Raw genomic sequence first — 56,893 nt, 5'->3', positions numbered from 1 at the left:
GTCGACAAAATCAATCGCCGCGATCTGCGCCGACAGAAGCTGACAACCGTGTTCCGCTATGCCCTTTTGACACTGGTCGGCCTCATCATGCTCTATCCGCTGGTCTGGCTGATCGGCGCTTCGTTCAAGACCAATTCGGAGATTTTCGCCAATCCCGGCTTCTGGCCAGAAAACCCGACGGCGGACGGTTATATCAGGGGCTGGCAGACCTCGACGCCCTACACCTTCGGCACTTTCTTCCTGAACACGCTCTGGATCGTGCTGCCGAAGATCATCGGCACGGCGATCTCCTGCACCGCTGTCGCCTATGGCTTTGCCCGCTTCGATTTTCCGTTCAAGAAGCTGCTTTTCGCAACCCTGATCGCGACGCTGCTCCTGCCGAATGTCGTCACTCGCATTCCGCAATACCTGCTGTTCCGCGATCTCGGCTGGCTCGATACCTATCTGCCGCTCTGGGTCCCCTCGGCCTTTGCCGGCGACGCCTTCTTCGTCTTCATGCTGGTGCAGTTCCTGCGGGCCATTCCGCGTGACATGGAGGAAGCAGCGCGCGTGGATGGTGCTAATACCTGGCAGGTCCTCGTCTTCATCGTCATTCCGCTGCTGATGCCAGCCCTGATTTCGGTCTGCCTCTTCCAGTTCATGTGGACGATGAACGATTTCTTGGGACCGCTGATCTACATTTCATCGGTCGACAAGTTCCCCGTCTCACTGGCGCTGAAGCTCTCGATCGACACGACGGAGGCCTTCGAGTGGAACCGGGTGCTGGCAATGTCGGTGCTGACGCTTCTACCGGCCCTCACCGTCTTCTTCATCGCCCAGAAATACTTCATCGACGGCATCTCTGCCGGCGGCATCAAGGGATAAGCTCATGGCCCGGTTGCAACTGAAAAACCTCGAAAAAGACTATGGCGCCTTCCGTGCCGTGCATGGCATCAACCTCGAAGTCGAAGACGGCGAGTTCATGGTCCTGGTTGGCCCCTCCGGCTGCGCCAAGTCGACGACGCTGCGCATGATCGCCGGCCTCGAGCGGATCACAGGCGGCGAAATCCGCATCGGCGGTGAGCTCGTCAACGACAGAGCCCCCGGCGATCGCGGCATCTCCATGGTCTTCCAGAATTACGCGCTCTATCCGCATATGAAGGTGAAGAAGAACCTCTCCTTCTCCATGCGTCTCAAACGACGCCCGCAGGCAGAAATCGACGAGGCGACGGACAAGGTGGCCGGCACGCTGGAGATCGGCGCACTGCTCGACCGGTTGCCGAAGCAACTTTCAGGCGGCCAGGCCCAGCGCGTCGCCGTTGGCCGCGCCCTCATCAAGAAGCCGCAGGTCTTCCTCTTCGACGAACCACTGTCCAACCTCGACGCCAAGCTGCGCGCCTCCATGCGCGTGCGCATCACCGATCTGCACAAGCAGCTGAAGGCCGACGGCATGGCCGCGACCGTCATTTACGTCACCCACGACCAGACCGAAGCGATGACCATGGGCGACCGGATCTGCGTGATGAAGGACGGGCACATCATGCAGGTGGCCGATCCGGTGACGCTCTATAACCGCCCGGCCAATGCCTTCGTTGCAAGCTTCATCGGTAGTCCTGAGATGAACCTGATTGCGGCAGAACTCGCCGGCAACGGCGAACTGGTGACCGCCGGCCAGACCCTGTCGATCATGGATGGCCTTGCGCAACGGCTGCATCAGGACGCACCGCGCGAGGTCACCATCGGCATGCGCCCGCAGCACTTGAAGATCGCGCCGCCCGAAACGCCGGGCACACTGTCGGGGCGCATCAGCCATGTCGAATTCATGGGCCACGAAGTCTATCTCTACGTGGATATCGGCGGCGAGCGCGTCATCGCCGTCGTGCCGTCCAGCCAGTACGACCGGTCCGCGATCCGCGACAACCGCGTCTGGCTGAGCCCGGACATCCGGTCCACGCACATCTTCAACCGCATGACGGGCGAGAACATCTCGCTCGCCGACTGAAAGCCGTCATCGTTCCAACTTGGGAGGAGCCAGAATGAGAACCTTGATCATGACCGCCGCACTTCTTGCGGCCACCAGCCTAAGCACTGCCTATGCCGCCGATTTGCGCATGTCCTGGTGGGGCAGCGACGACCGCCATATCGCCACGCAGGAAGCCCTGAAGCTCTGCGGCGGCAAGTTCGGCCACACCATTGCGCCGGAATTCACCGGCTGGACCGGCCACCAGGAGAAGATCACCACCCAGCTCGCCGGTCGCACCGAAGCCGACATCATGCAGATCAACTGGCCCTGGCTGCCGATCTTCTCGAAAAGCGGCGACGGCTTCGTCGACCTGAACGAGTTCAAGGACGTCATCGACTTGAGCCAGTGGTCAGAAGCGGACCTGAGGGGCGGCACCGTCGAGGGCAAGCTGAACGGCCTGCCCGTTTCGACCACCGGCCGCGTCTTCATGTTCAACAAGACCACCTATGACAAGGCGGGCCTGGCCATCCCGACCACCTGGGACGAACTGCTTGCCGCAGCGCCGGTCATGAAGGAAAAGCTCGGCAAGGATTATTATCCCTTCGAAGGCACGGCGCTGGACGCCCGCCTCGTCGTAATCCTGCGCACCACGCAAAAGACCGGCAAGGACCTGATTGATCCGGCCACCAACCAGGTTGCCTGGACCGTGGAAGAACTGGCCGAGGGCCTGAACTTCTACCAGACCATGGTCGACCAGGGCGTCATCAAGTCCTGGAAGGACGTGGCCGCCGGCGGCAATGCGCCGCTGCATGAAAACCCGGCCTGGGCCGCCGGCAAGATCGCAGGCACCTACCAGTGGGACAGCACCTACGGCAAGATCTCCGGTCCGATGGCGGAAGGCCAGCAACTCGTGCCCGTCAAGCTGTTGCAGATTGAAGGCGCAACCACCGAAGGCGTCTATCGCAAGCCCTCGATGCTCCTGGCCATCTCGAAGAACAGCAAGGAGCCGAAGGCCGCCGCCGAGATCGTAAACTGCCTGCTGAATGATCCGGAAGCGATCAAGATCCTTGGCGCGACCCGTGGCGTACCCTCCAGCAAGATCGCGCTCGAAGAACTCTCCAAGGCCGGCTCGATCGAGCCGGTGCAGGTTGAGGCCAACAAGATCGTCCTGGAAAGCAACGGCGTCGGAGTCTCGCCGCTCAACGAACATCCGCGCGTGACGGATGTCTTCGACAGCACTTTCGAAGCCTTCGCCTATGGCCAGGCTTCCGCAGAAGACGCTGCCGCCGAGATCATCGACGGCATCAACAGCGCACTCACCGGCATCTGAGGAGGACGATCTTGACCGACGGCCCCATTCAGCTGCTGCACCTGTCATCAAGGACGGCAACACTCACGATCGAGGCGGACGCGCATCTGTTCGCCCTCGACCGGGCGTTGCCCTGGGTGCTGCAGCTGGGAGACGGCACGACGGTTAAGACAGACAGCGCGACCTCGGTCGTGCTGTCCCTCGACGGTCTCGAACCGGAGAGCGAGTACCGCGTCTCGACCGCTATCGGTGGCATCACCTTTCGTACAGCCGACGAGACGGCCCTGGTCGATATCCGCGACCATGGCGCAAGCCCTGACAGCCTCGACAATACCACGGCGATCCAGTCCGCGATCGCTGCGGTGCCGGCGGGTGGAACACTCCGGCTGCCCGCCGGCTCCTGGACTTCAGGCCCGCTTTTCCTGAAGAGTGATATGACGCTGCTAATCGAGCAGGGCGCGGTTCTGCGGGACATCGGCACCCGCGAGGGGCGCGCGATCCTATCCGCCCGGCATCCGGACGGACGCGTGCTCGGCACCTGGGAAGGGGTCGCGGAAGCCTGCTTCGCAAGCCTCCTCAACGCCATCGATTGCGACAACCTGACGATCTGCGGCAAGGGTATCGTTGATGGCGGCGGCGACCGCGGCGACTGGTGGACCTGGCCGAAGGAAACCCGCGACGGAGCCCGGCGCCCGCGCACGATCTTCCTGTCCGGCTGCCGTGATCTGACCATGGCCGGCATCACCGTCCAGAATTCCCCCTCCTGGACCGTGCATCCCGTGCTCTGCGAGGATGTTCTCGCGGCGGGACTGACGATCCGCAACCATCCTGACACCCCCAACACCGACGGCCTGAACCCCGAATCCGGCCAGAACATTCGCCTAATCGGCCTCGACATATCCGTCGGCGACGATTGCGTGGCGATCAAGGCCGGTAAGCGCGATCCGCGCGGCGGCCCGGATCGGCCGACCCACAATGTCGAGATCCGCAACTGTCTGATGCAGCGCGGCCATGGCGCCGTGGTCATGGGCAGCGAGATGAGCCAGGGCATCAGCGACGTCACGATCAGCCGCTGCCATTTCATCGGCACCGATCGGGGCCTGCGCATCAAGACCCGGCGTGGCCGTGGCGGTAGCGTCTCCAACATCCGTGTCCATGACTGCCGCATGCAGGATGTCGCGACCCCGATCGCCGTCAACGCCTTCTACTTCTGCGATGCCGATGGCCGCTCCGACTATGTCCAATCCCGGATCGCCCTGCCCGTCTCCGTGAACACGCCGAAGATCGAAGGGATCGACATCCGCAATCTCGAGGTTTCAGGCGCGGAAACGGCGGCCGCCGTCTTCTACGGGCTGCCGGAATCGACCATCGATGCAGTGTCGATCGACGGTATGCGCATCGCCTATAGCGCCGATGCAAAACCCGCCATGCCGGAGATGGCCTGTCATCTGCCGGAGCTTCGCCATGCCGGCATCATTGCCGAAAACACGAGGTTCAGTCGTCTGACGGGCCTCTCACCCGCTTCCATTCACCCGGACCCATGAAGACCGATGCTGATTTCCTATTTCGACGACTACGCCCGCGATTACGAACCCTACAAGGCAGGTGCCTGGTGTTATGAGGACGGCTGCCTCTATCGTGGCCTCATCACGCTGCATGAGGCGACGGGCGACCGGCGCTGGCTCGACCACCTGACCCGTCTGGTCGACGCCCAGGTGGATGCCGACGGCGGTCTCGCCGACTACAGGATCACCGAATTCAACATCGACAACATTCAACCCGGACATGCACTGCTTTACCTCCACCGGCTGACGGGCCAGGCCCGCTATCTCGATGCAGCACGACAGCTCGGTCGCCAGTTGACCCATCATCCCCGCATCGCAAGCGGCCCCTATTGGCACAAGCTGCGCTATCCGCATCAGGTCTGGCTAGATGGCCTCTATATGGCGCTGCCGTTCAAGGTCGAGCTTGGCCTGGCATTGGGTGATCAGAGCCTCGTGGACGACGCGATCGCCCAGTTCAACACGGCGCTCGACCTGACATTCGACGGAGCCTCCGGCCTCTATCGCCACGGCTACGACGAGTCGCGCCTGCAGGACTGGGCTGATCCCGACACCGGTCTATCGCCAGCCCATTGGGCGCGCTCCATAGGCTGGCTTGCCATGGCCTTTGTCGACGTGATCGAGCATCTGCCGGAAGGCAGCATGCGCCGCGACCTGTCGGCGCGGTTGGCAACGCTTAACGATCGGCTCGCCGTACTGGTGACGAAAGACCATCGCTGGCTGCAGGTGATCGATGCGCCAGATACGAGGGACAACTACCCCGAAAGTTCGGCAACGGCCATGTTCGCTTACGCCCTGCAGAAGTCCGAACGCTTGGGCATCGACCGACATGCGGCGCTCGGGCGGTCAGCGCTTCAGGCTCTTGCAGATCTTGAAGTCAGACCTGTCGAGGGCGGGCGGCGACAATTGCAGAATGTCTGCTGTGTCGCGGGCCTCGGCCCCTTCCACGGTATCTATCGCGATGGCAGCGTTGCCTATTACCTCACCGAAGCCATCCGCCCCGACGACATCAAGGGTGTGGCTCCGCTGATGATGGCGGCGGCCGAACGTCTGCTCGCAGAGGGCCTCGCCCTCACCCAACAAGGCGAGGGACGGCGACCGCCGGCGATGAACGCCGTCTGATGCGGAGCGTATGGACCGCCGGCGGGGGAGCCGACGGTCCTGTCTTGAAACTCAACTCGCAGCCTTCTGCTCGACATCCGATGCCGCACCCGGACGGACATCGGTCCAGCCCAGATTGCCGGCATAACGCCAGGCCATCTGGCCCTGTTCGTCGAGCGTGAAGAGATGCAGCCAGCCATTGTCGAACAGCGCCCGCACCTGGGCATGCCGCTTCAGGATGTCTGATATCGCCTCCTTCGGAGCCTCGACGGCAACTGTCAGGCGCAGCGGCTCGTGGACGAAATTCTCCCCGTCATGCACTGACTGCCAGGGAAGCCCGGCGCGCAGGATTCCGCCATTGCCCTCGACGACACCGATGCCACCGACGACATTGTGCAGGAGCTTGTTGCCGGCACCGAAGAGCGAGGGCGCAACCGACGAGCCGAAGTATTGCAGGCTGATCCAGCTCGCGACGACCACGGGGGCTGTCAGGATCAGTTCGAGGATCTTGAAGCCCTCATCCTTCTTCCAGACATAGTCGTGCAGGAAGGCCTGACCTTCCAGAGACCGGCCCGCAGTCCTAACGCGCGGTGCAGCGATGAAGGCGCGGCAACCGGCAAGCCCAAGCTCTGGCCGCACTTCCGACCAGTCCCGGCTGCGCTCGATGACGCTCTGCGCAGAAGCCCGGGGAAGGCGCCGCGCCCGCTCGGCCCGCGTCAGGCTGCCGGCCTGGGCAAGCCACTGGCGGATGCGAACGATATCCTCCGCTGCGAGGTCGTTCTCCAGGTCGCCTTCGAACAGCGTCACGGCATCCGTCGTCGTATCATGCAGGCCGCCGAGGAAGACGGTATCGGCCGGGATGGTGAACCCGTTCACCGCCAGCTTTTCCCGCACGGCGCGGTCGTTCAGCAGATCAGCCAGCAGCCGCGCATTTACGTCACCCGCATAGCCACCGCAGGCGCCGCAGTGAAGGGCACTGGCATAGGGGTTGTTGACCACATTCGCACCATGGCCGGAGATCAGCACGAAGCGGCCAAAGCCTTCCGTCAGCGACATCGCCTTGAGCACGGTTTCAGCAATCACCGCCCGCGTGTCGAGATCGAGGCTCGGGGCAAAGCGCGGCTTGGCGGCATCCGGCCCCTTGCCCTTGCCGAAGCCCAGACCGTCACGCATCAGCTTGCCGGCATAGACGGGGCCCATCGCCTCGACGAAGGCGAAAGACGAGACGGCGGCGAGCTTGAAGCGACCCCAGGCGCGGGTGGCACGCGCGCTGAACCGCGCCTGCTGATCGGCATCCTCATCGTGATCCACAGCGCTGCAGCTGAAGACGGAGGGCTTCAAAAGCACCGGCAGACGATGTTCGGATACGTCAGAGGCAAAGCCCTTATGGCTTGCACCCAGACCAAAGAAGCCGGCAAAGCCGAGCGTGCGAACAGCCGGATCAACGCTTTCGAGCGCGCGGCGGAAGACTTCCGAGCGCACGTCGATGCAGAAGGCCGCCTGCAGGACTGGCCGCAACTCGGCAACCTTGATCGGCGAGGGCATAGCGAGCGTGGCCGCAAGCTTCCGCTGCGCCGCCCGCTCGGCAGCGACCTGCAGCAAACCGTCGATGACGGTATCGAAATTAGGGCTGACCGGCTCGACATGGGCGCGCCGCACCTGCTGCCACTCGCTCTCAATATCAGTCTTGTGACGCGCATAGAGCGCTTCTTCGAAGACGAGCCGGATCGCCAGCAGTTCAAGCGCCGTGGTATCCGTCCGGCCCTCGACCTCGGCCTTGAACTGGATGTGGCGCGCATACTGCGCCCAGCCGCCGACGGTCAGCAGCAGCTGATGGAAATAGGTGCCGGGTTCAGCGCCAAGGCCGAGCAAAACGGCCGCCCGTTCGATCGCCGCATGCGGCGTCTCCGGCGTTTCGTCGACATGGATGCTGAAGCCCTTCAGCCCCAAGATCTCAGGCGTCAGGTCATGGGTCGCAAAGGCACGCCAGGCGGCGTAGAGCCCGTTCCGCCGGGAAGCGGCCCAGAGCGCCTGGCCCTGATCGAAGAAGCCGGCCGCAAAACTGCCGATCCGCTCGGAGACGAGGCCCGGCCAATCCTTGCCCTTAGCCCGTGCGGCCAGTTCCGCGATCGTCGGGAGTGCGGCAACCGGCTGCGGCTCCTCACCAACGGCAGCCTTGAGCGCCGGCAAGTCGATACGGTTGAAAAGCGCGCTCGACTGAAGCGCAGCGACCAGATCCTCATCGGTGATCTCGCCCTTCGCGATCTGGTCGGCATAGTGCTTTCGCGGCAATGCGAGCCTGACACCGCCAATCCGGGCGAGCCGTGCTGCCGTCTGATCCAGCGTTTCCGTCACCTGTCCAAGGAAGGGATTGACGGCAACGGTCCCCGTCAGCGGCCAGGCCGGCGGGATCGCCCGCACGGCCTGATCAGCCGCGCGCGCGAGTGCTTCACCATGCAGGGTGTCGATCGTGGTCATCTCGGTCATCGGTTCACTCCTTGATGGAAGCAGGCGTTGCGGAGGGGGTGCGCGGAAGCGTCCAGCCACCGAGCAGGCGATCAAAGAGGGCATTGACGTAGAGGCCGTTGGCGAGATGGACGCGTAGGCCCGCCGCCGCCGGATGATAGGCCCAGAGCGGGAAGAGCGACTGGGCAACCGCGACCACGCCGAAGGTGACAACGGCGAGCAGCATCAGCGTCCATTCGAGCGGCCCGGGCTGTGGGGTCGCCGGCAGCGTGCCGAGCATCAGCTTGTCGGAGATGCGCTGCAGGGCGAAGTAGGCCGTGGCCGCCGAGATCGAGTAGAGCGAGGTGCGCCAGGTCAGCGCCCGAGGAGCGGCATCCGCCAACCCTTGAGCGATCAAGTAAGCGACGCCGAAGATCAGAATTGCACCAAGCGCCAAAGCCTGCGGTGGCTTGTCGGCAAAGCCGAAGAGCAGCCCGATGACGGCATAGATGGCAAGCGCCAGCAGGAAGGCGCGCCCGACCGCCTTGGCGTTGGGGATCGCGACCGGACCGGGGCGCCGGATCGAGGCAACCGTCTCGATGGCAGAGCCGGAGGCGAGGAAGGCATGCGCCTTGTAAAGCGAATGGGCGACGATGTGCAGAAGCGCGATCGGGAAGAGCGCCAGACCGCATTGCAGGATCATGAAGCCCATCTGCGCGACTGTGGACCAGGCAAGCGAGGTCTTCACGGCCGACTGGGTGAGCATCACGAGACTGCCGAACAGCGCCGTGAAGCCACCGATCATAACCAGCACCGCAAGCACCACCGGCGCCTGCAGCATGACATCGGCAAAGCGGATCAGCAGGAAGCCGCCGGCATTGACCACACCGGCATGCAGCAGGGCCGAAACGGGGGTCGGCGTTTCCATCACTTCCGTCAGCCAGCCATGGGTCGGGAACTGAGCAGACTTCAGAAGCGCAGCAAGGGCGAACAGGGCGGCGGATGCGATCGTCAGCGGCAACCCCTCGCCCTCGCGGGCCGCGGCGAGAATGGTCGCTATATCACCGGTTCCGAAGGAGATGGCGAGAAGAATGACGGCACCGATCAGGGCGGCATCACCCATGCGCGAGACGATGAACTTCTTACGCGCCGCGCGCTGGGCGACGATCCGCTCAGGATAGAAGAGCAACAGCTGATGAAGCAGCAGGCTGGTGGCGACCCAACCGATGACGAGCTGCAGCAGCGTGCCCGACTGGACGAACAGAAGGACGGCGCCAAGCGTTGCCGTCATCCAGCCGGTGAACGGGCCCTGCCGCTCCTCCCCGTCGAGAAAGGTGCCGGCATAACGCAGCACCACCCAGCCGATGAAGGATACAAGCAGCAGCATCACCAAGCTGACAAGATCAAGCCGCGAGGCAAGTGCGAAGTAGCCGTAGCCAATCGCCGGGCTCGTGCCCGGCCCCTGCAGCACCAGCACGACAGCGGAAAGCACGGCGACGAGGATCGAACCGAGAGCTGCGAGTTCGGCAACGCGGATCGCCTGGCGCGGGCGAAGGCCGGGCGCCTGGAAGGCATAAAGCGAGGCACCGGCAAGCAGCAGCGGTGCGAGAAGCGGCAACATATGGGTCACGGCATGTCTCCGGTCTGGGCCGCTGCTTGGGAGGAGGCAGCGGCGATCTCACGGACCTGTTATCAGCGGCGCGATCACAAGAAAAATTCATTGTTTCTCTAAATTCGTTCTATAAAATAGAACTATGTCCGAGCTGAACTATCATCACCTCCGCTATTTCCGCGCCGTCGCCCATGACGGCAACCTGACCCGCACGGCCGAAAGGCTGAACCTGTCGCAATCGGCGCTCTCGATCCAGATCAAGCAGCTGGAGGAGCGGTTGGGCCACTCTCTATTCGAGCGTCGTGGTCGACAGCTCTATCTCACGGAAGCGGGACGCATCGCGCTCGACCATGCCGACACGATCTTTTCGGCCGGCGAAGAACTGGTCGAAACGCTGAAGGAAACAGGCAGAACCCGCCGCGCAATCCGTATCGGCGCGCTCGCCACGCTGTCGCGCAACTTTCAGATGGAGTTTCTGCGTCCGATCCTCGGGCGCTCCGACGTCGACATGATCCTGCGCTCGGGCAGCACCAGTGAGCTTCTCGGCGCGCTCGAAACGTTGAACCTCGACATCGTCCTGCTCAACCAGGCGCCGATGGCCGATTCCGTAACACCCTTCATCGCCCAGCATGTCTATCAGCAGCGGGTCAGCCTGATCGGCAAACCGTCCTATGGCAAACCGGGCGCGACGCTTGCCGACCTGCTGGCCGAGCACCCCGTCATCCTGCCGACACTCGAAAGCGGCGTGCGCTCGCAATTCGAAGCGCTCGTCGCGCGCCTTGGCATCACGCCGCAGATTGCTGCCGAAGTCGATGACATGGCGATGATGCGTCTGCTAGCCCGAGAAGGAGCGGGCCTTGCCGTTCTCCCGCCGATCGTCGTCAAGGGCGAGCTTGAAGCCGGCACGCTGGTCGAGTTCGACGCCCTGCCCGGCATGATCGAATCCTTCTTTGCCGTCACCGTGAAGCGGCGTTTTCCGAACCCGCTCATCCGGCCGCTGCTAGAAGCGAGCGAGGACGGCAAAACCGCTGGCGCCTGAACAACGTAAAGCTCAAGCGCATCAAGCATTTGAGAAGGGGACCGCGTGAAGACATCCATCGCTATCATCGGAGCCGGCATTGCCGGTATCACGCTCGGCCGCAATCTCTCCGCTCACGCCGACGTCACCGTGTTTGAAAAGAGCCGGGGCCTTGGCGGCCGCATGGCAAACCGCCGCCGCGAGGGGTTTTCCTTCGACCATGGCGCCCAGTATTTTACCGCCCGCTCGCCGGCATTCCGGTCGGTTGCGGAAGATGCCATCAAGGCGGGTCATGCCGGTATCTGGCCAAAGGCAGTTCATACGCTGAAAGCAGACGGCCTTGTGACAGACACCCGCCCTCCCGAGCCGCGCTATATCGGCCTCCCCGCCATGAGCGGTTTCGCCAACGGATTGGCCGTGGAGCTTGAGATCCGCAAAGAAGCGACCGTCGCACGGCTTGCGGCCTCCGGGGATGGCTGGGTCCTGAGCGACAACGAGGACAAAGATCTTGGCCGTTTCGATCTTGTCATCTCTACCGCCCCTGCTCCGCAGACTATCAGGCTGATACCGGAGACCTTTGCTGGCAATGCCGCCCTGAAGACCGTCGAAATGAGCGGCTGCTTCACCCTGATGATTGGCCTCGACGCACCACTGGACCCCGGCTTCGACGCCGCGCGCATCGAAGATCCCGTTCTCAGCTGGATTGCCGTCGAGGCAAGCAAGCCGGGCCGATCCGAGAAGACCGCACTCACCATCCACAGCCGAAACGATTGGGCCGAGGCCAACTTGGAGCGCGACCGCGGCGAGGTACAGGCGGAGATGCTACAGTCTCTCAAGCGACTTCTCGGCAGGGACTTCTCCACGGCCGCCTGGCTCGACCTGCATCGCTGGCGTTATGCGAATGTCGAACAAGCAGTCGGCGAACCCTTCCTCTTCGATGATGACCTCGGCCTCGGCGCCTGCGGCGACTGGTGCCTCGGCAACCGCGTCGAGGCCGCTGTCGAAAGCGCCACGGCCCTGTCGGAACGGCTGATCACACGTCTGCGAGGAGCCTGACAATGTACCGCGACCCCGCGCTTACCAAACTCCTGACCTATGCCGGCGCGCTGCCTTTCTGGGCGCTCGGGCTGGCCCAGATGCTGGGCTTCCAACCGGTCCTCGCCGCTCAGGCCTTTGTCGCCTACGGCACGGGTATCGCCTGCTTTATGGCCGGAACGCTCTGGAGCCAGGCACAGATTAAGGCAGAGAAACCTCAGCTGATGCTCGTTGTCAGCAATGTCGCGGCCCTCGCAGCCATCGGCGCGCTGCTGCTCCACACGTCTCTGCCTACTCTGACGATGGCGCTGCATATGGCGGTGTTTCTCGCCCTCCTCGCCAGCGATCTTTCCATCCAACGCAAAGGCGACCAACCCGATTGGTATCTGGCGCTTCGGCGCAATGTCACGCTCCTGGTCGTCGCCGCCTACGCTGTGGTGATGATCCTGACATGAGATTTTTTTGTTCCTTGCTGTAATATGCCCTGGGGAGCCGCGACAAATGGGGGCGTGCTGTGTGGCACGCTAGATCTTGGCAGGCGCGGGCAATGTCCGGGGGATCATGATGGCGAATGCGGGCGAGCAGGAATTGAACGGCGGAAACGGTGCAGCCGCACCGTTCCTGGCCGATGCTGTTTACATGGCGGAACTGCGCCAGCGCATGCTGAAATTTGCGAGCCTTCAGCTTGCCGATCCCGGCCTTGCCGAAGATGCGGTGCAGGAGGCACTGGCGGGTGCGCTGCGCAACGCCAAGGCGTTTGCCGGACGCTCCGCCTTCCGCACCTGGGTCTTTGCTATTCTGCGCAACAAGATTGCCGACCAGATCCGCTTCAAGCGCCGCCAATCGCAGATGATCGCGATGCCACTTGGTCACTTCCCGGATGAAGATGAGCCTCGCTACTTTGACGCCAAGGGCTCCTGGGCCCCGGAAAACAGGCCGAGCGATTGGGGCAATCCGGAGGTCGAATTGCTGGGCAAGGATTTCTGGCGGGTCTTCGAGGCCTGCCTCGACCATTTGCCGCCCGACCAGGGCCGCGTCTTCATGATGCGCGAATTCGTCGAGATGGAGACACCAGAAATCTGTGCCGAGATCGGCATCACCACCACCAACATGCATGTCCTGATGCATCGCGCCAGGCTGCGTCTGCGCAATTGCCTCGAAGGGCACTGGTTTGCACCGGAGGAGAGCCTGTCATGATGTGCGAGAATGCCACGAAACTCGCCTCGGACAAACTCGACCGACGCCTGTCGGTTGGCGAGACATTTCGTCTGCGGCTGCATCTCTTCGGCTGTGACGCCTGCTCGGGCTTTGTCCGGCAGATCGGGATGATGCGCAAGGCGACCCGCCGCTATGTCGCGACCGACGCCTCTGATCCGGATGAGCGCTGATCAGCGATCGCCAAGGTCCTCGATCGACTGGAGGACATCCGTTGCGAGCCGTGTCGCAGCGCCCGTCGTGATCGCCATCTGCGGCAGGATCATCCATTCGAGCGTCCAGGCAGCACCCGACCGCTCCTGCTCATGCACCATCGCCTGATGCAGTCCGGAGATCTGCACCGCGTTGAACCGGGCGAGCGTGACGAGGACTTCGGCCTTTACGGGATTGCGCTTGTGCGGCATGGCGGATGAGGCACCGCCGCCGCCGATCACCGCTGTTCCATTGTCCGCCATCAGCGCCAGATCCTGGCCGATCTTGCCGAGGCTGCCGCTGATCTGGGAGAACAGACCGCCGATCTCGGCAATGACCGCCCGCTGGCTGTGCCATTGCGGCCGGTCAGAAAGCTTCAGGATTTCTGAAAGTCGGATGCGAACCGGAACTGCCTTGTCACCCAGCTTCTCCAGCGTGCCCGCAGCGCCGCCGAACTGAAGCGGCAAACCAGCTTTCAGCATATCCTGAACAGCAGCCCGATGGGCGACGACTGGACCCTTCCACGTGGCAAGCCGATCGGCAACCGTGATCGGGATCGCCGCCTGCATACGCGTGCGCCCCATCAGGGGCTGGGTGCCGAAGCGCGTCTCCAAACCGTCAAGCGACGAAATAATGGCCGGCAGACGCTGATCGAGGATTGAAAGCACAGCACACAGCCGCAGCATCAGACCGGTATCGATTGCATCCTGGCTGGTTGCGCCGAAATGGAGATGTTTGCCGGCGTCGCCGAGCCCCGCCCGCCACTGCCGCACGAGATCGGGGATGACAACACCGTCACGCCCGATCGCCTGCTTCAGGGCGTCGAGATCGGCAACGAACGCTTCCGGCAGCGCCGCAATCGCTTCCGCGGATTCACCAGAGATCACGCCCTCGGCAGCCTCCGCCTCGGCAAGCGCCACCTCGAAACGCAGCATGGCCGAAAGCTCGGCTGCGGCCGAGAACTGCGCTCCGATCTCGTCATCGCCCAGAAGGCCAGACAGGATCGGATGGTCGAAGACGGATGCGGTCATGCTGATCTCAGGGCCCTTCTCAGATGTCGAAGAAGACCGTCTCCTTCTCACCCTGCAGGTGGATGTCGAAGTGATAGGTCGAACCGTCACGCTGCGCAATCAGCGTCGGCACCCGCACCCGGTGCTCGATGCGTGTCAGGATCGGGTCCTCGGCATTGGCTGCCACTTCGTCGCCGAAATAGAGACGCGTGTTGAGGCCGAGATTGATGCCGCGCGCGACGATCCAAAAGGAGATATGCGGCGCCATGAGGCGTCCATCCCGGAACGGCACGCGACCAGGCTTGATCGTCTCGAAGCGATATTCGCCGGTCGAGAGATCACAGGGGCAGCGCCCCCAGCCGGTGAAGTTCGGATCGGCACTGCCACGCGTTTCCGAAGGGCTGTTGTAAATCCCCTCGGCATCCGCCTGCCAGATTTCGATCAGCGCATCCTTGAGCGGCGTGCCGGAGCCATCAATGACGCGACCGGTGATCGTGATCCGCTCGCCGCGCGTATTGTCGTTGACCATGCTGGTGCCGAGATCGACAGGATAGACGCCCTTGATGTCGGCGAAGTTCGGCGTGAGGCCGATGTGAACGTAAGGGCCCGCCGTCTGCGAAGCGCTTTCCTTGAGGTAGCCGAGATCCTGGACCATCAGTTCCCCTCCATCCGGTTTTCAAACAGGGTCGAACGCCGTCCGCGCAACACCATGTCGAACTTGTAGGCCCGCGCATCCATCGGGATGGTCGCCGACCAGTCGAGGGCCGCGACCAATTGCTCGATCGCCGCACGATCCGGGATCGTCAGCACGATCGGACACTTCCAGATCATCGGATCGCCTTCGAAATACATCTGGGTGATCAGGCGCTGCGAGAAGCCATGGCCGAAGATCGAGAAATGGATGTGTGCGGGCCGCCAGTCGTTGACACCATTCGGCCAGGGATAGGGACCGGGCTTGATGGTGCGGAAAGCATAGTAGCCGTTCTCGTCGGTGATCGTGCGCCCGCAGCCACCGAAATTCGGATCGAGCGCTGCCAGATAGCTTTCCTTCTTGTGCCGATAGCGACCGCCGGCATTGGCCTGCCAGAATTCGAGCAGCGCGCCCGGAACCGGCCGTCCCCGCTCGTCCAGCACGCGGCCATGCACGATGATCCGCTCGCCGATCGCGCTTTCGCCGGGCTTGGCAAAATTGTTGATCAGGTCGTTGTCGAGCTCACCCAGAATGGAATGACCGAAGACCGGACCGGTGATCTCGGACTTTGTGCCGTCGAGCGACAGCAACGCCTTCTGCGGCGAGCGCAGGACAGAGGTTTTGTAGGTCGGGGTGTAGGCCGGCGGATGCAAGTTGCGATCGCGCGCGAAGAAGGCGCCCGTTTCCGGCTTCTTGTTCGAAAGATCAGTCATGGCTCCCTCCCCCGGTCTCGCCGGCATCCAGCTTATCAAACACGTGCTTGGCGATCTTGAAAGCCCTGTTGGCGGCGGGAACGCCTGCATAGACCGCGACATGCATAAGCGCTTCGGTGATATCCTCGCGGCTCGCCCCGGTATTGGCGGTGGCGCGCACATGCATGGCGACTTCCTCGTCGTGGCCGAGGGCTGCGAGCAGGGCGATCGTGATCATAGAGCGTTCGCGCGCGCTGATGCCGGGACGCGACCAGACGGTGCCCCAGGCCCCCTCGGTGATCATTTCCTGAAACGGCTGATCAAACGGCGTGGCCGAGGCCGAGGCGCGATCGACATGGGCATCGCCCAGCACACGGCGGCGGGTCGCCATACCCTGTCGATAGCGATCTGAAGGACTGCGGGCATCAGCCATGGGCTGCCTCTCCTGAAATGACGGGCGCGAGAAAGGCCTCGATAATGTTGGTGAGCATTTCCGGTTGCTCGACACAGGGAATGTGTCCAGCGTCCTTGATGACTTCGTAGCGCGCGCCGGGCACGAGCCTGGCAAGCGACAGCACGAGATGGGGTGGCGTTGCCCCATCCTGATCACCAACGACGCAGAGCGTGGGAACAGCGATCCGACCGGCAGCTGCAGTAAAATCGGCATCGCGGATCGCAGCACATGTGCCGATGTAGCCGTCGACCGGCTGGCGGAGCATCATGTTGCGATAGCCGAGGAAGGCGGGATCGCTGTTGCGGAAGGCCGGTGTGAACCAGCGCTCCATGACGCCATCGACGATGCCAGCAAGACCGACCTCCTCGATGGCTGCAATGCGGGCAGCCCACATCTCCGCCGTTCCGATCTTGTGGGCCGTGTCGCAGAGGAGAAGCGCCTTCACCAGATCAGGCCGACGCGCATAGAGCCCTTGCGCAATGAGACCGCCAACAGAGAGCCCGCAGATCACGGCATTGCTGACCTTGAGATGCTGGAGCAGGCCGATCAGATCGTCGACATGGTCCTCAATCGAATACGGCGCCTGCCCGACATCCGAGAGCCCATGCCCGCGCTTGTCATAGGTCAGCAGCGGATAGCTACCGGCAAGCCGGACAATCACGTCGCGCCAGATGCGGAAATCGGTTCCGAGCGAATTGATGAAGACGATGACCGGCTTGTTGCCCGGCCCACCAATGATCTGGTGATGCAGGCTGACGCCGTTGACCTGAACGAACTGCACGGGTTCCTCCTCCGTTGACACCATATTGCTCACGCGATTTGGTTAGGTAAAATGATGTTTTCCACGAAACACCTAACCATAGGGTTATGTTTTCCCATGATCGATAACCGCATCAAGTTTCGCCATCTTCAGACCTTCGTGGAGGTGTCGCGCCAGAAGAGCGTGATGAAGGCGGCGGAACTCCTGCATGTCAGCCAGCCTGCGGTGACCAAGACCATCCGGGAACTGGAGGAAGTACTGGGCGTCGCGGTGTTTGAAAAGGACGGACGCGGCATCCGCATCACCCGCTATGGCGAAGCCTTCCTCAAGCATGCAGGTGCAGCACTCACCGCGCTCCGCCAGGGTTTCGATTCCGTCTCCCATGCATTGCACGCCGACGCCCCGCCGATCCGGATCGGCGCCCTGCCGACCGTCTCCACCCGCATCATGCCACAGGCCATGACCTTGTTCCTCAAGGAGGACGTGCCAGCCCGCATCAAGATCGTGACCGGCGAAAACGCCGTTCTGCTCGAACAGCTGCGGGTCGGCGATCTCGACCTCGTCGTCGGTCGTCTCGCCGCCCCCGAACAGATGACCGGCTTCTCCTTCGAGCATCTTTACTCAGAGCAGGTCATCTTCTGCGTCCGCGCCGGACATCCGCTCCTCTTGGCCGGCTCCGACCTGTTCGGCGAGCTGGAGCGCTATCCCGTACTGATGCCCACACGGGCCTCGATCATCCGCCCCTTCGTCGAGCGCTTCCTGATCGCGAACGGCATCTCCGGCATACCCACCCAGATCGAAACGGTGTCCGACAGCTTCGGCCGCGCCTTCGTGCGCCAGACGGATGCCGTTTGGATCATCTCCGCTGGCGTCGTGGCAACCGACCTCGCCGACGGCACCCTAGCGGCCCTGCCGATCGACACCAGCGAAACGAAGGGGCCGGTCGGTCTGACGGTTCGGGCAGATGCCGTCCCCTCCATGCCGCTGGCGCTTCTGATGCGCACGATCCGTGAGGCAGCAACAGAAGCGGCAAAAGCCTGACGCTCAGGGCAGCAGCGGTTTGAGCCTTGCCTGCATCTCCAGCATCGCGGGCAGGCAATGGGCCGGCAGATCGACGGCGGGCAGAATTGCAGCCGGCGCGCCGACATTGATGGCGACCACCACACGGCCCCGGTCGTTGCTGATGGGCACAGCGATGGAACAGAGACCGATCTCAAGCTCCTGGTCGATCACGGCATAGCCCTGCTGCCGCACCTTGGCGATTTCCTCTTTCAGCAAACGAGGATCGGTCAGCGTTCGCGGCGTATGCGCTTTCAGCTGCGTCGCTGCCAGAATTTCATCAACCTCGGCATCCGAGAGCGCCGCCAGCAGCACCCGGCCCATCGACGCGCTATAGGCCGGCAGCCGCGACCCCGGCATCAGATTGATCGACATGACCCGCTTTTGCGCAGCGCGGGCGATGTAGACGATCTCGGTATTGTCTAGGATCGAGGCCGAGGCGCTATGTCCGACCCGCTCCGACAACTGGTCGAGATGCGGCTGCAGCAGCACCGGCAGCGGCGTCGCCGAAAGCCAGGCATGACCGACCCGGAGAATCTTCGGCGTCAGCGAGAAGAACTTGCCGTCATAGTCAGCATAACCGAGCTCCGCGAGCGTCAACAGGCAGCGCCGCGCCGTTGCTCTGTCGAGACCGCTGGTTTCGGCCGCCTCGGTGATGCTGAGCCGCTGGCGCTCTGGCCCGAAAGCCTCCAGCACCTTCAAGCCCTTGGCGAAACCACCCATCAGATCGCGCTCACCGATCGCCATAACCCACCATCCACACTCGTGCGATAATCGAACAAATATCAAATATCGCACAAAATGCTTGCTGTCGATGTTTTCAAGGTCATATTTGGCGACAGGAGAAAGCGGTCAGACCGCGCTCGAGGAAACGGGAGTTCCCATGGACAAGACAATTGCAAGCCTGGCGGATGCCGTGGCCGGGATCGGCGATGGCGCAACCGTCATGATCGGAGGCTTCGGCGGTTCCGGCGCACCGATCGAGCTCATTCACGCACTGATCGACAAATTCAGGGAGACGGGGAGCCCGAAGAACCTGACGGTCATCAACAACAATGCCGGCAACGGTCGCATCGGCATTGCCGCAATGATCGATGCCGGCATGGTGAAGAAGATGATCTGCTCCTTCCCGCGCTCCTCCGACCCCCGCGCCTTCACCGACCGCTATCTGGCTGGCGAGATCGAGCTGGAACTCGTGCCGCAGGGCACGTTGGCCGAGCGCATCCGCGCCGGCGGCGCCGGCATCCCGGCTTTCTATACGCCGACAAGCTTCGGCACGGAGCTCGCCAATGGCAAGGTCATCGCCGAGTTCGATGGCCGCAAATATGTCCAGGAGCGCTGGCTGAAGGCCGACTTCGCCATCGTCAAGGCGCATCTCGGCGATACGCATGGCAACCTCACCTACCGGATGGCCGGCCGCAACTTCAATCCGCTAATGTGCATGGCAGCCGCCAAGACCATCGCCCAGGTCTCGAAGATCGTCGCCCCTGGCGAGATCGATCCCGAACAGGTGATCACCCCCGGCATCTTTGTCGATGGCGTCGTTGAAATCGCCAACCCGCAACAGGAAGAAGAGCTCATCCGAGCCGGAGTGGCCTACGCATGACCGACGCACCTGCAATCGACACCCGCGAAGACATCAAGCTCTCCAACGCCCAGATCGCCTGGCGCGCCGCCCAGGACATTGAGGACGGCGCCTATGTGAACCTCGGCATCGGCTTCCCGGAAATGGTGGCCAAGTTCCAGCCCGAGGGACGCGAAGCGATCTTCCATACCGAAAACGGCGTGCTGAACTTCGGTGAAGCGCCTGCCGCCGGCGAGGAAGACTGGGACCTTATCAATGCCGGCAAGAAGGCCGTGACGCTGAAGCCGGGGGCTGCCTTCTTCCATCACGCCGACAGCTTCGCCATGGTCCGTGGCGGCCATCTCGACGTCGCAATTCTCGGGGCCTATCAGGTCGCGGAAAACGGTGACCTCGCCAACTGGCGCGTTGGCTCCAAGGGCGTTCCGGCCGTCGGCGGCGCCATGGATCTGGTGCATGGCGCAAAGCAGGTCGTGGTCATCACCGAACACGTCACCAAGGACGGCAAGCCGAAGCTCGTCGAGCGCTGCAGCTTCCCGCTGACCGGCGTCGGCTGCATCACCCGCGTCTATACGAGCCATGCGGTGATCGACATCGTCGACGGCCGCTTCGTCGTGCGTGAAAAGCTCGCCGCCATGACCATGGACGAGCTGCAGGCCATGACCGGGGCCAAGCTCCACACGGACGGTCAGGTCGCCGACCTCGTCGTCCCGGCCCTGTGAGGACATCAAGATGACCGAAGCCTTTATCTGCGATTACATCCGCACGCCCATCGGCCGTTTCGGCGGTTCGCTCTCCTCCGTCCGCGCCGATGATCTCGGCGCCGTGCCGCTGAAAGCGCTGATGGAGCGCCATGCCGGCATCGACTGGGAAGCCGTCGAGGACGTAATCTTCGGCTGCTCCAACCAGGCCGGCGAAGACAATCGCAATGTCGCCCGCATGTCCGCCCTGCTGGCGGGTCTGCCCGTCTCCGTCACTGGCACCACGATCAACCGCCTCTGCGGCTCTGGCATGGATGCCGTGATCACCGCAGCGCGAGCCATCAAGGCTGGGGAAGCCGAGTTGATGATTGCTGGCGGCGTCGAAAGCATGAGCCGCGCACCCTTTGTCATGCCCAAGGCGGAAACCGCCTTCTCGCGCAATGCCGAGATCTACGACACCACCATCGGCTGGCGCTTCGTCAACCCGCTGATGAAGAAGCAGTACGGCGTCGATTCCATGCCGGAGACCGGCGACAACGTGGCAATCGATTTCAAGGTCTCGCGTGAAGACCAGGACGCCTTTGCCGTGCGCAGCCAGGCCAAGGCGGCGGAAGCGCAAGCCAATGGCCGACTGGCCAAGGAAATCACCCCCGTCAGCGTACCCCAACGCAAGGGCGATCCTGTCATCGTCGACCGCGACGAGCACCCGCGCGCAACCTCTGTCGAGGCGCTCGCAAAGCTGAAGCCGGTCAACAAGATGGAAGGCGCCAGCGTCACCGCCGGCAACGCATCCGGCGTCAATGACGGTGCCGCCGCCCTGATCATCGCCTCGGAAGCCGCCGTGAAGAAATACGGCCTCAACCCCATCGCCCGCATTTTGGGTGGTGCGACGGCAGGCGTTCCGCCGCGCATCATGGGCTTCGGCCCGGCCCCGGCCTCGAAGAAGCTGCTCGCCCGTCTCGGCCTGACGCAGCAGCAGATCGACGTCATCGAACTCAATGAGGCCTTTGCCAGCCAGGGCATCGCCACGCTCCGCGATCTCGGCATCGCCGACGACGACCAGCGCGTCAATCGCAATGGCGGCGCCATCGCGCTTGGCCATCCACTCGGCATGTCGGGCGCACGCATTGCCGGCACCGCCGCGCTGGAGCTGAAAGAAACGGGCGGGCGCTATGCGCTCTCCACCATGTGCATCGGCGTCGGCCAGGGCATCGCAATCGCCCTAGAACGAGCCTGACACAAGATTGAAGGCGCCCCACGAGGGCGCCTTTTCAGTTCAGGGATTGAGGAAAGCCAGGATCAGCTGATGCACAGCACCTCCCGGTGACATCTCGACCTGATCATATTCGCTGTGACGCGCCACATGCGCATCCGATATCGGCTTCAACTGGGCCTGCAACGCCGCCCGCACCTTCTTGCAGCCCGGATCGTTTTCATCACGCAGGCCGATCGACACATCCTGAATATTCTGGGTGAGGTCCTTCATGAACTGCCCATGCAGTTTCTCATGCTCGACGATCCCGTCGTAGAAAGCTTCCCACTTCGCCGCCACCTCTGGTGAAAGCTTCTGAGCGGGCTTCGGCAACGTGTACGTAATGATCAGTCTCGGCTTCGCCGTTGCGAGCACACAAGCCTGCCCCTGCTGCTGATAGTCCCGCTGCCAGGTGAGCTTGAAGGTGGTATGGGCGATCACGCGACCAAGGCTGAGCTTGGGTCCGCGCTCGCCGATCGACTGGTAGAGCGCCATCGGCGATCCACCATTGACCTTATAATGATCGACCTTCTCCGTCGCCTGCCATTCCTGAGCGGCGGCCGGTATCGCTGCACTGATAAGGACGAAAAGGCCGACGAACGCATGAAGTCTTGCTGTCACGGTCAAAAAAGCTCCCTGGATCGGCCATCCTGATATCTGTGGCGCCAAGGAACTGCAACGATCATCTGCCAGAAGCGCGCCGCATCGCCACAAATTGATAGTCTGCAATTTCCGTAATTTTAACGGAATCTCATATAGGTTTTTCAACTTGAGGCGACGAGGAGAAGCTGAAGGCGTGGATAACAAGGGGACGACACAGGGCATCCAGACACGTGCAGGACGCTGGCTCGACCTGCTCAAGGTTCCGAACGGCAATCCTGCGCTGACCGCGGCTCAGTTCGAAGCGTTTTCGAAGCAAGTCCCGCTTCTGTATTTTATTCTCGCGACCAACATGGTCTCGCTGGCCTGGACACACCAGGGTGCGGCGCCCGACTATCTCGTTGTCTACCTGCCTGCCGTCCTCACCACGCTTTTTGCGCTGCGTTCGCTCATATGGCTGCGCGGGCGCAAGCGTGAGCGCACGCCGGAACAGGCCTATCGCCAGCTCAAGGCGACGAACATCCTGTCTTTTCCGATCGCGGTGTTCTGCACTGCCTGGTCGGTCTCGCTTCTGCCCTATGGCGATCCATACCAGAAGGCCCACGTCGCCTTCTTCATGGCGATCACCGTCATTGGCTGCATCTTCTGCCTGATGCATCTGAGGTCGGCAGCCCTGATCGTCACGGTCACGGTCAACCTGCCCTTTTTCGTGGTCATGCTCCTGTCGGGAGAACCGACCTTCATTGCAACCGGCGTGAATGTCATTCTGGTGACGATGGCGATGATCATGATCCTCGTCTCCCACTACCGCGACTTTCGCCAACTGCACGAATCCCGAAACGTCCTGATGCTGCAGCAGCACGCCCTCCAGGAGCAGAACAAGGCGATGCAGGCGCTTTCGGACGAGAACCTGCGCCTCGCCAATCTCGACAGCCTGACCCTGCTCGCCAACCGCCGCAGCTTCTTCCATATGCTCGAAACGGCCTTCAGCCGCGCCAGCAGCAGCAATGGCAGGCTTGCTGTGGGTGTTATCGATCTTGACGGCTTCAAGCCCGTCAACGATCTCTACGGTCACTCGGCCGGTGACAAGGTGCTCATCGAGATCAGCAACCGCCTGTCGACGATCACGGACGAGCGACTATCGGTCTACCGTCTCGGCGGCGACGAATTCGGTCTTCTGCTGCAGGGCGACGTGGCCGAGGGCGACGCCATGGCGCTGGGCGAGAAGGTCTGCGAACTGATCGCCGAACGCATCAACATCGGCAGCGGCATGGTGCAGGTGACCGGCTCGGTCGGTTTCGCCCTCTATCCGGACGTGGGCGAGACGGGCCAGGAGATCTACGAACTCGCCGACTACGCCCTCTACACCGCCAAACGTCGTCATCGGGCCGGCACGGTCATCTTCAACGCGGTCCAGGCGAACGAACTCAACCGGCAGAAGATCGTCGAGGAGGCGCTGGTCGCAGCGGATCTCGACAAGGAATTGTCGCTCGTCTACCAGCCGATCACCTGCGTCGACCGGCGCGTCTGCATCGGTTTCGAAGCCCTCGCCCGCTGGCAAAGCCCGCGCATCGGCCAGGTTTCTCCGGCAGAATTCATACCCGTGGCGGAGCATAACGGGCGCATAACGCTGATGACCCGCATGCTGCTGAAGCGTGCACTGAAAACAGCCGCGCTCTGGCCCGACAATGTCTATCTCTCCTTCAACCTTTCTCCGCACGATCTGACGTCACCTGAGAACACGTTGAAGATCGTCTCGATCGTCCTGAAGAGCAATTTCGACCCACGTCGCATCAACTTCGAGATCACCGAAACCGCCGTCATGCACGACTTCGAGCAGGCGAGCGCCTCGATCCAGATGCTGCGCGAACTCGGCGCCGGCATCTCGCTGGATGACTTCGGCACCGGTTACTCGAGCTTGAACCACGTGCACAAGCTGCCGCTCACCAAGATCAAGATCGACGGGAGCTTCGTGCGCAATATCCATAACCGCAAGACGAGCTTCAACATCGTCAAGTCCGTGCTGGCGCTCTGCGCCGAGATGGAACTGGAGGCGATCGTCGAGGGGGTCGAGACCGAAGAGGAACTGCGCATCCTCGAGAATCTCGGTGTTCGGGCAGTCCAGGGTTTTTACTTCGGGAAACCTATGACAGCGGAAGAGACGTTGAAGCGGCTCGCCCTCCAGGACGCTCAGGCCCTCGCCTCCTGAAGACTAGAGGCCGCCGCGCATCAGCGCCTTCAGGGCACGCACGGTGTCTGCATCCGTCCGCCGCGAGGTTTCCGTGGCAAAGCCAAGTTCGACCAGATGCGCCTCACTGGCGGCCGCCTGACTGCACGAGGCATGCAGCTCCCGAATTCCGGGCACCGCCAACAGACGTGACGCATTTTGCGGCCGGACTCCGCCTCCCGGCATGATGGAGATGCGGCCAGCGCTTCGGCTCGCCAGCCTTGCGAGCGTTTCGATCCCCTCTTCAGCGTGCCGAGCGCCTCCGGATGTCAGGATTCGCGAAAAGCCGAGCGAGATTGCCAGATCAAGCGCCGCGCCCATGTCCGCGACCACATCGATTGCCCGGTGAAGCGTTAAGTCGAGCCCTTCCGCAACTCTTGCAAGCCGTCGTATGACGTCGACATCGAGCGTCGCTTCGGCGGTGGTCGCACCGATCACCACACCGGCGAGCCCCGCTTCGCGCGCGGCGGCTATATCGGACTCCATGACCGAGATTTCGGTCTCGGAATAGGTGAAGTCTCCGGCGCGCGGACGGATCAGCGCATGGACGGGGATCGGTACATTTGCAGCGATGGCCATGAACCCACGAGACGGTGTCAGGCCACCCGAACCGAGAGCCGAGCAAAGCTCGATACGGTCGGCCCCACCGACAATGGCAGCCTCAAGACCTGCAACGTCATCGACGCAGATTTCGAGCAGCGGTCCGGTTTCCTCCCGAGATATCACCATGCTCCTCCCTCAACCTTCCATCTTCACGCGAGGCGTCCTATCGAGCACCCACAAGAGACCGACACCCACGAAGCCCGCAATCGACGCGATGATCGCCGTGCCTGCATAGTCGCTGATGCTCGTGCCAAGGGCAAACATCAGCGAGGCCATGCCACCGCTCAAGAAGATGTTGACCGCAATCAGCGAGCTGCCAAGACCCGCCCGATCGGCGATCAGGTTCTGCAGATAGGTAATCGGGATCGCGATGATGCCTGCCGCTCCAAGGCCTGCAACGACAGTCAGCAGATAGACGTCCATCGGGCGGTCAGCGAGACCGAGGAAGACGAGATAGCTGCAATAGATCAGCGCCGCCGTGACCATCGCGAAGAGGATGGAGGTTCTAGCCTCCACCCATCCCCAGAACAGGATGAAGATGATCTCGAGAAAGGCGACGATACCGACGATCACGCCGACATCCGCCGGTGTGCCGCCGGCCTTGCCGGTGACGATCAAGGGCAGGACTGTGCCATTGGCATGCAGCATGGCAGAGATCAACGAGATCGCCAGCAGTCTTGGCAGGACGCTTGCCGAGCCGATCTGCCGGATGGAGCGGAAGAAGGAATAGTGCTGCCGCTCTCCCTCCTGCACCGGCGGCAGGCGATCGAGCCCGAAGACGAAGAGCAGGAGGCAGACGACACAGGCCAGGCTCGCCAGCAGGAAGGCCGGCAACATGCTCGGCTGTCCGATCAGAAGAGCACCGACGATCCCGGGAACCAGCACCCAGGAGGCCGACAGAATGGCCCGCACGGCAGAATTCACCGCCATTAGCTCGCGAACCGCCATGCCGGAGGAAACCGCCCGGATATTGGCGAAGATCAGCGAATTGATCGTGCCGAACACCGGGATCAGCACCAGCGTCGCGATCGCAAACATGACCGGCGTCGGCACCACATAAACGAGCCCGAAGCCGACGATGCCAAAAATCGCGGCCAGGATCATCGGCGAGCGGAAATGGCCGAGCCGGTCCGCGATGATGCCGGCGGTCACACTGGCGCTGACGTTGACCACCGCCGCCAGGAAGATCAGCACGGAATAGACGGCGTCCGACAGCCCGAGTTCACGGATGCCGATCAGCGACATGTAAGGCGACGTCGCGGCGCCAGAGAAGCCGAAGAAGAAGATCGCGGCCGCACTGACCCGGATCGGCTTGTGGCGGTAGACCACCGAAAAGGAGGACAACATCAAGGGTACAATCGGGTTGGGGATCGTGCCGCCGGAAGGGCGGCACCGACATCATTGTCTCAAGGGAATCGCGTCGAGAAGAACACCTTTGCCGTATATCTGAAATCCTTGACGAAGGGATAGCTGGGCTGGTGGCGGCGGTGGCTGGGCAAGTTTTCGATATCCTGATTGATCACGCCGTCCGTCAGCGCCATCAGGTTGGGATTGGCGATCGGCGTCAGCTCCGGCGACAAATAGCCAGACTTGACGACGAGCAGCCGCACCTTGGTCGGGTCGAGGCCGAGCCGGGTTAAATCCGCGATGTTGTGATAGGGCCGACGCCGCGCCGCGAGCACCAGCGTGATACCACCGATCTTGACCACAGCCTGTTGTTCGGCAGCAGAGCCGGGATCGTCGAGGAAGACGACATCCGCCTCGACCTCGGCGGAAGGGCTTGCCGGATCAAGCGAACCGCCGACCTTCAACGAAACCCTTGCGCCAGCACCCGCTGCAAAACACCGTTCGACGGCGGGTCGGTCGGTAATGCCGGCTATCAAGACATCATCGATCGAGCGCGCCAGAAGCGCCTTCAACACGTCCGCCCGGTCGCCCACGCCACCACCGGTCGGGTTGTCGCCGGAATCAGCGAGAATAATCGGCCGTGTCTCGGTGCGTTCAGCGATATCCAGCATCTCCGAAAGCGGACCCGTGACGGGGCCGAAACGGAAGTCTTCACGCGCATCCCAATAAGACTGCGCAATGGCAGTCGCGACCTTCTCCGCAGCAGCCTTGTCGACGGCCGTGACGACAGCACAGGCCGTACCCCGAGGCTCATCCGCCCACACATAGCCCACCATCAGGTTGGCGTCCCAGATGCCCGGGACCGTGTCGTGCTCCGGCAGCTTCAGATAGAGGCTCTTCGCCGGCTCGTCCTCGGTCGAGGTCCGTTCGCCGGGCAGGAGAACCGGCACCGGCGCCCAGGCAACGCCCGGTTTCTCGCCGGTTTTCAGGGCTCGCACCAGCATTGACCAGGCCCGAACCATGGTCTCGCGCACATCGATATGCGGCGCCGTGCGATAACCGGCGAAGATATTCAGCTGATCGACCATCTTTTGCGTGACATTGCCATGGAGGTCGTAGCTGGCGGCGACAGGCACATCCGATCCGACAACAGCACGGGCTGCCGAAATCCAGTCACCCTCGGCATCGTCCATACCCTCGACATTCATCGCGCCATGCATGGCGAGATAGAGCCCGTCGATGGGCAGTGCAGCCTTCAGCCGCTCGAGGAACTCCGCCTTGAACCCCTCATAGGTAGCGCGCGCCAGGGGCCCACCGGGAACCGCACGCGCATGCAACAACGGAAGATGCTCAACGGCTTCCGCTTCGAGGAAGTCGAAATATTCATGCGCCAGCAGATCCGGCCCACGCAGCACGTGAAAATCTTCGGGCTGCATCAAGACGGGGGACGAGGTCGAGCACTCGGTGTGGATACCGCCAACGGCGATGCGGAAGGTCATAGGGCTCAAATCCTCAGTAGCGGGGGCTCAGACGGACGATGGCGGCAAAGCGCAGCCAGTCCTTGTTGACCTTCGGCGTCCAGGCAGCCTCTGCAATGGCCGGAAGACGCGGGAAGACGAGATGGTTGAAGTAGTCGCGGGTCAGAAAATGTTCGCACCAGATGCAGGCCTGCACGCCGCGCATGCGGGCCGCGAGTTCTGCCGGAAACTCGGCGACCGCCTCATAGGTATAGGTATGGTGCGGCGGCACGGTGCCGGCCCAGCTGGCACCCGGCTCCTGAAAAGCCTCGTCCTGCACCATGTCGAGATAATAGGCCTGGCCCGGCGTCATGACGACGTCATAGCCCTGACGCGCCAGTTCCAGCCCGACCTCCGGCTTCTGCCAGGCCATCAGCAGTGTGCCGTCTGGATCAACGCCGCCGCCATGGCTGACCTCGTCCCAGCCGGCGAGCTTGCGGCCGCGCTCGGCCAGCATCTTCTGGATGCGCTTCATGAAATAGCTCTGCAGCCCGAAGGTGCCGTCGATACCCTCCTGCTCCATCAGCTTTCGCGCGAGCGGCGAAGCCATCCAGGTATTGGCCGCCACTTCGTCGCCGCCGATATGGATCAGCGTCGACGGGAAGAGCTCGACCATTTCATCGAAGACCTTGCCCAGCACCTCGTAGGTATATTCGATCGCTGGGTTCAGCGCGTTATTGGGATAGCCCTGCACCGAGCGATAGCTATCGGGCGCTTCCTGACCGTCGACCAGCTCCGGCAGTGCGACCAGCATGGCAGTGCTATGGCCGGGCACGTCGATCTCCGGCACCACCTCGACCTGAAGAGCGGCCGCATGGGCGACGATATCCCGGACCTCGTCCTGAGCGTAGAAACCACCAACAGGCTCGGCACCATTGCCGAGCTGCGGCAGCAGCGGTTCGTCGGGGCCGCGCAAGACGCCAAGGGTCGTCAATTGCGGGAAGGCCTTGATTTCCAGACGCCAGGCTTCATCATCGGAGAGATGCCAGTGGAAGGTATTCATCCGGAACCAGGCGAGGATGTCGATAAGCCGCTTCACGTCGGCAACGGGGAAGAACTGGCGGGAGACATCGAGATGGCAACCGCGCCAGTCGTAGCGCGGCTTGTCGGCGATGGTGCCTGATGCGGGGAAGCGGAACGTCTCCGGCTGGGTGCGCGCACCGTGCAGCATCTGCGAGAGCAACGTCAGCGCATATTGCAGGCCGGCGACATCGCCATAGGAAAGCGTGATACCATCGGCGGCAAAGTCCAGCCAATAGGCGGAGGCACCGAGCGCCTCGTCTGACTTGAGAGCGATCGCCCGCCCCTGATGCACCGGCGCCAGCGACAGCGGCGCATGGCCGACCGCGAAGAGGCGGCAGAAGAGACGCAGCACGTTTTCGACAGTGCGCAGTTCAACCAGCGAGGCGCCTTCTGCCGGATAAAGCGCGACGGGAAAGCCTTCACCGGCAATCAGGTCGGCCGATGCCGGCCAGGGCAGCATGGCAAAGGGCTGGGACACCTTGCCCTCGGGCAGGAGTGCTGGAGGCGGTGCGCTATGACCACCACCCAGCATCAGATCAGCGACGGCAACGGCCGCATGCTGGCCGGTCGAGAGCGTGATGTAGGCGGACTTCGCCCCATCCGTCCGGTGTTTGGCCGGGCGCCAGAGGCCACCGACCCGGAAGGTCCAGGAAGCACCCGGCTGCAGCTCGAAGCCTGTCGGCGGCGCGAACTGGTGGAAATTGGCGTTGCGCTTCAGAAAGACGGCATTCTCGAGGATCGGCTGTTCCGTGTCTTTGACGCGCGTGAGCGACGTATAGGCAAGCTTGAAATCGGCAAGCGCCACATCGGAGAGATTGACCAGCGTGAAGACGAAGGCGCCACAGGCGTCGCCCTCGACCGGATGCCACGCGTTTTCGAGGCGAAACTGAACGGCTGGTGCCATGGGGGTTCTCCTGGCTTCTTGATGTCAATAATTGTCGGATTGCGAAAAGGTGCGCGCGAGCTCGGCCTGACCGGCCGTCAGCCCGCAGTCGACGGGAAGGCACACACCGGTGATGGCAGCAGCTTGGTCGCTTGCGAGGAAGAAGACGGCATTGGCAATGTCCTCAGCCGTGGCGATCCGCTGCAGGGCGTACCAGCGCTTGGCTTCCTCGAAGACCTGAGGATTGGCGGCAGCACGCGCCTCCCAGGCCTGGGTGCGCACAGTGCCGGGTGCGACCGCATTGGAGCGGATGCCGTATTTCCCGTATTCGACGGCTATCAGCTTGGTCAGATGGATGAGCCCCGCCTTGGCCGCGCTATAGGCCGGGTGCCCGAAGACGGCCATGCCATTGACCGAAGAAATGTTGACGAGAGAACCCTTGGCTTCCTTCAGCGCATTCTCGAAGGCGCGAAAGCAGAGGAAGGGCGCCTCGAGATTAAGCGTATTATCCTTGCGCCAGATCTCGCCATCGGTATCGCCGAGGCTCACGGCCCGCGCCGCACCGGCATTGTTGACCAGCGTATGCACGAGGCCGAACGTGGAAATGCGTGCAACGGTCGCGGCAAGATCCTGCTCGTCCGTGACATCGCAGACCAGCGAGGCGAAGCGGATATCGTCATTGAGCTCGACCATCGCCTGGCCGAGCGCCTGGCAATCCAGATCGAGCAGAACGACGAGGTCATGACTGTCGGAAAGGCGCCTGGCGATCGCCCGACCTATATCCCCGGCAGCACCGGTCACCACGGCAACCTTACGCGTCACGGCAGGTCTCCGATATGGATGCGGGCATGGCTCAGTCTCCGAGAAGTTGCCGATCGTCCCCGCCATCGCGGTGTTCGACCAGCTGTTGCTTGATATGGCGCAGCGTCACTTGCGACTGCTTGCGATTGCGATAGGCAACTAGGCTCGCGATCACGTCGACGACGGCGAGATAGGCAAACCGCGTCGAGGTCGGCCGGAAGATGTTTTCGCCTTCCGGCAGGTCGATGCCGATGACGAGTTCGGATGCCTCGGCCACGAGGCTGTTGCTCTGGGTGAGCGCGATCGTGGTGATGCCGTTCTCGCGGGCGAGCTTGAAGCATTTCACCAGCTCCGCATTGCGACCCGAAAACGACGAGCCGATCAAAACGTCATTGGAGCGAGCAGCGGCCGTCAGCATCAGTTGTATATTGTGATCGGCAGAGGCCGTGACCCGCGAGCCCAGACGAAACAGGCGGTTATGAATCTCGCCAGATATCATCGAGGAATTGCCACCCGAACCAAATGCATAGACCATTTCCGCCCGCGCCAGCCGGTCGGCAACCTTGTCGAGGACGGTGGGATCGAGCGCCCGGTGCACCATGAACATGGCGTTCTGCGCCTTGGTGATGACATCGGTGGCCACATCAGCCGGCTCGGTGCTCTGGGCCTCGGGGTTGAGATAGCGCACCCCGACATAGGCCGTGCGCGCGAGGCTCACCTTGAAATCGGCGAAATTCTGGCAGCCAAGACGACGGCAGAAGCGCGTCACCGTGGGCGGTGATACCTCTGCCTTCTCCGCCAGTTCGATGATCGAGGCATTGACCGCGAAATCGAAGGAGTTGAGCAGGATATCTGCGATGCGTTGCTCGGAGGCCGAAAACTGCCCTGCCTCTTCCTGAATGCGCGCGAAGATATCCAATGCCCTGCCCTCTCTCTTATTTCGAAGGCTTGAAGGCTACGCAGTCGATCTCGACCTTGCAATCAACCATCATCGAGGCCTGGACGCAGGCCCGCGCCGGCGGGTGCTCGCCGAAATACTGCTGGTAGATCTTGTTGAAGGTCCAGAAGTCGCGCGGGTCATCCAGCCACACGCCGCAGCGCACAACATGCTCGAGCCCGTAGCCCGCCTCTTTCAGAATGGCGATGACATTGGCGATCGTCTTGTGGGTCTGCTCGATGATGCCGCCCGGGATGATCTCCCCGTCTTCCATGGCCACCTGGCCGGAGACATAGAGCCAGCCATCGGCCTCGACAGCCCGGGCAAACGGCAGCCGCTGGCTACCGGCACCCGCCTTCTCGGCCCCGTAACGCTTGATCGTCATGGACACCTCTCATGCAAATTATTTTCTTCGATCGTTGACAAGCGACCACAAAAAACGGAATTTGGCCAGACAAAATCGTCATTCATGAAAAGAATTTAAAAACGGGGAATAAATGCGCGACCCATTCCATAATCCGTTTCCGGCAACGGACGAAGCCCGCCATGCGATCTGGGAGATGCTCGTCCCCCGCGACATCGATGCCTTCCTCGCCGCCGACTGGAGCATGGTCGCCCATGACTTCGTCGAAGACGGCTTCATCGGCATCAGCGGCAATCGGGAGGAGGATCCGGACAAGTGGATGCTGGCCTTCCCCAATCTCGCAGCCTATCGCGACGAGTGGCTGAAGCAGGCCAAGGACTTCGCCGCCCAGACCTATGGCGAAGACCCGCGCGCCGCGATCTTTACCACGACGACGCTGGAAGAGATCGAGTTTTCAGGCGAGACGGCGCTCGTGCGCAAGAAGTTCGACGGCGGCATCAAGAAGGCCGACGGCACACTCGACGTCATGCGCTGGCAGACGCTCTATTATTGCCGCCTGCATGAAGGCCGCTGGAAAATCTCCGGCTTTACCGGTTATCTGCCCAATCCGATGGGCAAGCGCTGAACCGCTCTCAAACCCTTGAAACCCGGAGGTCAGCCTTTGCGCATCTTCACCGCCGCGCTTGCAACGGAAACGAACACCTTCTCCCCGATCTGCATCGACCGGCGCGCCTTCGAGGATTCGCTCTATGCACCTCCGGGACAACACCCCGCGACCCCCACGCTCTGCACCGCGCCGATCACGGTCGGCCGCAAGGTCTGCACGGACAAGGGCTGGACGCTGATCGAGGGCACCGCGACCTGGGCGGATCCGGCGGGTCTCGTCAACCGGCAGACCTATGAGAGCCTGCGCGACGAGATCCTCGATCAGTTGCGCGCAGCCATGCCCGTCGATGCCGTGGTGCTCGGCCTGCATGGCGCGATGGTGGCCGACGGTTATCTCGACCCGGAAGGCGATCTCTTGACCCGCATCCGTGAGATCATCGGCCCCGACATTCTTCTCTGCGCCGAGCTCGATCCGCATAGCCACCTGACGGCCAAGCGCGTCGCAGCCGCCGATTTCTTCGTCGTCTTCAAGGAATTCCCGCATACGGATTTCGTCGACCGCGCCGAAGATCTCTGGCGGATCGCTGTCGACACGCTGGAAGGTAGGGTAAAGCCGGTCATGTCGGTCTTCGACTGCCGGATGATCGATATCTTTCCGACCTCGCGCGAGCCGATGCGCAGCTTTGTTGACAGACTTATGGCCATCGAACAGGTCGATCCGGAAGTTCTTTCGCTCTCTGTCATTCATGGCTTTATGGCAGGCGACGTGCCCGAAATGGGCACCAAGACGATCGCGGTGACCAACGGCAATGCCGACAAAGGCACGATGCTCGCCCGCGACCTCGGCCTTGAGCTTTTCGCCAAACGCGGCACCTTCATGATGCCGCAGATCGACGAAAAGACCGCTCTCGACCAGGCGCTCGCCTACCCGCAAGGCCCAGTGGTCATCGCTGACATGTGGGACAATCCGGGCGGGGGAACGGCGGGCGACGCGACCGTGATCCTGGAGGAAATGCTGGCGCGTGGCGTGACCAATGCCGCAGTCGGCATGATCTGGGATCCGATCGCCGTACAGATCTGCATGGCTGCCGGCGAAGGTGCGGAGATCCCGCTGCGTTTCGGCGCCAAGTCGGCACCCGGCACCGGCCATCCGGTCGATGGTCTGGTCGAGGTGGTCAAGGTCGTGCCGAATGCCGAAATGCGCTTTGGCGACAGCATCGCCCCCTTCGGCGATGCTGCCCATATCCGGCTTGAGGGTATCGACATCATCCTGAGCTCGGTCCGCGTCCAAAGCTACGATCCGTCGCTCTTCACAGCACTCGGCATCGACCCGACGACGAAGCATCTCCTCGTCATCAAGTCGACCAACCACTTCTATGCGGCCTTCTCGCAGATCGCCTCGGAAATCCTCTACTGCGCCGCCGGCACCCCCTATCCGAACAATCCGGCCAAGACCGCCTATCGCCATGTGCGCAGCGATATCTGGCCGATTATGGCCAATCCGCACGAGACCCCCGAAGGCAGCGAGGCCGCATGATGGAACTCCTGCGCCCAAACCCCGGCCAGCCGATTGCCGAACTCTCCACGCCGCTACCGCTGATCGACGAGCATAAGCTCGCCGCCAACATCGCCCGCGTCCAGACCTACATGGACGGGCATGGCCTTGCCTTCCGCCCACATATCAAGACCCACAAGATCCCTGCGATCGCTGCCGAACAGGTGAAGGCGGGCGCGCGCGGCATCAATTGCCAGAAGATCACCGAGGCCGAGGTCTTCGCTGATGCCGGCTTTGAGGATCTGCTGATCACCTTCAATATTCTGGGCTCGGAAAAGCACAAGCGTCTCGTCGCCCTGAATGCCCGCATTTCGGGCCTGAAGGTCGTCGCCGACAGCGAAACCACCGTGCGCGGTCTCTCCTGCGCTTTCTCCCAGACCCGCCCGCTCACCGTCCTCGTTGAATGCGACACGGGCGGCGGACGCTGCGGCGTTCAGAGCCCGGAGGCGGCGATTGCGCTTGCCGAGACGATTGCCGCAGCCCCCGGCCTCACCTTCGGCGGCATCCTGACCTACCCCAAGGCCGATACCGAAGACGCCGTGGAAGCCTTCTTCGCCGCGACACTCGCCGGCCTCGCGGCCCGAGGCATCCCTTGCCCGATAGTGTCGAATGGCGGCACGCCCAGCCTCTTTTCCGCGCACAAGGTGACCTCGGCGACCGAGCACCGCGCCGGCACCTATGTCTACAACGACCGCGCCATGGCCCGCTCGGGCCACTGCAGCCTACACGACTGCGCCATGCACATCCTGGCAACCGTTGTCTCACGCCCGACCAGGGATCGCGCCATTCTAGACGCCGGCTCCAAGGCGCTGACCTCGGACCTCCTTGGCTTCTCCGACTACGGCGTGATCGTCGAGTACCCGGACGCGGTCATCACCGGCCTCTCAGAAGAGCATGGCACGGTGGATCTATCGAAGGTAAAGGGACGGCGCCCAGAGATCGGCGAAAAGGTCAGGATAATCCCGAACCACACATGTGTCGTCTCCAACCTCTTCGACGTCATGACCTTCCACCGCGATGGCATCGTCACCCGCGTGGAAGAGGTCGCTGCGCGTGGGCTCGTCTGGTAGAGACTTGCAGATCGTCGTCTCGCGCGCCTAGGTTGGTGGGGGAGGACGATTATGAGCGAGAAGACCGAGATCTCTGGCGCGCGGAAGCTGCGTGGCGGCGGCGTGAGCTACGAGGTCGCGGATCGATTCCTCTACGCGATCAACTGTCACCGCTCGAAGTGCCGTCGCACCACGGGATCGGCCTTTAAGCCCATTGCCGGCATCGCAACTGACGATTTCACGGTCACCCCAGGCGCAGACAACCTGTTCCGCCATGGCGACCCGGAAGGGATCCATGACATTCGCTGCCGCAGCTGCGGTTCCCTGATCTATTCCTAGATTGCGCAAAACAACACTGTGAAGGTTCATATCCCCATGGGCACGCTAATCGACCCGCCTTCGACGGAACCCTCCATGCACATCTTCGTAGGCTCCAAGGCGCCCTGGGACGAGATCCTCGACGACCTCCCGCAATTCGACGGCTTTCCGGACTGACAGCGGCAGCGAGCCCTCAAACGAAAAAAGGTCCGCCCGAAGGCGGACCAGGGGATTGGCCTTTGGCATGGCCGGGAGGAACTTTATTCTGCAGCCGTCACGGAGGCGGGCAAGTCGAGGGTGCGCCAGTCGATGCGGCGTTCGAGCGCCTCCCCATTGGCATCGAAAAGGTGGCAATCCGCCGCCATGATGCCTGTCACCATCGGCTGCTCAACGCGGATCGGAGCCGAGCCAGGCAACAGCGCGCAATAGGCTTCGCCATTCGGCAGTGCGGCATAGGCGATCGTATTGATGCCGAGCCGTTCGATGACGGAAGGCGTCACCATGATGTTGATATCGCCTGCGCCGAGACGTGTGTGTTCGGGGCGGATGCCGAGCGTCAGCGTCTGGCCGACGAGATCGGACCGCCCATCGACCGGGATCATTGCCGTCTGGCCTTCGTAGGAAATCGTGACACCGATGGCATCGACGCCGACGCAAGTGACAGGCACGAAGTTCATCTTGGGATTGCCGATGAAGCCGGCGACGAAAGTGTTTTCAGGCTTGTGATAGAGCTCGAGCGGCGCACCCACCTGGGCGATATGGCCGGCATTCAGCACCACGATGCGGTCGGCCATGGTCATGGCCTCGATCTGGTCGTGGGTGACGTAGATCATGGTCGCTTCGAGGTCACGATGCAGCTTGGTGAGCTCGATGCGCATGTCGGCGCGAAGGGCCGCATCAAGGTTCGACAGCGGCTCGTCGAACAGGAAGATCTTAGGTTCGCGCACGATGGCGCGGCCGATGGCAACACGCTGGCGCTGGCCGCCGGATAGCTGGCCCGGACGCTGCTGCAGGCGTTGATCGAGCTGCAGGATCTTGGCAACGGCGCCCACCTTCTCGCGGATCTGCTCCTCGGGGAGCTTCTCGACGCGCAACGGAAAGGCGATGTTCTCGAAGACCGACATATGCGGGTAAAGTGCGTAGGACTGGAAGACCATGGCGATGCCACGTTCGACAGGCGGGCGGTCGTTGACGCGCTCGCCGTCGATCACAATGTCTCCATCGGTCGTATCGTCGAGACCCGCGATCATGCGGAGCAGCGTGGACTTGCCGCAGCCCGACGGCCCGACGAAAACGACGAACTCGCCGTCCTTCACCTCAAGATCGACACCCTTGATGACCTCGAAATGCCCGTACGACTTGCGCACCTTTTTCAGAAATAGCTGACCCACGACCCTCAGTCTCCATTGCCGTTCCTCAAAGGACCGGCCACATCCGCTTGATGAAATCCGCGGGCCGATCCCGGCCCGCGGAGCCTCGGTTGCCCGAGATTACTTGTATTGCTCGAGATCGGCGGCAGCCTTCTTCAGCGCATCGGCCGGCTCCGCCTTGCCGGTGACAACAGACTGGACGAGTTCGATCATGACGTTCTGGAAGCCCTTGTAGTCGGTGAAGAGGGGCTCCGGACCGCCATAGGCGATACCGTCGATAAACGGCTTCCAGAAGGGCTCGTTGGCAACGAACTGATCGACAACGGCACCCGGACGCAGCGGGGTGAGGCCTGCGCCTCCCTGCAGCTCGTATTCGTGCTGAATGTCGGTCGAGGTGATGTACTTGGCGAATTCGGTCGCCTTTTCCTCGACGCCCGAACCGGAGAAGATCGCGAGGCTGTCCGTGATCAACAGTGTACCTTCACCCTGCGCCGACGGACCGCGCGGCAGCGGCGCGACACCCCAGTTGATCTGTGTATCCTTCAAACGATAGGCAGCGCCCGAACCGGCCTGGATCATGCCGACCTTGCCGTCGAGGAAGATCGCGCGGATTTCGTTCTGCTCGTAGGCAGTTGCACCTTCGACGGAGTAAGGCGTGATGTCCTTGTAGGCCTGCAGGGCGGCCAGCACTTCCGGGCTGTCGATGACGATCTTGTCGCCGTCGATGACCTTGCCGTTGTTGGTGTAAACCCAGTGCATGAACTGGTGCATGGTGTTGTCGAAGGTCTTGGCTGGCAGGCCGTAACCGGCAGTACCGGTCTTTTCCTTGATCTGCTTGGCGAAGGCAATTTCTTCAGCCCAGGTCTTCGGCGGGGTTTCCGGGTCGAGACCGGCAGCCTTGAACAGGTCCTTGTTCCAGTAGAGAGCCTTGGTCGAGAAAGCGACCGGAACGCCCCACTGCGTGTCATCGAAGGTCACAGTGTCGACGATGTTCGGATAGTAGGAAGCCTTTTCCTCGTCCGTCATCGGAACCGGAACGATCAGCTCGTTCTGGGCGAATTCCTTCAGCGTGCGCGAGCCGACATAGGCCATGGCAACGGGCGTGCCTGCGACGGCGAGTGTGGTGGCCTTGTCCTGGCACTGCTCCCAACCGACGACTTCTGGCTTCACCTTCCAGCCGGCATTCTTGCCTTCCCATTCGGCGATGTACTTCTCGTGGATCGGGTCGATCTTGTCGCCGCAATAGATCCAGCTGATCTCCTGGTCGGCCGCCAGCGTGGTGAGCGCCGAGCTTGCGAGCAGGGCGAACGAGCCTGCAAGCATGGTCAATTTTCTTGTCATCGATAGTTCCCCTTTGTTGACAGGTTGAAAGCGTCCGGTTGGCCCGAATTTTTGTTTGGCAGCTCTTATTTAATCGCCCCGGCGGTCAGTCCGCTGACGAGGTATCGCTGCAGGAAGAAGATCACGATCATGGCGGGTGCAATCCCGACGAAGCTTGCCGCCATCAGCTCGTTCCAGATGACCTCCTGACGGCCAAAATAGGCAAACAGCCCGATTGGCAGCGGCATGTATTCGGTCTTGGAGTTGAAGGTCAGCGCGAAGATGAATTGCTGGGCATAGGCGCCGATGAAGGTGGTGATGGCGACGACCGCGATGCCAGGCGTGGCCAGCGGCAGGATGACCCGGCGGAAGGTGTAGAAATAGCCTGCACCATCGACATACGCCGCCTCTTCCAGCTCCCGCGGAATACGCATCATATAGGTGCGCAAGAGCCAGATGGCGGACGGAATGAGGAAGGCGACACCAGGCACGATCATCGCAAAGTAGGTGTTGAGCACGCCCATCGACCGCATCAGCCGGAAGAGCGGGATCAGCAGCACCGCGCCCGAGAACATGTTGACCGCGAGGAAAGCGGCGAGCAACTGACCGCGACCGCGGAACTCGAAGCGGGCGAAGGCATAGGATGCCGGCACCACCAGGATGAGCACGACGACAGTCGCGATCGTCGAGATGAAGAAGGAATTGAAGATGTAGCGAGCAAAGCCCGGCACGCTGTCCCACATGGTGATGTAGGCGTCGAAAGACCCGTTCTCCGGGAAGAAGCGATAGGGCGAGGAGAAGAGCTGGCTAAGCGGTTTCAGCGACACCAGAAACCCCTCGACAAAGGGCGCCAGAACGAAGGTCAGGAACACCGCGATCCCGGCATAGATGCCAACCAACTCGTACCAGCGATAACGGTTGATCAGGGCTGTCTTGTCGTAGCTCATCGGGCATGCTCCTGCGAGAGACGGCTGGTCACGCGGAAATAGGCGACGCAGAAGATCGAGAGGAAGATGCAGATCAGGACCGCACGGGCGGCACCCTCCCCGTATTTCTTCGAGCCGATCGCGGTGTGATAGGTGTCGATGATCATCGTGGTGGTCTCGCCGCTCGGACCACCGCGCGTCAGGATCCAGATGATGTCGAAGGAGTTGAAGGTCGCGATCAGTGACAGCATCGACATGGTGATCATGGCGGGCAGGATCAGCGGCAGGGTAATCCGGCGGAAGCGGTAGAAGCGACCGGCGCCATCCGTCCAGGCAGCCTCGTAGAGATCCTGCGGGATCGCCTGCATCGCCGCCAGCATGTAGAGCGTCACCATCGGCACGCCGATCCACACATCCGTGAAGATCGTCGCCCAGAAGGCAGTCGAGCCATAGGCGAGGAAAGCAACGGGACCGTCGACCACACCCATGCGCTGCAGCACGCCGGAGATCATGCCGAACTGGCCGTTATACATCCAGCCCCACATGAAGATGCCGATCGCCATGGGCACGATCCACGGCGGCATGGTGAGCACACGAAACAGCGTCCGACCAGGCACGGCTGCATTCAGCATCGCCGCACCGAAGGTGCCGATGATCATCTTGATCGACACCGAGAAGAAGGTCCAGATGAAGGTCCTGACGATGACGGTCGCGAAGGTATCGTTGAAGATCTTCTCGTAGTTCACCCAGCCCACCCAGTTCGTCGTCTTCTTGAGCGACGCGTCGGTGAACGAGAGGATGAAGGTCTGTACCAGCGGATAGGCGACGATGACGGCGATATAGAGAAGGGCCGGCGCAATCAGCAGCCAGGCAAAGATGATAGCGCTTCGGCGAGCTTGCATCCGACCGCTCCTTTACGCCGACCGAACACGGGCGGCAGCGTCCGACGTGCCGTGCAGGCAGGCATCGAACTTCTCCCAGACCGGCTTCAGATCGACGACCTTGCGGGCGAGCCGCGCCTCATCCATGGCAAGCGCCAGAATGCCGGCTTCCAGCGCATCGATGGCGGACACGGGCTGCTTGGCACCCGTCTGCACAAAGGCAATCACGTCTTCGGCCATCTGCTCGTCGGCGCCGTAGTGCTGCGACAGCGAGGACGGCGCCTTGTAGGTGTTGGCGATCACCTTCTCATTGGTGCGGGCGTCATGCACATCCATGAACCCACGCACGAAATCACCTTCCGCCATGCCCTTCGAACCGATCACGCAGAAGCGGCGAAATTCGTCCGGCACATTGAGATTGGTATGGAAGGTCATCGACACGCCGCTCTCGTATTCGACGATCGCGGTCTGGAAATCGATGATGTCGCCGTCGCTGTCGAACACCTTGTCGGAACCCTGCCAGCCGCTGGGCTTCCGGTGATAGACGTTGAGATCGTTGACGCCTTCCGCTTCAGGTGCGTTTTCCGGCACGAAGCTCTTGCGACCGCCGAAGCTCGCGACGAAGCGCGGGCGCGCACCGACGACGCCGTTGTAAAGGTCGAGGTCGTGGCAGCACTTTTCCAGCATGAAGCCGCCAGCATAACGGCCGTAGCGACGCCAGTCGCGCATGAAGAAAGCGCCGTGATAGGGCTGAATGTGCTCGGAGGCCTCGATCGAGACGACATTGCCGAGACGCCCCTCTTCCTGCGCCTTGCGCAGGTCGCGGTAGAGCGGGGAGTAACGCAGCACGAGACCGACCAGCAGGCGGTCGTGACCATATGTGTTGAGCAGAGAGGCAAGCGCGTAGCTCTCCTCGATGCTGGTGACGATCGGCTTTTCGGTGAAAACGGTCAGACCAGCCTCAAGGCCGAGCCGGATATGATCGAGATGCAGGTGGTTGGGCGAACCGATCATCAGGAGATCGAAGGTTTCGCCGGCGATCAGGGCTTCAGGCGTGTCATAGACCTTGCCGGGAGAGATACCATGCTCGTCGAGCGTTGCCATGCCGGCTGGCGCCGGATCGACGTAGCCGACGATCTCGAAGCTCGGATCAATCTCCTTGAACACCCGACCCAGATATCCAAGACGGAATCCGAGTCCGATAATCGCGACCTTCATGATGCATTCCCCTGCTTTCGTAATTATTTTTCGCAGACTGCGTCAATTTTCCAAGATCGTCAACACGGGAAGCGAAAATCCCATCGTTGATGAAAATTGTTTTCATGACTGCCTGCGATATTGGATGAAGAGCAGAAATGCCGGGGCCTGCAATCGCAACTCATCCCATTGCGGAAGAAGGCGCAGAGGCTTTGGATTGGGCTCCTCTCCAATCGTTAATTTAAGATACCAAAACTAGTCCAATCGTAAAGCGGGTTATGTCAAAATCGGCCTCAAAACATCCAAATTGCTGTTTTTCCGGCGAAATTTCTTCATATCAACATTCATGCGCACATCCTTTTCAAAACCATTTGCGAAATAGGTTTCTGGTTGGTATTGTTTTGAGAAAGACCACCGAGGGGATGGAAGCATGCAGACACCGAAGACGGAATGCGCAATTGCCCTCCGCTTGCGGTCCGTCCGCACCTGGGGCAGAGGAACCGCATGAGCACGCCCCTCCCCCTGGAACAACTTCAGTCCGTCCGCGGCGGACCGCTTTATGTGAAGCTGCGCAAGATGATCGAGGACGCCGTCGCCTCGGGTCGCCTGAAGCACGGCGACGCCCTGCCGGCCGAGCGCGACATCGCAGAAGCGGCCGAGATCAGCCGCGTGACGGTGCGCAAGGCGATCGATGAACTGGTGGAAGAAGGCCTGCTCGTCCGTCGTCGTGGGTCCGGCACATTCGTCGTGAAGCCCGTGCCGCGCATGCAGCAACCTCTGAGCCAGCTGACCTCCTTCACCGAGGACATGCGCCGGCGCGGCATGGTCGCAGGCTCCCGCTGGCTGGGTCGCGGCCTGTTTTATCCGACGGCGGAAGAAACCATGATGCTCGGCCTCGTCAGCGGCGCGCGCGTCGCCCGCATCGACCGCCTGCGAACCGCCAATGACATGCCGATCGCGCTGGAACGCACAAGCCTGCCGGACGACCTGCTGCCGGATCCGGATAAAATCGAGGACTCTCTCTACCTATGCCTGCTGGACGCCGGCATCCGCCCCGTTCGTGCCAACCAGCGCATCTCGGCCGTTCTGCTGACAGACGAGGAAACCAAGCTGCTCGGCGTGCCCCCCGGCTCGGCAGCACTCTCGGTACAGCGAATTGCCTATCTCGAAACCGGCCGCGTGATGGAAATGTCGCGCGCGCTCTATCGCAGCGACGCCTATGACCTGGTTGCCGAACTCGGCATCGGCTCGCCCATGAAGCCTCAAGACTGAAAGCGCTTGATATGACCACGAAGATGCGTGAGGAGATCGACGAGATCCCCGCAGCCGCTGCCCGATTGCTGGACAGTTCCAGAACCGTGATATCAGACGCGGCGAACGCGCTGCGCGACAAGGACCCAGGCGTCGTCGTCACGATCGCCCGCGGCTCTTCCGATCATGCGGCCCATTTCCTGAAATATGCGATAGAGCTGCAGATGGGCCTGCCGGTCGCCTCGCTCGGCCCCTCGCTCGCCTCGATCTACGAGACCCCGATGAAGCTCGGCAAGGCCGCCGCCTTTGCGGTGTCACAGTCGGGTGCCAGCCCCGACATCGTTGCCATGGCCCGAGGCGCCCGCGCCGGCGGCGCAACGACCATCAGCCTCGTTAACACACTGCCCTCGCCGCTCGCCGATGCTGCGACCTTCGCCATCGACATCAAGGCGGGTCCCGAAATCGCGGTTGCCGCCACCAAGTCCTTCGTCAATTCGATTGTGGCCGGCCTTGCTATCCTTGCAAGCTGGAGCAGAGACGATGCGTTGACACGCGCCGTGGACACGCTGCCTGAGCACTTCAAAAAGGCGCTCTCTCTAGACTGGAGCGCACTGCTCGAGCCGCTGAAATCGGCAGACTCCCTCTATATGCTCGGTCGCGGCCCAGCACTTGCCATCGCCGCAGAAGCGGCACTCAAGTGCAAGGAGACCTGCGAGCTGCATGCGGAAGCCTATTCCTCCGCAGAAGTCCTGCATGGGCCAGTCTCGATCGTCGGTCGCGACTTCCCCGTCGTCGCCTTTGCGGCGCGCGACAAGGCAGAAGCTTCGATCGCCGGCACTGTCTCGAAGCTCGCGGCCAGCAATGCCACCTGTTTCATCACCTCGGATCAGGCGACCGCCGGCCACAAGCTGCCTTTCATCGCAACAGGACATCCGATCACGGATGCGCTGGCCCTGATCGTTCCTTATTATGGCTTTATCGAATCCCTCTCCCGTGCCCGCGGCTTCAATCCCGACAAGCCGGTCGCACTGAAGAAAGTTACCGAGACCCAATGAGCCAAGCCTTCGCCATCACAGCAAGCCGCATCTTCGATGGGCACACGTTCCACGAAGATGCCGCCCTCCTGGTCGACAACGGCCGGGTGAAGGCTGTTCTCGCCAGAGCCGACTTGCCCGCGGGCATTGCCAGGCAGGATATGGGCGATGCGCTGATTGCCCCCGGCTTCATCGACCTGCAGGTGAATGGCGGCGGCGGCGTGCTGTTCAACAACGATCCGACAGTGACCGGCATCCGCACGATGTGCGAGGCGCATGCGCGTTACGGCACAACGGCTCTGATGGTCACATTGATCACCGATGCGCCAGAACTGAAGAGAGAAGCCATCATCGCCGGCGAGGCCGCAGCCAAGGCAGGCGAGCCGGGCTATCTCGGCCTGCATCTCGAAGGCCCGCATCTCTCGATCGCCCGCAAGGGCACCCATGATCCGGCCCTGATCCGCCCGATGTCGCAAGCCGATCTCGACCATCTCGTCGATCAGGCATCGCGTTTCGGCATCCCGATGATCACGGTTGCCCCGGAAAGTGTCACACCGGACCAGGTCAATCGCCTGGTTCAGGCCGGTTACCGCGTGAGCCTTGGCCACACCGACACGAGCTGCGCCAGCGTCGAGGTCTATGTCGAAGCAGGCGCCACACTCGTCACTCATCTCTTCAACGCTATGAGCCCGCTCGGAAATCGGGAGCCCGGCCTTGTCGGCGCCGCCCTCACCTCGCCGGTCCTCCATTGCGGACTGATCGCCGACGGCTTCCATGTCGATCCGGTCACCATGAAGATCGCGCTCGCCGCCAAAACCGCCCCCGCCCACATCTTCCTCGTGACCGATGCCATGTCGACCATTGGCTCTGATGAGACAAGCTTCGACCTGAACGGCCGGACCGTCTACCGCCGCGACGGGCGCCTGACACTCGCCGATGGAACGCTTGCCGGCGCCGACATCGATATGCTCTCCTGCGTTCGTTACGTGCACGAGAAACTCGGCCAACCGCTGGAAGAGGCGCTGCGCATGGCATCGCTCTATCCCGCTGAGGCCATTGGCGCGCCAAGCAAAGGAAGCCTAGGCGCAGGCCAGGATGCCGACTTCATCGTGCTGAGCCCTGATCTCGACATCGACTCGACCTGGATTGCAGGCGCCTGCGTCCATCGTGCCGACACCGCGCCGAGCAGGGCCTTCGCATGATCGTCTGCTTCGATATCGGCGGTACCGCCATCAAGGGCGCACTGGCAATGAGCCCGGAAGACATCCGCCCTTTCCCGCGCCAACCGACCCCGATCCACGATTTCGACGCCTTCGTCGCCACACTTGCCTCCGTCATCGCGGAAGCCGAAGCCATCGCCGGTGAGCGAGCGGCCTGCATCGCGATCTCGATCGCCGGCGTCATCGATCCCGATACGACGAACGCCGTTGTCGCCAATATCCCTTGCATCCATGGCCGGCCTCTACAGGCCGATCTTGAAGCTGCCCTCGGCCTGCCGGTCATCGTCGCCAATGATGCCGACTGTTTCGTGCTGGCGGAAGCCGGCATCGGCGCGGCACGCGGCCATCGGGTCGTGTTCGGCGTCATCCTCGGCACCGGCGTCGGCGGCGGCCTCGTCATCGACGGCAAGCTGATCAACGAAAGCGGCTTTGCCGGCGAATGGGGCCATGGGCCCATCCAGCCGACGGAAGCCGGCACGCCTCCGATGCATGTGCCGCGCTTCCAGTGCGGCTGCGGCCAGGTCGGCTGCATCGACGCGATCTGCAGCGCGAGAGGCCTCGAAAAGCTGCACAAGCATATTCACGCCGAACAACTGACCAGCGAAGACATCATCGCCGACTGGCATAAGGGCGACGCCAAGGCCGAACGCACCATCGATGTCTATGTCGACATCCTCACCGATGCGCTTTCGGTCGTGGTCAATGTCACCGGCACGACGATATTGCCCGTTGGCGGCGGCCTTTCGAACGTGCCGGCGCTTCTATCTCGGATCGATACGGCTCTGCGCGCCCGCATCCTTCGCAAGTTCAAGAACCCAATCGTTGTTCCGGCCGCCTGCGGCGTAGAACCGGGCCTGATCGGAGCCGCGATCCTTGGTCTCGACTTCGCTAGAGAGCATTAAGGAGGCTGAGATGGCTGCGGACATGTTGGTAAAGCTCTACGATCTGCAGCCAAATCCCGACCTTGATCGGCGCATGCAGGCCGAAGGCGTCACGATCCGGCGCGCGCTTGTGCCAGAATTGCAAGGGGTCTGCGCCTGGATCGAGCCCCGTTTCGGCGCCGGCTGGGCATCAGAAGCGACAGCGGCAATCATGCGCCAGCCGGTGACCTGCTGGATTGCCCATGAAGGCGAAACTCTGCTTGGCTTTGCCTGTCACGAGGCGACCATGAGAGGTTTCTTCGGCCCGACCGGCGTGGATGAGAATGCCCGCGGTCGTGGCATCGGCCATGCACTGTTGATCCGCACGCTCCTTGACATGCGCGACCAGGGCTATGGCTATGCCATTATCGGCGGTGCCGGCCCCATGGGCTTTTATGAGAAAAGCGTCGGTGCCATCGCCATCCCTGGCTCGTCGCCCGGCATTTACAAGGACATGCTGCCGCTGGCAGCACCGTCAGGCATGGCGGACTGAGAAACCTCAGCCGAGTTCGAGCGTAGTGATCGCATAGACGCCTGTCTTCTGTACGGACGGCGGTTCGCCTCGATACATGCGCGACGTCTGGAACCCTCGTTTGAAGCCGAGACGGCCGAGCAGGTAGCGAAAGCCTTCCTGGTATTCCGGCACATCCAGATGCACTTCCTCGCCTTTGAGGTTTGCGAGACAGATCTTCAGCAGATCCTCCGCCGTCCGTCCATCCATGGCAAACAGCGGCCCGATCTTGTAGCCACCAAGGCAGGGTCGCATCACGGCATAGCCGGCCACGACACCCTGCCGACGGCAGAGGAAGGCACGACGCGGCGGCTTCAGCCAGTCGGAGAGGAAGTCTTCTCTTGGCGCGGTGAAGAATGCCCGATCGAGCGCAAGGATCTCGGCGAGATCACCCTCGGTGATCGCCTCACACCGGGTAAAGCTCGCAGGCAGAGCCGGCATGCGATCGATGCTCCAGCGAACAGTGTCATAGGCGGTCGCAAAACCCATGCGGCCATAATTCTCCTGCTGCTCGACAACCCCGTCGAGGCCGATGGCACGATCCCCGAGATGCGCCATTCCGGCCTCCCAGACCCGCCGTCCAAGCCCCCTGCCCCGAAAGTCCGGATGGCAGATGTAAAGCCCAATGAAACCGAAGCCGTCGCCGTAGCGAACGGCTGAAATCCCCGCTGCGAGCCGTCCTTCAACAAAAAAACCGATGAAGCCCTCGGGATCGGCGGAACGGAAGACTGCGGCATCGCCATGCCCAGGGTTCCAGCCTTCGAGCGCCGCCCAGTCGACGAGTTCCTCGACTTCGCCAGTCGTCAGGACCCTGATCTCTAGATCCTCGACCACGCTCACACGCCCATGGCAGCGGGAGAGAAACGGGCGAGGTCACCGTGATAGGTCTTGGAGACGGGTGTCGCATAGGCGCCGCGCTTGGCGGTCGACAAGCCCTGCGCAACAAGGCTTTCCGCCTGTTTCACAGCAGCCGCCACACCGTCCACAACAGGCACCCCGAACTCCTGCCGGAGTGCTGCCGTCAGATCGGCCATGCCGGCGCATCCGAGCACGATCGCCTCGGCCCTGTCGTCCTTCAGCGCTGCCGATATCTCGCTGCGCAACCGATCGCGGGCATTGGAATTGGGATCTTCGAGCGAGAGAACAGGCACATCCGCCGCGCGCACCTTGCAGCGGCCGCCCATGCCGTAGCGATGCACGAGATGTTCAACGGGGAGCCGCGAGCGTTCCATGGTGGTCACAATAGAAAACCGTTGCGCGATAAAGGAGGTCGCCGAAAGCGCCGCCTCACAGATGCCGATGACAGGGATACCGGCCAGCGCCCGGGCTGCATCCAGCCCCGTATCGTCGAAACAGGCAATGACGATCGCATCTGCTCCCTCGCGTTCCGCCTTGGCGATTTCCACCAGCAGGCCAGGCACCGCGAAGACCTCGTCATAATAGCCCTCGATCGAGACCGGGCCCATGGATGAGGTGACGGCCACGATCTCGGTTCCCGCATGGGCAACGCGCCGTGCAGCATCCGCGATGGTAGCCGTCATGCTGGCAGTCGTGTTCGGATTGATCACGGCAATTTTCATGCGATTACGCCCGCCCCCGACTGCGGTTCATGGCCATTATGATGCCCAGCGTTCCTGCAATCACCAGAAAGGAGAAGAGCGTGGTCACCGTGCCGAGCGCATAAAGCACCGGTGTCGTGACATTGGTCGTCATGCCGTAGATCTCCAGTGGCAGCGTGTTGTAGGTTCCCGAGGTCATCAGCGTACGCGCAAACTCGTCATAGGAGAGCGTGAAGCCGAAAAGCCCGACCCCGATCAGCGGCGGTGCGATCATCGGCAGCACCACATGCCGGAAGGTCTGCCAGGAGGTGGCGCCCAGGTCGCGTGCAGCTTCCTCATAAGCGGGCGAGAAGCGGTTGAAGATCGCGAACATGATCAGCACGCCGAAGGGCAGCGTCCAGGTGAGATGTGCCCCAAAGCCGGATGTGTACCAGGCAGGCTGGAAACCAAGCTGGCTGAACAAGACGCCGATGCCGAGCGAAATGATGATCGAGGGCACGACGAGGCTGGCAACCGAGAGATAGAAGAGCGCCGTCGCCCCGGCGAACTTGCGGCGGAAGGCAAGGCCCGCCAGCAGCGAAACGACCACCGTCACCACCATGACCATGAAGCCGAGCGCGAAGGAACGGCGGAACGAACCGCCGAAATCACCGACCGCCTGCTGTTCGAACAGGTTGGCGAACCAGCGCAGCGAGACCCCGTTCAGCGGAAAGGTCAACCCGCCATTCGGCCCCTGGAAGGAGAGGATCACAATGGCCGACAAGGGGCCGTAGAGGAAGAGCACGAAGAGGGTGAAGAAGATGGCGAGCACGTAGAATTCGCGCGACCGTTTCTCGGTGTTCATCTCAAAGCTCCTTCCTGATATCGACGACGCGGAGAATGGCCGCGACCATCAGCAGGACCAGGGCCAGCAGAACCACGGCATTGGCGGCGGCCGCAGGATACTGCAGCAACGACATCTGGTTCTTCATCATAAGCGCGACAGACGCGCTCTGCCCGCCGGACATGACCTGCACGGTGGAGAAATCGGCCATGACGAGGGTCACAACAAAGATCGTGCCGATCGCCATGCCGGGTTTTGACAAGGGGATAATCACATTGGTGAGGATCTGCCAGCCGCTTGCCCCTGCATCGCGCGCCGCTTCCAGCAACGACCGGTCGATGCGCATCATCGTGTTGAAGATCGGGGTGACCATGAACAGCGTGTAGAGATGCACCATGGCGAGCACCACGGCGAAATCCGAATAAAGCAACCACTCGATCGGCTGTGGCACGATGCCGGCATTGACCAGTGCGGTATTGATCAGCCCATTTCGGCCGAGCACCGGGATCCAGGAGATCATGCGGATGATATTGGACGTTAGAAACGGCACGGTGCAGACGAGGAAAAGCACGCTCTGCATCGTTGACGTGCGCACATGGAAGGCCAGGAAATAGGCGACCCAGAAGCCGACGAAGAGCGTGATCGCCCAGACGATGAAGGCGAATTTCAACGTGTTGAAATAGATCTTCCAGGTGACCCAGGACCCGAGCGTCTCGGTGTAGTTGAAGGTGACGAAATCGGGATACATCTGGGCGAAGTCATAGTCCCAGAAGGACACCGTTCCGATCATCAGGATCGGCAGCAGCAGGAAGCAGCCGAGGATGAGCATGAGCGGCGTCGCCTGCAGATAGGAGACCAGCCCAAGCGGCACACGGATGACGCGTTTCGGCTTCGGCTTGCCGACACCCAGAAATCGCACTTCCACCATGATGTTAGGTCTCCTGTCGCTCAATCGGCATTCCACATGTGAAGATGCCCCTCATCCCCCTGCCGGGACCTTCTCCCCGCAAGCGAGGAGAAGGGGTTCTGGGACCACCTCCCCCTTGAGGGGGGAGGTCGCGGCGAAGCCGCAGGTGGGGGTGATCCATTGCAGACGTTCACCCCACCCAGGAGCTTCGCTCCGACCCTCCCCCTCAAGGGGAGGGTAAGACATCAAGCCGCGATGAACTCGTTCCAGCGGCGGACCATGTAGCGGTCTTCGTCCATGACGGAGTTCCAGCAGGCGACCTTGCCCATGCGTTCTTCGAAGGAGCCGCCGTCGCGGACAGCACCAGCCTTTTCCATGACCGCACCTTCCGGAGACATGATGTCGCCGGTCGCGGCCTTGCCTTCGATCCAGTAGCCCCACTCGTCGGCAGACATGAATTCCTTCGCGGTTTCCATGCAGGCAGAGTAGTAGCCCTGACGGTTGAGATAGCCGCCGACCCAACCGGACGTGTACCAGTTGATGTATTCATAGGCCGCATCGAGCTGCGCGCCGGTGAGATGTGCGGCAAGACCCAGACCGCCGCCCCACGAGCGATAGCCTTCCTTGAGCGGCTGGTACTTGCAGGCGATACCCTTCGAGCGCACGGCGGCAACGGCCGGCGACCACATCGATTGGATGACGACTTCGCCTGAGGCCATCAGGTTGACCGACTCGTCGAACGACTTCCAGAAGGCGCGGAATTGGCCGTCCTGCTTTGCCTTGATCAGGAAGTCGATCGTGGTGTCGATCTCGGCCTGGGTCATGTTGCCCTTGTCGGCATATTTGATGATGCCCATGGCTTCGCAGATCATCGCGGCATCCATGATGCCGATCGAGGGAATGTTGAGGATCGAAGTCTTGCCCTTGAAGGCCGGGTCCATGATGTCGGCCCAGGAGGTGATCTCGCGCCCAACCAGATCCGGGCGGATGCCGAGCGTGTCGGCATTGTAGATGGTCGGCATCATCGTGAAGAGCTCGGTCTCGCCGGATGCAAAGGTCTTGGCATCCTTGCTCTCGACATAACCGACGGTGTGCGGTGCAGTCCCTTGCGCGATCACGCTGTCCGGCAGCAGCTTGCCGTTTTTGAACAGCGGCACGACCTTGTCGTAGAACTTGAGCTTAGACGTTTCCATCGGCTGGATGACGCCGGTCGGATAGACCTTCTTCAGGATCCAATATTCGATGTCGGCGATGTCATAGGACATCGGCTGGGTCACGGCGCGCTGGGCTGCGGCGTCCGAATCCGTCGCCGTCATCTCAAGCGTGATGCCGAGGTCTTCCTTGCACTTCTGGGCAATCGCATTGATGTTCGACACGCCCGTGCCGAACTGGCGAAGCGTGATCGGGTTCTGCGCCCAGATCGTCGGGAAGCCGGTGATTGCGCCCGAACCGGCGGCGAGGCCGGCAGCGGCCGATGCGGTCTTCAGGAATGTGCGGCGGGATACGCCCTTCTTTGTCTTGCTGCTGTCTGACATTGCGCTGTTCTCCTGGTTTTATTGGTTTGGCTTCACTTCACGATGCGTCCGAGGACGATCGAATCCGGCTGATCCCATGACAGGGTGACGCCTTCCCCGACGCGAACCGGAGAGGCAAAGAAGGCCGCGTCCGAGAGAACGGCGGTGAATTCATCGGTAAAGGCGGTGGTGACGGTTAGCTTCACCTTGGCGCCGAGATATTCGACGTTCGAGACGATGCCGTCGAAGCCGAGACCATCGGCCGGCATGGCACCGATGCGCACATGGTCCGTGCGGATGGCGATATCGGCCGTTTCATCCTCGACAGGTGCTGCGCCGAGGGCGAAGAACCGCCCGCCACCGATCACCTCGATAAACAAGCCCTCTGCCGTGCGCTCGACGATGCGCCCGGAGAGCACATTGTGGTCGCCCATGAAGCGCGCGACGAAGGCCGTGGCCGGCCGCTCGAAGACGGCACGAGGCGTCGCCGCCTGCTCGATGCGCCCCTCGTTCATCACGACGATCAGATCGGCAAGCGCCATCGCCTCTTCCTGGCTGTGGGTCACATGCACGAAGGTGATGCCGAGCGAGGTCTGCAGTTTCTTCAGTTCGGCACGCATGCGGATCTTGAGGAACGGGTCGAGCGCCGAGAGGGGCTCATCGAGCAGCAAAGCCTCGGGCCTCGTGATCAAGGCACGCGCAAGTGCCACGCGCTGCTGCTGCCCACCGGAAAGCTGGGCGGGACGACGCTCGGCATAGGGCTCGAGCTGCATCAGCTTGAGCATCTCCATCGCTTGCGCGCGGCGCGTCTCCTTGTCGACACCCTTCATCTTCAGGCTGAACGCAACATTGTCGACAAGATCAAGATGCGGGAACAACGCGTAGGACTGGAACATCATCGCCGTGCCACGCTGCGCAGGCGGCAGCGTGGTCACATTGTTATTGCCGAAGACAACATCGCCAGACGACACGCTTTCATGTCCGGCGACCATTCTGAGCGTCGATGTCTTGCCGCAACCGGAAGGTCCGAGCAGGCAGCAGTAAGTGCCAGCCGGGATCTTGAGGCTGATGGCATGAACTGCAGTCGCAGCACCGTAAACCTTGGTCACGGCAGCGAGTTCGATGTCGGCGGCTTTCGTCATGGCGGCTCCTTCGTCTCGCTAAGGACAATGCATAAGCCGTGCCAGTTCGAGGCCACGCGGCTAAGTCCTTGAATCCCATGAGAGCAATTGTTGCAGCGCAAAAGGAATGAGCAACTGACACGACTGCATGCACAGCAATTAATCGATTGCCATCAAATGTAGATCTAAATTGTATGCAATCTTACGGAGACTTGGTGTCGGATAGATCTTTCGCAAGTTCGATCTGCGGGCTACAAGACTATCAGACACCGGATGATCCCATGACCGCCAACAGCTCACTCCGCAGGCAACTCGACCCCAATCTCGAAGACCGCGCCCGGGCGATCCGCGACGCTTTGCGTGACGCGATCGTCGACCGACGCCTTGCTCCGGGAACCAAGCTGTCCGAAGCTGAAGTCGGCACCCTCTTCGATGTCAGCCGCACGGTCGTGCGCGACGCATTGCAGATGCTCGCCTTCGAGGGATTGGTGAAAACGGAACGAAATCGGGGTGCCTTTGTCTCCAATCCGAGCACGGAAGAGGCACGCCAGGTCTTCGCATCGCGCCGCCTGATCGAGGCCGGCATCATTGCGGCAGCAGCCGAGCGGATCGCGCCATCCGACATCGCCGCCCTGCGCGAACACCTGAAGGAAGAAGCTCGCTACCGCACCGAACGCGGCGCGAACGCACGACGCGCAGAGATCAAGGCATCGGGCGATTTCCACCTCATGCTGGCCAAGGTTGCGGGCAATCAGGTGCTGGAAAAGTTCATGGACGAACTCGTCGCCCGTTCCTCCCTCGTCATCGCACTTTATGGCCGCACTGGCATTTCGAGCTGCGGGCATGACGAACACGACGAAATCCTGAACGCGCTAGAAAAGGGCGACGCCAAGAAGGCGACCCATCTGATGCTGCATCACATCGATCACATCGAGGCCGATCTCGATCTTACCATGGCCGAAGCGCGCACACTGAAGGACGCGCTCGCTCTCTAAACTTGTCGATCTCAGCCGACCCTGGAGCGTGTCAGCCGGATCGCTGCGCCACCGTGCGATCGTGCTCGATGGTTTCGAGCATGGCATTTCTGGCTCCGGCTTCGTCGCCATACTCGATCCGGTTGACCAAGAGCCGGTGCTTCTCGAGAACCGCGTCAAGAAGGCAGGGGTCCGGTGCGGCCATCAGCGCCTTGTAGGCCAGCGCATGGGCAAGCTCTATGACGCCGTATAAGGCCCGTACGAAGGGATTATGCGCCGAATCCGCGATGATGCGGTGCAGTTCGAAATCCGCGAGAGCAAAATTCTGCAGAGATCCGAGCGAGGTCTCCATCTGGTGGATCCAGTAGAGCATCAGGCGGATCTGGTCGGCGGTGCGACGCCGCGCAACCTCGGCCGCCGCCTGCGGCTCCAGCGAGCGGCGCACCTCATGCAGTCCGGACAGAAACTCCGCATCAACAGGGGCTTCCAGGTGCCAGGCGAGCACCTGCGGATCGTAAAGGCTCCAGCGGCTTTTCTTGGCGACCTTGGTGCCAACCTTCGGGCGGGCTTCGAGCAGCCCCTTGGCCTCCAAAGTCTTCAAGGCCTCGCGCAACACCGTACGCGAGACCTCGAATTCCTCCATCAATTCGGCATCGTTCGGCAGCGTCGTACCGATCGGGTAACGACCGGAGATAACCCCGGCCCCGATCTCGTTGATCACATGCGAATGGTAGTTACGCGCCGTCGACCGCCCAGACAGGGAGCGAAGAAGGCTCCCCGGCTCACTCATGCAGGGGCCTTCTTCAGGCGTGTACGCCCGGTCTGCGCGGTAAACACCAGCTTCTGAAGCAAGATGAACATGAACAGCAGGAACCCGATGGCGATTTTAGTCCACCAGCTGGAGAGCGTCCCATCGAAGACGATGTAAGTCTGGACAAGGCCCTGCAGCATGACCCCGATCAGGGTTCCGAAGATGAAACCGTAACCGCCCGTCAACAAGGTTCCGCCTATCACCACGGCTGCAATCGAGTCAAGTTCGATGCCGACCGCCGCCAGCGGGTAGCCCGCGGAAGTGTAGAGCGAGTAGACGATCCCGGCGAGCCCACCCAGGAAAGACGACAGGGCATAGATGCCGATGGTCACTTGCCCGGTCGGAACCCCCATCAGCGACGCCGAATTGACGTTGCCACCGATGGCGTAGACATAGGAGCCGAACCGCGTCTTGTGGGCGATGAACCCGAAGACGAGGAAGGTGGCAAGCATCAAGAGACCGATGAAGCTCAGACGTCCGCCACCGGGCAGCCGGTAGTAGAGGCTCGAGATCGTCCGGTAGAATTCGTGGTCGATCGGGATGGAATCCTGGCTAAGCACCGAGGCCAGACCGCGAGCGAGAAACATGCCGGCCAGCGTCACGATAAAGGGTGGCACCTGAAGGAAGTGGATGACCGCGCCCATCGACGCCCCGAAGGCTGCGGCCAGAACCAGCACAATCGCAAAGACCGCCATGGGATGGATGCCGACCCAGGAAATCAGAATGGCCGTGATCACCCCGGTCAGGCCGATCACCGCCCCGACGGAGAGATCGATGCCGCCGGAGATGATGACGAAGGTGGCTCCAACTGCCGCGATGCCGAGAAAGGCATTGTCCGTCAGGAAGTTGCCGAACACCCGCGTCGACCACATCGTCGGAAACTGGAAAATGCAGATGGCGTAGGCGATCACGAAGATGAGTGTGGTCGCGGCGAGAGGGCGATAACGCGGATTCATCGTGCCTGTCCCGAAGTTTGGTCTGCGGTCTTTGTGGGGGTGGTCGGAACCGTCTGGCGAGGGCCGAACTTGCGGCCGAGCACCTGGGCGATGCGGGCCGATTGCAGCACCAGGATGATGATGATCATACCGGCCTTGACGATCAGGTTGAATTCCGGCGGGAAGCCCGAGACGAGCACGCCGGTATTCATCGCCTGGATGATGATCGCGCCCATCACCGACATCGGAATAGAGAAGCGCCCGCCGAGCAGCGACGTACCGCCGATAACGACCGCGAGGATCGCATCGAGCTCGAGCCAGAGACCGGCATTGTTGGCATCCGCCCCGCGAATGTCGGCTGCGGCGATGATGCCGGCCATAGCTGCACAAAATCCACCGAACGCATAGATGCAAAGGATCACGAGTCTGCTGCGGAGCCCCGTATAATTGGCCGCAGAAAGATTGATGCCAATGGCTTCGATGAACAGGCCGATGGCCGTGCGTCGCATGAAGAGATGCGCAACGATCATGAGAACAATTGCGATGACGGCAGGCATCGGCAGACCGAAGAGGTTGCCCGTGCCGACGAAAATGAGCGCGGGATCGGAAAAGGTGACGATCGACCCCTCGGTTATCAGCTGCGCCACCCCTCGCCCCGCCACCATCAGCACCAGTGTGGCGACGAAAGGCTGAATGCCGAGATAGGCGACCAGAATACCGTTCCAGAGACCACAAAGGATACCGACGGCGAGGGCCGCAGCGAGCGTCACGATCAGCGGCTGCCCCGCAACGGCTGAGGTAGCCGCAACGGCGCCGGCGACCGCCATCACCGCGCCGACGGACAGGTCCACGCCCTTGGTGGCAATGATGGCCGTCATGCCGATCGCGAGGATCGCGACGGGCGCACCGCGATTGATCACGTCGATGAGGCTGCCGAACAGGCGCCCATCCTGCCAGGTGATATTGAAGAAGCCCGGAAAGACAAGCCAGTTGAAGAACAGCACGCCGGCAAGCGCGAGCAGCTGCGGGGAAATGATGCGGGACATGGAAAGCCTTTTCATGCCTCGACCTCCGCCGGCTGGGCGGCAATGGTCTGGACGATGACACCGGGAGTGATGTCGGCGCCATGCAGCTCGGCGACCATCTTGCGATCGCGCATGACAACGACACGCGAGGAATAACTGACGATTTCGTCGAGTTCGGACGAGATCACGACGAGGGCCAGTCCGTCTTCACGCAGCCGGCTGATCATGCGCACGATTTCGGCATGGGCACCGACATCGATGCCGCGCGTCGGCTCGTCGAGGATGAGGAAACGCGGATCGGTGGCGAGCCAGCGGGCGAGGATCACCTTCTGCTGGTTGCCGCCGGAGAGCAGCTTGACCGGAAGCTCGGCAGACGCCGTGCGGATGTCAAGCGCCTCGATAAAGTTGCCGGCAATTTCCAGCTGTTCGTCGCGGTTGAGCGCCTTGAACCAGCCGAGCCGCGCCTGCATGGCAATCACGATGTTTTCGCGCACCGAGAGGTCGCCGAAGATGCCGTCGATCTTGCGATCTTCAGGGCAGAAGCCGAAGCCGAGTTCGACCGCTTCGCGCGGATTGCGCACGTGACGCGTCGAGCCGTCGATCTTGATCGAGCCGCTATCGGCCTGATCGATGCCGAACATCAGCCGCGCCATCTCGGTACGACCGGACCCCAGCAGACCGGCGACACCGACAACTTCGCCGCGATGGATCTTGAGATTGAAGGGCTGGACGCTGTTGGTGAGGCCGAAGCCCTCGAATTCCATCAGTGTCTCGCCAACCTCGCCCTCTTCGCCGAGAACATCCGGATGATGAAAAGCCAGGTCCTTGCCGAGCATCATGCGTACCAGGCTGGTGCGATCGAGCGAGGCAATCGCCTGCGTGCCGACGAGACGTCCGTTGCGCAGCACCGTAAGGCGGTCCGACAGCTCGAACACCTGATCGAGGAAATGGGTAATGAAGACAATGGCGAGACCACGGTCGCGCAGCTGCCGGACGATGCCGAAGAGCTTTTCGACCTCCGACCGGTCGAGACTGGCCGTCGGCTCGTCGAGGATCAGCACCTTCCCGGAGAGTTCGACGGCGCGGGCGATCGCAATGATCTGCTGGACGGCGACGGAGAAGGTCGAAAGCT

Annotated in this window: 55 protein-coding genes and 1 pseudogene (1 of these 56 cut by a window edge); 25 read left to right on the top strand and 31 right to left on the bottom strand. The window is 62.0% G+C overall.

Annotated elements, in window-relative coordinates; all coding sequences use genetic code 11:
* Positions 1-87: 87 nt before the first annotated feature.
* Genes BW978_RS07065 through BW978_RS07045 form a run of 5 tightly spaced genes read left to right on the top strand, consistent with a single transcriptional unit; the run spans position 88 to position 5,935 of the window.
* Positions 88-864, top strand: a complete 777-nt coding sequence (locus tag BW978_RS07065) for a carbohydrate ABC transporter permease (RefSeq protein WP_348529161.1) — start codon at positions 88-90, stop codon at positions 862-864.
* A gap of 4 nt (positions 865-868) precedes the next feature.
* Positions 869-1,981 carry an ABC transporter ATP-binding protein gene (locus tag BW978_RS07060; RefSeq protein ID WP_076393609.1) on the top strand — a complete coding sequence of 371 codons (1,113 nt, stop codon included), beginning with the start codon at positions 869-871 and terminating at the stop codon, positions 1,979-1,981.
* A gap of 34 nt (positions 1,982-2,015) precedes the next feature.
* Complete coding sequence (locus BW978_RS07055) at positions 2,016-3,272, top strand: ABC transporter substrate-binding protein (RefSeq protein WP_076393607.1); 1,257 nt, start codon at positions 2,016-2,018, stop codon at positions 3,270-3,272.
* An 11-nt stretch (positions 3,273-3,283) separates the two neighbouring features.
* Positions 3,284-4,795, top strand: coding sequence for a polygalacturonase PglA (locus BW978_RS07050; protein ID WP_076393605.1), 1,512 nt, complete (start codon positions 3,284-3,286; stop codon positions 4,793-4,795).
* 6 nt (positions 4,796-4,801) lie between these two features.
* Entirely contained in the window at positions 4,802-5,935 is a 1,134-nt protein-coding gene (locus tag BW978_RS07045; protein WP_076393603.1) for a glycoside hydrolase family 88/105 protein, read from the top strand.
* A 51-nt stretch (positions 5,936-5,986) separates the two neighbouring features.
* On the opposite strand, the gene BW978_RS07040 is transcribed toward BW978_RS07045, so the two are convergent.
* Together BW978_RS07040 and BW978_RS07035 are read right to left on the bottom strand one after the other, a co-directional pair.
* Positions 5,987-8,401, bottom strand: coding sequence for a YbcC family protein (locus BW978_RS07040; protein WP_139330382.1), 2,415 nt, complete (start codon positions 8,399-8,401; stop codon positions 5,987-5,989).
* Positions 8,402-8,405: 4 nt separating this feature from the next.
* Positions 8,406-9,980 carry a proton-conducting transporter transmembrane domain-containing protein gene (locus tag BW978_RS07035; protein ID WP_076393601.1) on the bottom strand — a complete coding sequence of 525 codons (1,575 nt, stop codon included), beginning with the start codon at positions 9,978-9,980 and terminating at the stop codon, positions 8,406-8,408.
* 133 nt (positions 9,981-10,113) lie between these two features.
* Here BW978_RS07035 and BW978_RS07030 point away from each other — a divergent pair, with 133 nt between their 5' ends.
* The 5 genes from BW978_RS07030 to BW978_RS07010 all read left to right on the top strand — a co-directional run bounded on the left by BW978_RS07030 (position 10,114) and on the right by BW978_RS07010 (position 13,412).
* Positions 10,114-11,010, top strand: coding sequence for a LysR family transcriptional regulator (locus BW978_RS07030; RefSeq protein ID WP_076393599.1), 897 nt, complete (start codon positions 10,114-10,116; stop codon positions 11,008-11,010).
* A gap of 45 nt (positions 11,011-11,055) precedes the next feature.
* On the top strand, positions 11,056-12,045 hold the full coding sequence (locus tag BW978_RS07025; protein ID WP_076393597.1) for an NAD(P)/FAD-dependent oxidoreductase: 990 nt from the start codon (positions 11,056-11,058) through the stop codon (positions 12,043-12,045).
* Between the two features lie 2 nt (positions 12,046-12,047).
* Positions 12,048-12,479 (top strand): DUF3429 domain-containing protein, encoded by a 432-nt coding sequence (locus BW978_RS07020; RefSeq protein WP_076393595.1) that lies wholly within the window; start codon positions 12,048-12,050, stop codon positions 12,477-12,479.
* Between the two features lie 109 nt (positions 12,480-12,588).
* Positions 12,589-13,221 (top strand): sigma-70 family RNA polymerase sigma factor, encoded by a 633-nt coding sequence (locus BW978_RS07015; protein ID WP_076393593.1) that lies wholly within the window; start codon positions 12,589-12,591, stop codon positions 13,219-13,221.
* Positions 13,218-13,412 carry a zf-HC2 domain-containing protein gene (locus tag BW978_RS07010; protein ID WP_076393591.1) on the top strand — a complete coding sequence of 65 codons (195 nt, stop codon included), beginning with the start codon at positions 13,218-13,220 and terminating at the stop codon, positions 13,410-13,412. The genes BW978_RS07015 and BW978_RS07010 overlap by 4 nt, the downstream gene beginning before the upstream one ends.
* On the opposite strand, the gene BW978_RS07005 is transcribed toward BW978_RS07010, so the two are convergent.
* Genes BW978_RS07005 through pcaD form a run of 5 tightly spaced genes read right to left on the bottom strand, consistent with a single transcriptional unit; the run spans position 13,413 to position 17,059 of the window.
* The gene (locus tag BW978_RS07005) at positions 13,413-14,462 is read right to left on the bottom strand and encodes a 3-carboxy-cis,cis-muconate cycloisomerase (RefSeq protein WP_076393589.1); all 1,050 of its coding nucleotides are present in this window, start codon (positions 14,460-14,462) and stop codon (positions 13,413-13,415) included.
* Between the two features lie 19 nt (positions 14,463-14,481).
* The gene (pcaG, locus tag BW978_RS07000) at positions 14,482-15,096 is read right to left on the bottom strand and encodes a protocatechuate 3,4-dioxygenase subunit alpha (protein WP_076393587.1); all 615 of its coding nucleotides are present in this window, start codon (positions 15,094-15,096) and stop codon (positions 14,482-14,484) included.
* The gene (pcaH, locus tag BW978_RS06995; protein ID WP_076393585.1) at positions 15,096-15,845 is read right to left on the bottom strand and encodes a protocatechuate 3,4-dioxygenase subunit beta; all 750 of its coding nucleotides are present in this window, start codon (positions 15,843-15,845) and stop codon (positions 15,096-15,098) included. The genes pcaG and pcaH overlap by 1 nt, the downstream gene beginning before the upstream one ends.
* Positions 15,838-16,257, bottom strand: coding sequence for a 4-carboxymuconolactone decarboxylase (gene pcaC, locus BW978_RS06990; protein WP_076393583.1), 420 nt, complete (start codon positions 16,255-16,257; stop codon positions 15,838-15,840). Before pcaC ends, pcaH begins: the two co-directional genes overlap by 8 nt.
* Positions 16,250-17,059: a 3-oxoadipate enol-lactonase gene (gene pcaD, locus BW978_RS06985; RefSeq protein WP_076393581.1), complete on the bottom strand. Its 810-nt coding sequence runs from the start codon at positions 17,057-17,059 to the stop codon at positions 16,250-16,252. Before pcaD ends, pcaC begins: the two co-directional genes overlap by 8 nt.
* A gap of 96 nt (positions 17,060-17,155) precedes the next feature.
* On the opposite strand from pcaD, the gene pcaQ reads away from it, so the two are divergent.
* Positions 17,156-18,079, top strand: a complete 924-nt coding sequence (gene pcaQ / locus BW978_RS06980) for a pca operon transcription factor PcaQ (protein ID WP_054147872.1) — start codon at positions 17,156-17,158, stop codon at positions 18,077-18,079.
* A 3-nt stretch (positions 18,080-18,082) separates the two neighbouring features.
* On the opposite strand, the gene BW978_RS06975 is transcribed toward pcaQ, so the two are convergent.
* Entirely contained in the window at positions 18,083-18,838 is a 756-nt protein-coding gene (locus BW978_RS06975) for an IclR family transcriptional regulator (RefSeq protein ID WP_076394868.1), read from the bottom strand.
* A gap of 142 nt (positions 18,839-18,980) precedes the next feature.
* Between BW978_RS06975 and BW978_RS06970 the strand changes: the two genes are divergently transcribed.
* From BW978_RS06970 to pcaF, 3 genes are read left to right on the top strand one after another with little or no spacing between them, the layout of a single operon-like run.
* A complete protein-coding gene (locus BW978_RS06970; protein WP_076393579.1) occupies positions 18,981-19,703 on the top strand; it encodes a 3-oxoacid CoA-transferase subunit A in 723 nt (240 codons plus the stop codon).
* Positions 19,700-20,401 carry a 3-oxoacid CoA-transferase subunit B gene (locus BW978_RS06965; protein ID WP_076393577.1) on the top strand — a complete coding sequence of 234 codons (702 nt, stop codon included), beginning with the start codon at positions 19,700-19,702 and terminating at the stop codon, positions 20,399-20,401. Before BW978_RS06970 ends, BW978_RS06965 begins: the two co-directional genes overlap by 4 nt.
* Positions 20,402-20,411: 10 nt before the next feature.
* A complete protein-coding gene (gene pcaF, locus BW978_RS06960; RefSeq protein ID WP_076393575.1) occupies positions 20,412-21,617 on the top strand; it encodes a 3-oxoadipyl-CoA thiolase in 1,206 nt (401 codons plus the stop codon).
* Positions 21,618-21,656: 39 nt separating this feature from the next.
* Here the strand turns inward: pcaF and BW978_RS06955 are convergent, their stop codons facing one another.
* Complete coding sequence (locus BW978_RS06955) at positions 21,657-22,253, bottom strand: DUF922 domain-containing Zn-dependent protease (RefSeq protein ID WP_348529159.1); 597 nt, start codon at positions 22,251-22,253, stop codon at positions 21,657-21,659.
* Between the two features lie 175 nt (positions 22,254-22,428).
* Here BW978_RS06955 and BW978_RS06950 point away from each other — a divergent pair, with 175 nt between their 5' ends.
* Positions 22,429-24,441, top strand: a complete 2,013-nt coding sequence (locus BW978_RS06950) for a putative bifunctional diguanylate cyclase/phosphodiesterase (protein ID WP_139330378.1) — start codon at positions 22,429-22,431, stop codon at positions 24,439-24,441.
* 3 nt (positions 24,442-24,444) lie between these two features.
* Here BW978_RS06950 and BW978_RS06945 read toward each other — a convergent pair whose 3' ends face one another.
* From BW978_RS06945 to BW978_RS06915, 7 genes are read right to left on the bottom strand one after another with little or no spacing between them, the layout of a single operon-like run.
* On the bottom strand, positions 24,445-25,188 hold the full coding sequence (locus BW978_RS06945) for a copper homeostasis protein CutC (RefSeq protein ID WP_076393571.1): 744 nt from the start codon (positions 25,186-25,188) through the stop codon (positions 24,445-24,447).
* Positions 25,189-25,197: 9 nt separating this feature from the next.
* Positions 25,198-26,409: an MFS transporter gene (locus BW978_RS06940; protein WP_076393569.1), complete on the bottom strand. Its 1,212-nt coding sequence runs from the start codon at positions 26,407-26,409 to the stop codon at positions 25,198-25,200.
* 59 nt (positions 26,410-26,468) lie between these two features.
* Complete coding sequence (locus BW978_RS06935; RefSeq protein ID WP_076393567.1) at positions 26,469-27,908, bottom strand: M81 family metallopeptidase; 1,440 nt, start codon at positions 27,906-27,908, stop codon at positions 26,469-26,471.
* A gap of 13 nt (positions 27,909-27,921) precedes the next feature.
* On the bottom strand, positions 27,922-29,853 hold the full coding sequence (locus tag BW978_RS06930; protein ID WP_076393565.1) for a beta-N-acetylhexosaminidase: 1,932 nt from the start codon (positions 29,851-29,853) through the stop codon (positions 27,922-27,924).
* A gap of 24 nt (positions 29,854-29,877) precedes the next feature.
* Entirely contained in the window at positions 29,878-30,654 is a 777-nt protein-coding gene (locus tag BW978_RS06925; protein WP_076393563.1) for an SDR family oxidoreductase, read from the bottom strand.
* A gap of 31 nt (positions 30,655-30,685) precedes the next feature.
* Positions 30,686-31,552: a MurR/RpiR family transcriptional regulator gene (locus tag BW978_RS06920; RefSeq protein ID WP_076393561.1), complete on the bottom strand. Its 867-nt coding sequence runs from the start codon at positions 31,550-31,552 to the stop codon at positions 30,686-30,688.
* 16 nt (positions 31,553-31,568) lie between these two features.
* Positions 31,569-31,955, bottom strand: a complete 387-nt coding sequence (locus BW978_RS06915) for a RidA family protein (RefSeq protein WP_076393559.1) — start codon at positions 31,953-31,955, stop codon at positions 31,569-31,571.
* Positions 31,956-32,067: 112 nt separating this feature from the next.
* Here BW978_RS06915 and BW978_RS06910 point away from each other — a divergent pair, with 112 nt between their 5' ends.
* The 4 genes and pseudogenes from BW978_RS06910 to BW978_RS06895 all read left to right on the top strand — a co-directional run bounded on the left by BW978_RS06910 (position 32,068) and on the right by BW978_RS06895 (position 35,639).
* Positions 32,068-32,559, top strand: coding sequence for a hypothetical protein (locus tag BW978_RS06910; RefSeq protein ID WP_076393557.1), 492 nt, complete (start codon positions 32,068-32,070; stop codon positions 32,557-32,559).
* Positions 32,560-32,595: 36 nt separating this feature from the next.
* Positions 32,596-34,077 carry a M81 family metallopeptidase gene (locus BW978_RS06905; RefSeq protein ID WP_076393555.1) on the top strand — a complete coding sequence of 494 codons (1,482 nt, stop codon included), beginning with the start codon at positions 32,596-32,598 and terminating at the stop codon, positions 34,075-34,077.
* Positions 34,074-35,165 carry a D-TA family PLP-dependent enzyme gene (locus tag BW978_RS06900; RefSeq protein WP_076393553.1) on the top strand — a complete coding sequence of 364 codons (1,092 nt, stop codon included), beginning with the start codon at positions 34,074-34,076 and terminating at the stop codon, positions 35,163-35,165. The genes BW978_RS06905 and BW978_RS06900 overlap by 4 nt, the downstream gene beginning before the upstream one ends.
* Positions 35,166-35,216: 51 nt before the next feature.
* Positions 35,217-35,639: pseudogene (locus tag BW978_RS06895) on the top strand (GFA family protein).
* Between the two features lie 83 nt (positions 35,640-35,722).
* Here BW978_RS06895 and ugpC read toward each other — a convergent pair.
* The 5 genes from ugpC to BW978_RS06870 form a co-directional block, all read right to left on the bottom strand.
* Positions 35,723-36,853 carry an ABC transporter ATP-binding protein gene (ugpC, locus tag BW978_RS06890; protein ID WP_076393551.1) on the bottom strand — a complete coding sequence of 377 codons (1,131 nt, stop codon included), beginning with the start codon at positions 36,851-36,853 and terminating at the stop codon, positions 35,723-35,725.
* 99 nt (positions 36,854-36,952) lie between these two features.
* A complete protein-coding gene (locus tag BW978_RS06885; RefSeq protein ID WP_076393549.1) occupies positions 36,953-38,173 on the bottom strand; it encodes an ABC transporter substrate-binding protein in 1,221 nt (406 codons plus the stop codon).
* A 65-nt stretch (positions 38,174-38,238) separates the two neighbouring features.
* Complete coding sequence (locus BW978_RS06880) at positions 38,239-39,099, bottom strand: carbohydrate ABC transporter permease (RefSeq protein ID WP_076393547.1); 861 nt, start codon at positions 39,097-39,099, stop codon at positions 38,239-38,241.
* A complete protein-coding gene (locus BW978_RS06875; RefSeq protein WP_076393545.1) occupies positions 39,096-39,980 on the bottom strand; it encodes a carbohydrate ABC transporter permease in 885 nt (294 codons plus the stop codon). The genes BW978_RS06880 and BW978_RS06875 overlap by 4 nt, the downstream gene beginning before the upstream one ends.
* 12 nt (positions 39,981-39,992) lie before the next feature.
* Positions 39,993-41,177: a Gfo/Idh/MocA family protein gene (locus BW978_RS06870; RefSeq protein ID WP_076393543.1), complete on the bottom strand. Its 1,185-nt coding sequence runs from the start codon at positions 41,175-41,177 to the stop codon at positions 39,993-39,995.
* A 483-nt stretch (positions 41,178-41,660) separates the two neighbouring features.
* On the opposite strand from BW978_RS06870, the gene BW978_RS06865 reads away from it, so the two are divergent.
* Genes BW978_RS06865 through BW978_RS06845 form a run of 5 tightly spaced genes read left to right on the top strand, consistent with a single transcriptional unit; the run spans position 41,661 to position 46,074 of the window.
* Entirely contained in the window at positions 41,661-42,428 is a 768-nt protein-coding gene (locus BW978_RS06865) for a GntR family transcriptional regulator (RefSeq protein ID WP_076393541.1), read from the top strand.
* Between the two features lie 11 nt (positions 42,429-42,439).
* Entirely contained in the window at positions 42,440-43,462 is a 1,023-nt protein-coding gene (locus tag BW978_RS06860; protein WP_076393539.1) for an SIS domain-containing protein, read from the top strand.
* Entirely contained in the window at positions 43,459-44,643 is a 1,185-nt protein-coding gene (gene nagA, locus BW978_RS06855) for an N-acetylglucosamine-6-phosphate deacetylase (RefSeq protein WP_076393537.1), read from the top strand. The genes BW978_RS06860 and nagA overlap by 4 nt, the downstream gene beginning before the upstream one ends.
* The gene (locus BW978_RS06850; protein WP_076393535.1) at positions 44,640-45,563 is read left to right on the top strand and encodes an ROK family protein; all 924 of its coding nucleotides are present in this window, start codon (positions 44,640-44,642) and stop codon (positions 45,561-45,563) included. Before nagA ends, BW978_RS06850 begins: the two co-directional genes overlap by 4 nt.
* Before the next feature lie 10 nt (positions 45,564-45,573).
* Positions 45,574-46,074 carry a GNAT family N-acetyltransferase gene (locus BW978_RS06845; protein ID WP_076393533.1) on the top strand — a complete coding sequence of 167 codons (501 nt, stop codon included), beginning with the start codon at positions 45,574-45,576 and terminating at the stop codon, positions 46,072-46,074.
* Positions 46,075-46,080: 6 nt separating this feature from the next.
* Here BW978_RS06845 and BW978_RS06840 read toward each other — a convergent pair whose 3' ends face one another.
* The 6 genes from BW978_RS06840 to BW978_RS06815 all read right to left on the bottom strand — a co-directional run bounded on the left by BW978_RS06840 (position 46,081) and on the right by BW978_RS06815 (position 52,037).
* Positions 46,081-46,926 (bottom strand): GNAT family N-acetyltransferase, encoded by an 846-nt coding sequence (locus BW978_RS06840; protein ID WP_348529158.1) that lies wholly within the window; start codon positions 46,924-46,926, stop codon positions 46,081-46,083.
* 2 nt (positions 46,927-46,928) lie between these two features.
* Entirely contained in the window at positions 46,929-47,672 is a 744-nt protein-coding gene (locus BW978_RS06835) for an aspartate/glutamate racemase family protein (protein WP_076393531.1), read from the bottom strand.
* A 4-nt stretch (positions 47,673-47,676) separates the two neighbouring features.
* Positions 47,677-48,495, bottom strand: a complete 819-nt coding sequence (locus BW978_RS06830; protein WP_076393529.1) for an ABC transporter permease — start codon at positions 48,493-48,495, stop codon at positions 47,677-47,679.
* A 1-nt stretch (position 48,496) separates the two neighbouring features.
* Complete coding sequence (locus BW978_RS06825) at positions 48,497-49,402, bottom strand: ABC transporter permease (protein ID WP_069043255.1); 906 nt, start codon at positions 49,400-49,402, stop codon at positions 48,497-48,499.
* 224 nt (positions 49,403-49,626) lie between these two features.
* Positions 49,627-50,916 (bottom strand): ABC transporter substrate-binding protein, encoded by a 1,290-nt coding sequence (locus tag BW978_RS06820; RefSeq protein WP_076393527.1) that lies wholly within the window; start codon positions 50,914-50,916, stop codon positions 49,627-49,629.
* Between the two features lie 32 nt (positions 50,917-50,948).
* On the bottom strand, positions 50,949-52,037 hold the full coding sequence (locus BW978_RS06815) for an ABC transporter ATP-binding protein (protein WP_076393525.1): 1,089 nt from the start codon (positions 52,035-52,037) through the stop codon (positions 50,949-50,951).
* 260 nt (positions 52,038-52,297) lie between these two features.
* Between BW978_RS06815 and BW978_RS06810 the strand changes: the two genes are divergently transcribed.
* The gene (locus BW978_RS06810) at positions 52,298-53,011 is read left to right on the top strand and encodes a GntR family transcriptional regulator (RefSeq protein ID WP_076393523.1); all 714 of its coding nucleotides are present in this window, start codon (positions 52,298-52,300) and stop codon (positions 53,009-53,011) included.
* A gap of 31 nt (positions 53,012-53,042) precedes the next feature.
* On the opposite strand, the gene BW978_RS06805 is transcribed toward BW978_RS06810, so the two are convergent.
* The 4 genes in view from BW978_RS06805 to BW978_RS06790 are tightly spaced (each overlapping or abutting the next) and all read right to left on the bottom strand, a layout consistent with a single transcriptional unit that may run on beyond the window.
* Positions 53,043-53,780 (bottom strand): FadR/GntR family transcriptional regulator, encoded by a 738-nt coding sequence (locus BW978_RS06805; RefSeq protein ID WP_076393521.1) that lies wholly within the window; start codon positions 53,778-53,780, stop codon positions 53,043-53,045.
* Entirely contained in the window at positions 53,777-54,757 is a 981-nt protein-coding gene (gene yjfF, locus BW978_RS06800) for a galactofuranose ABC transporter, permease protein YjfF (protein ID WP_076393519.1), read from the bottom strand. The genes BW978_RS06805 and yjfF overlap by 4 nt, the downstream gene beginning before the upstream one ends.
* A complete protein-coding gene (locus BW978_RS06795; RefSeq protein WP_076393517.1) occupies positions 54,754-55,797 on the bottom strand; it encodes an ABC transporter permease in 1,044 nt (347 codons plus the stop codon). The genes yjfF and BW978_RS06795 overlap by 4 nt, the downstream gene beginning before the upstream one ends.
* Positions 55,794-56,893, bottom strand: the 3' portion of a protein-coding gene (locus BW978_RS06790; protein ID WP_076393515.1) for a sugar ABC transporter ATP-binding protein. 424 nt of this gene lie beyond the right edge of the window; only the last 1,100 of its 1,524 coding nucleotides appear in the window; its start codon lies beyond the right edge, outside the window — the gene reads right to left on this strand; the stop codon is at positions 55,794-55,796. Before BW978_RS06790 ends, BW978_RS06795 begins: the two co-directional genes overlap by 4 nt.

The organism is Rhizobium sp. RU33A, from assembly GCF_900156055.1.
Lineage (GTDB): Bacteria > Pseudomonadota > Alphaproteobacteria > Rhizobiales > Rhizobiaceae > Allorhizobium.
Note: the sequence above shows the minus strand (reverse complement) of the source record. Positions and strands in the feature narration are given on the sequence as shown.

Excerpts from the sequence above, each read along its gene's own strand:
- BW978_RS06880 (WP_076393547.1), bottom strand. The coding sequence starts at position 39,099 with ATGAGCTACGACAAGACAGCCCTGATCAACCGTTATCGCTGGTACGAG.
- BW978_RS07055 (WP_076393607.1), top strand. The coding sequence starts at position 2,016 with ATGAGAACCTTGATCATGACCGCCGCACTTCTTGCGGCCACCAGCCTA.
- BW978_RS07060 (WP_076393609.1), top strand. The coding sequence starts at position 869 with ATGGCCCGGTTGCAACTGAAAAACCTCGAAAAAGACTATGGCGCCTTC.
- BW978_RS06860 (WP_076393539.1), top strand. The coding sequence starts at position 42,440 with ATGACCACGAAGATGCGTGAGGAGATCGACGAGATCCCCGCAGCCGCT.
- BW978_RS07010 (WP_076393591.1), top strand. The coding sequence starts at position 13,218 with ATGATGTGCGAGAATGCCACGAAACTCGCCTCGGACAAACTCGACCGA.
- BW978_RS06865 (WP_076393541.1), top strand. The coding sequence starts at position 41,661 with ATGAGCACGCCCCTCCCCCTGGAACAACTTCAGTCCGTCCGCGGCGGA.
- BW978_RS06815 (WP_076393525.1), bottom strand. The coding sequence starts at position 52,037 with ATGACGAAAGCCGCCGACATCGAACTCGCTGCCGTGACCAAGGTTTAC.
- BW978_RS06885 (WP_076393549.1), bottom strand. The coding sequence starts at position 38,173 with ATGACAAGAAAATTGACCATGCTTGCAGGCTCGTTCGCCCTGCTCGCA.
- BW978_RS06830 (WP_076393529.1), bottom strand. The coding sequence starts at position 48,495 with ATGAACACCGAGAAACGGTCGCGCGAATTCTACGTGCTCGCCATCTTC.
- BW978_RS06845 (WP_076393533.1), top strand. The coding sequence starts at position 45,574 with ATGGCTGCGGACATGTTGGTAAAGCTCTACGATCTGCAGCCAAATCCC.
- BW978_RS06935 (WP_076393567.1), bottom strand. The coding sequence starts at position 27,908 with ATGACCTTCCGCATCGCCGTTGGCGGTATCCACACCGAGTGCTCGACC.
- BW978_RS06870 (WP_076393543.1), bottom strand. The coding sequence starts at position 41,177 with ATGAAGGTCGCGATTATCGGACTCGGATTCCGTCTTGGATATCTGGGT.
- BW978_RS07015 (WP_076393593.1), top strand. The coding sequence starts at position 12,589 with ATGGCGAATGCGGGCGAGCAGGAATTGAACGGCGGAAACGGTGCAGCC.
- pcaH (WP_076393585.1), bottom strand. The coding sequence starts at position 15,845 with ATGACTGATCTTTCGAACAAGAAGCCGGAAACGGGCGCCTTCTTCGCG.
- BW978_RS06915 (WP_076393559.1), bottom strand. The coding sequence starts at position 31,955 with ATGACGATCAAGCGTTACGGGGCCGAGAAGGCGGGTGCCGGTAGCCAG.
- BW978_RS07030 (WP_076393599.1), top strand. The coding sequence starts at position 10,114 with ATGTCCGAGCTGAACTATCATCACCTCCGCTATTTCCGCGCCGTCGCC.
- pcaG (WP_076393587.1), bottom strand. The coding sequence starts at position 15,096 with ATGGTCCAGGATCTCGGCTACCTCAAGGAAAGCGCTTCGCAGACGGCG.
- BW978_RS07020 (WP_076393595.1), top strand. The coding sequence starts at position 12,048 with ATGTACCGCGACCCCGCGCTTACCAAACTCCTGACCTATGCCGGCGCG.
- BW978_RS06945 (WP_076393571.1), bottom strand. The coding sequence starts at position 25,188 with ATGGTGATATCTCGGGAGGAAACCGGACCGCTGCTCGAAATCTGCGTC.
- nagA (WP_076393537.1), top strand. The coding sequence starts at position 43,459 with ATGAGCCAAGCCTTCGCCATCACAGCAAGCCGCATCTTCGATGGGCAC.
- BW978_RS06875 (WP_076393545.1), bottom strand. The coding sequence starts at position 39,980 with ATGCAAGCTCGCCGAAGCGCTATCATCTTTGCCTGGCTGCTGATTGCG.
- BW978_RS07035 (WP_076393601.1), bottom strand. The coding sequence starts at position 9,980 with ATGTTGCCGCTTCTCGCACCGCTGCTGCTTGCCGGTGCCTCGCTTTAT.
- BW978_RS06835 (WP_076393531.1), bottom strand. The coding sequence starts at position 47,672 with ATGAAAATTGCCGTGATCAATCCGAACACGACTGCCAGCATGACGGCT.
- BW978_RS07005 (WP_076393589.1), bottom strand. The coding sequence starts at position 14,462 with ATGACCGCATCCGTCTTCGACCATCCGATCCTGTCTGGCCTTCTGGGC.
- BW978_RS06965 (WP_076393577.1), top strand. The coding sequence starts at position 19,700 with ATGACCGACGCACCTGCAATCGACACCCGCGAAGACATCAAGCTCTCC.
- BW978_RS06850 (WP_076393535.1), top strand. The coding sequence starts at position 44,640 with ATGATCGTCTGCTTCGATATCGGCGGTACCGCCATCAAGGGCGCACTG.
- BW978_RS06910 (WP_076393557.1), top strand. The coding sequence starts at position 32,068 with ATGCGCGACCCATTCCATAATCCGTTTCCGGCAACGGACGAAGCCCGC.
- BW978_RS07065 (WP_348529161.1), top strand. The coding sequence starts at position 88 with ATGCTCTATCCGCTGGTCTGGCTGATCGGCGCTTCGTTCAAGACCAAT.
- pcaQ (WP_054147872.1), top strand. The coding sequence starts at position 17,156 with ATGATCGATAACCGCATCAAGTTTCGCCATCTTCAGACCTTCGTGGAG.
- BW978_RS06805 (WP_076393521.1), bottom strand. The coding sequence starts at position 53,780 with ATGAGTGAGCCGGGGAGCCTTCTTCGCTCCCTGTCTGGGCGGTCGACG.
- BW978_RS06930 (WP_076393565.1), bottom strand. The coding sequence starts at position 29,853 with ATGGCACCAGCCGTTCAGTTTCGCCTCGAAAACGCGTGGCATCCGGTC.
- BW978_RS06825 (WP_069043255.1), bottom strand. The coding sequence starts at position 49,402 with ATGGTGGAAGTGCGATTTCTGGGTGTCGGCAAGCCGAAGCCGAAACGC.
- pcaF (WP_076393575.1), top strand. The coding sequence starts at position 20,412 with ATGACCGAAGCCTTTATCTGCGATTACATCCGCACGCCCATCGGCCGT.
- BW978_RS07040 (WP_139330382.1), bottom strand. The coding sequence starts at position 8,401 with ATGACCGAGATGACCACGATCGACACCCTGCATGGTGAAGCACTCGCG.
- BW978_RS06940 (WP_076393569.1), bottom strand. The coding sequence starts at position 26,409 with ATGTTGTCCTCCTTTTCGGTGGTCTACCGCCACAAGCCGATCCGGGTC.
- BW978_RS06970 (WP_076393579.1), top strand. The coding sequence starts at position 18,981 with ATGGACAAGACAATTGCAAGCCTGGCGGATGCCGTGGCCGGGATCGGC.
- BW978_RS07045 (WP_076393603.1), top strand. The coding sequence starts at position 4,802 with ATGCTGATTTCCTATTTCGACGACTACGCCCGCGATTACGAACCCTAC.
- BW978_RS06810 (WP_076393523.1), top strand. The coding sequence starts at position 52,298 with ATGACCGCCAACAGCTCACTCCGCAGGCAACTCGACCCCAATCTCGAA.
- BW978_RS06820 (WP_076393527.1), bottom strand. The coding sequence starts at position 50,916 with ATGTCAGACAGCAGCAAGACAAAGAAGGGCGTATCCCGCCGCACATTC.
- pcaC (WP_076393583.1), bottom strand. The coding sequence starts at position 16,257 with ATGGCTGATGCCCGCAGTCCTTCAGATCGCTATCGACAGGGTATGGCG.
- BW978_RS06900 (WP_076393553.1), top strand. The coding sequence starts at position 34,074 with ATGATGGAACTCCTGCGCCCAAACCCCGGCCAGCCGATTGCCGAACTC.
- BW978_RS06795 (WP_076393517.1), bottom strand. The coding sequence starts at position 55,797 with ATGAAAAGGCTTTCCATGTCCCGCATCATTTCCCCGCAGCTGCTCGCG.
- yjfF (WP_076393519.1), bottom strand. The coding sequence starts at position 54,757 with ATGAATCCGCGTTATCGCCCTCTCGCCGCGACCACACTCATCTTCGTG.